This is a genomic window from Mesorhizobium sp. WSM4809 (assembly GCF_055811655.1).
In genome coordinates this window covers 73,168-127,904 of record NZ_JBVVQW010000014.1, presented here as the reverse complement: position 1 = coordinate 127,904, position 54,737 = coordinate 73,168, and the positions used below count along the sequence as shown (strand labels likewise).

Here is a 54,737-nt window from a genome sequence, read left to right as displayed (position 1 = left end):
TTCAGCTTCTGCTTGGCGCGCAGCTGCAGGCCGAAATCGGAAAGCTTGCCCTTGCGGCGCTGGCCATGCTGGCCGGGACCGTATTCACGCTTGTTGACCGGGGACTTCGGGCGGCCCCAGATATTTTCGCCGAGACGGCGGTCGATCTTGTACTTCGCGGATTCGCGCTTGCTCATCGCATTCCCTTTTCAAAACAATACACCCGGAACCTCATGGTCCGGGTGAAGGAAACGCGCCCTCCTCTGGCCTCCGTTTTCGAGACCTGACAGGGTTTTCCCACGCAACGCGGCGGAAAACCCACGGGACACGTCAGTTCAAACAAGATAGTAGAATTGGATTTCCACGCATCTTGCGCACATAAAGAAAACCACCGGGCATTGCGGCCCGGTGTTGGCGCGCTGATTAAACGGAGATTTAACCGGTGTCAAGCTTGTGGCTGGCGTAGGCCATGGCGACGATATAGCGTCTCTGGGTTGAGTACAGTGCCGGATGTGGCGGGAGGTTGCGCCAGTTGCATTAGGAAGGGACCGGAGCAGAGGAGCTACATTCGCATGAAGAAATTCTTCCTTACCCTGACAGGGGCCGCTGTGTTGGCGGGATCCATGGCGGTCATGACACCGGAGCCGGCGGAGGCCAGGCATTGGCACGGACACCGACATCACCAGGCTTGTCGCATCGTGATCAAGAAGAAGGTTATCTGGCGGCACGGCCACAAGAAGGTCATACGCTACAAGATCAAGCGCTGCAGCGGGCGCTGGTAGGCTCCTATCCGGTCTCAGGCGGCCGACATCAATTCAAAGCCCGCGGTTTAGGCCGCGGGCTCTTTGATTCCGGATGCTTAATCGTTAGTCTTTCGACTTCTTCTCCGGCAGGCCCTTGCGCTTCGTCTCTGCGAATTCCTCGAGCTGCTTCTCGCTCATCGATTCGTACATTCCCTTGGAAGCGCCCTGCAGTTCGCTCTTCTTGGTCTCGCCGCGCTTGGCCGACAGAGCCGCGCCGGCGGCTTTCTGCTGGGCTTTCGAGGTGGCTGGCATGATTCTTTCTCCCGTTGGAATCTGGAGAAAAAACGCAACGACTGCCGTGATGTTCCGCTTCGCAATCACGACATTGCCAGCCCGAAGCCCTGTATCAGGCGACGGGTCGGGAAATCGGCTCTTTTCGATGTGAAGACGGCAAGGTCGGGGCCTTCAGGCAGCATCTCGCCACGACCGCTCGGATCGATGTCGGCGAGAAGCGACAGCGCCCGGCGCGCAATCGCTTCAGCGGGGTCGAGCCAATCGACCGGCCAGGGCGCCGTCTTGCGCATGCGATTGGCCAGAAAGGGGTAGTGTGTGCAGGCGAGCACGACGATATCCGTACGCAACGCATCATGTTCGACGAAGCACGGCGTGATCTCGGTGCGTACGGCCTCCTCATCGACGAAGCCCTCACGCATGTAGATCTCAGCCAGTCCCGCCAGCCTGTCGCTGCCGACCAGGCGGACATGGCATTTCTGCGCCCATTTGCTGATCAGGTCGCGCGTGTATTGGCGCTTGACGGTGCCAGGCGTCGCCAGCACCGAAACCAGCCCTGAGCGCGTACGTTCCGCCGCCGGCTTGATCGCAGGCACCATGCCGACGAAAGGATGCGCGGGAAATCTATCGCGCAGCGCATCGATCACCAACGTCGAGGCGGTGTTGCAGGCGATGACGGAAATGGCCGGCGCAAAGCGCTCAAGCAGTTTGCCGAACAATTCGAGGATATGCGCCCTCAGCGCCGGCTCTTCCCAAGCGCCGTAGGGAAACGCAGCGTCGTCGGCGACATAGACGAAGCGGCGGTCGGGCATCAGCACGCGCGCCTCGCGCAGCACGGTAAGCCCGCCGATGCCCGAATCGAACATCAGGATCGGCCGCTCAGTCATTGTCGGTTCCTTTTCCGCCAAGCGGCGGTATGTCATCGTCCTTGCCGGTGTCGGCAAGGCGTGCCGCCTCCGCCTTGCGGGCACGCGCGGCGGCCGCGGGCAAGCGCCGCGGATCGTCGCCAGGGGACCCGTCGCCGCGCGGCATCGCCGGCGAAAACCTGTCGAGCGACGAGATGATGCCGCGCAGCACCTTCAGCTCCGGTTCGGCAAAACCGGGGCGTGTCAGCACCGCGCGCAGATTGTCGATCATTTTCGGCTTCTTCGGCGCCGGCCGGAAATAGCCGCGCGCTTCCAGCGCGCCTTCGAGATAGGCGAACAGGCCGTGCAATTCTTCCTTGCTTGCCGGTTTCATGTCCGGGCCGGAAAAATTGGTCTTGGTCTCGTCCTCCAGGCCGGACTTCATCCATTCGTAGGACATCAGAAGTGCTGCCTGGGCGATGTTGAGCGAGGAGAAATCGGGATCGACCGGGAAAGTGACGATCTCGTCGGCAAGGCCGACCTCGTCATTGTAGAGGCCGAAGCGTTCGCGTCCGAACAGGATGCCGGTGCGCTGGCCCATCACGTGGCGCGCCCGCAGCAGCCTGCCCGCCTCCACCGGCCCGCGCACAGATTTGAAGCCGTCGCGCTGCCTGGCCGTGGTGGCGAAGACAAAGTTCAGGTCGGCGAGCGCCGAGGCCAGATCGTCGAAGACGGTGACAGCGTCGATGACATGATCGGCGCGGCTGGCCGCAGCGCGCGCCTTCTCGCTCGGCCAACCATCACGCGGGTTGACCAGGCGCAGCTCCGACAGGCCGAAATTGGCCATGGCGCGCGCGACCATGCCAATGTTCTCGCCAAGCTGAGGCTCAACGAGGATGATCGCCGGGCCGGCGACTGCAATGCTATCGGGATCTTTGATGACGGGCATGATTGTCAATGAACTGCTGTTTGCGGCATTTCAGCGTCCCTGCCACATTCGGCCGGGAAAATGAAGCATTCGCAAATGACGACGGCTATGGCCTCCAATTCGTGACCGATCGCCGTTTGCGTGGCCAAAAGCGCTTTGATATACGGGCGACATCTCCCGGCCCAACGCCGCGCGGGCAAGGCCGTCCCATATCCAGCAACGAGGCATTCTTTCCATGGCGAAGATCAAGGTGGCGAACCCGGTCGTCGAACTCGACGGCGACGAGATGACCCGCATCATCTGGCAGTTCATCAAGGACAAGCTGATCCACCCTTATCTCGACCTTAAGCTTGAATATTACGACCTCGGCATCGAGCACCGCGACGCCACCAACGACCAGGTGACCATCGATTCGGCCAACGCCATCAAAAAACACGGCGTCGGCGTGAAATGCGCGACGATCACCCCCGACGAACAGCGCGTCGAGGAGTTCAAGCTGAAGAAGATGTGGAAGTCGCCGAACGGCACCATCCGCAACATCCTCGGCGGCACCATCTTCCGCGAGCCGATCATCATGAAGAACGTGCCGCGCCTGGTGCCCGGCTGGACCAAGCCGATCATCGTCGGCCGCCATGCCTTCGGCGACCAGTACCGCGCCACCGATTTCCGCTTCCCCGGCAAGGGCAAGCTGACCATCAAATTCGTCGGCGAGGACGGCCAGGTGATAGAGCACGATGTGTACGACGCGCCCGGCGCCGGTGTCGCCATGGCCATGTACAATCTCGACGAGTCGATCCGCGAGTTCGCCCGCGCCTCGCTGAACTACGGCTTGCTGCGCAACTATCCGGTCTATCTGTCGACCAAGAACACCATCCTCAAGGCCTATGACGGTCGCTTCAAGGACATCTTCCAGGAAGTCTACGAGGCCGAGTTCGCGGCCGAGTTCAAGTCGAAGAAGCTGTGGTACGAGCACCGCCTGATCGACGACATGGTGGCCTCCGCCCTGAAATGGTCGGGCGGCTATGTCTGGGCCTGCAAGAACTATGATGGCGACGTGCAGTCCGACACGGTCGCGCAAGGTTTCGGCTCGCTCGGCCTGATGACATCGGTGCTGATGACGCCGGACGGCAAGACGGTGGAAGCCGAAGCCGCGCATGGCACCGTCACCCGCCATTATCGCCAGCACCAGAAGGGAGAGGAAACCTCGACCAATTCGATCGCCTCGATCTTCGCCTGGACGCGTGGCCTCACCCACCGCGCCAAGCTCGACGACAATGCCGATCTGAAGCGTTTTTCCGAAACGCTGGAAAAGGTCTGCATCCAGACGGTCGAGTCAGGCTTCATGACCAAGGACCTGTCGCTGCTGATCGGCCCCGACCAGCCCTGGCTGTCGACCACCGGTTTCCTCGACAAGATCGACGAGAACCTGCAGAAGGCGATGGCCTGACAAGTAAGCAAGATGGGCAAGCCCATCGTCTACGGGGCGGAGTACAGCGTCTATGTACGCATCGTCCGCCTCGTACTCGCGGAAAAAGGCATCGACTACGAGCTTGTGCCGGTCGATGTCTTTGCCGCCGAGGGCGTTCCCGCCTGGTATTTCGAGCATCATCCGTTCGGCCGCATCCCGGCCTTCTGTTATGACGGGTTTCGCCTCTTCGAGACCAATGCGATTGCTCGCTATATCGACGAGGCCTTCGACGGACCGGCGCTGCAGCCTGCCGACGCGCGCGGCCGCGCCAGGATGGGCCAAATCATAGGCATGCTCGACGCCTATGGCTATCGCGCGATGGTCTGGGATGTTGCCGTCGAGCGGCTGGAAAAGGCTGAGCCGGATGAGGAATTGATCGCCGGCGGCCTTGCTCAGGCTGAGACGGTGCTGAGATCGCTGAAGCCACAAGGTCCGTGGCTGCTTGGCGAGCAACTGACACTGGCCGACCTGCACGCGGCGCCGATCATTGCCTATTTCGTCAAGGTCAGCGAGGGGCAAGATTTGCTTGCGCGCTTTGCGGATATCCAGGATTGGTATGCACGCATCGTCGCCCGGCCGACCTTTGCGCAGACTGAAAAAGTCGGCTGATAAGGGACGTCCCGCCAACTGTTGCTTTAAATTCAGCCCACTAGCCTACGCCGCTTCGAGTGCCGCCCTCACTGCTGCAATCGCATCATCGGCCTTGGAAGCGTCGGGGCCACCGGCCTGGGCCATGTCGGGCCGCCCGCCGCCGCCCTGCCCGCCCAATGCGGCGGAGGCCACGCGGACAAGGTCGACGGCGCTGAAGCGGCCGATGAGGTCGTCGGTGACGGCCACCACGACGCTTGCCTTGTTGTCTTCGCCGGCGCCGACGAAGACGACGACGCCGGAGCCGAGCGAGCTCTTGCCGGCATCGGCCAGCGGCTTCAAATCCTTCGGCGAGACACCGGAGACCGTCTTGCCGAGGAAGCCGATACCGGCGACCGTCTCATTGGCGGCTGGAGCATCGGCTGACGATCCCCCGCCCAGCGCCAGCTTCTTGCGCGCCTCGGTCAGTTCCTTCTCAAGCTTTTTGCGCTCTTCGAGCAGCGTCTCGACGCGCGCCGGCACATCGGCCGGCGAAATCTTGAGCACGGCCGCCGTCGCCTTCAAACGCCGGTCCTGCTCGTCGAGATGTTTGCGCGCGGCTTCGCCGGTCAGCGCCTCGATGCGGCGCACGCCGGCCGCGACCGCGCTGTCCGACACGACACGCACCAGGCCGATATCGCCGGTCGCCCGGACATGCGTGCCGCCGCAGAGCTCGACCGAATAGGGCCGGTTGGCCTTGGTGCCGTGAACGCCGGTGCCCATCGACACGACGCGCACTTCGTCGCCGTATTTCTCGCCGAACAGCGCCATGGCGCCTTCGGCAATGGCATCGTCGACCGACATCAGGCGCGTGGACACCGGGCCGTTCTGGACGACGATCTCGTTGGCCATGCGCTCGACCTCTTCGAGATCCTCCGGTGAAATGGGCTTGTTGTGCGAGATGTCGAAGCGCAGGCGCTCGGGCGCCACCAGCGAGCCCTTCTGCGCGACATGGCTGCCCAGCACCTCGCGCAGCGCCTCATGGACCAGATGCGTCGCGGAATGGTTGGCGCGCAACCTCGAGCGTCTGGCATGGTCGACCTTCAGCTCGACGGCGGCGCCGATCTTGACCGTGCCGCTGGCCACCTTGCCGACATGGACGAACAGCCCATCGGCCTTCTTCTGCGTATCCGAAACCTCGATCGAGAAGCCTTCGCCTGAGATGATGCCGGTGTCGCCCATCTGGCCGCCGGACTCGGCATAGAACGGCGTCTGGCTGACGACGATCGCCACGGCGTCGCCCTTGCCGGCGCTGTCGACAGCCTTGCCGTCCCGGACAAGCGCCTGGATGATGCCTTCGGCAGCTTCAGTCTCATAGCCGAGGAACTCGGTGGCGCCCGCCTTCTCGCGCACGGAGAACCAGATGGTCTCGGTCGCCGCGTCGCCGGAGCCTGCCCAATGCTTTCGCGCCTCGGCCTTCTGCTGCTCCATGGCGTTGGTGAAGCCGGCAAGATCGACCGAGATGCTGCGCTGGCGCAGCGCGTCCTGCGTCAGGTCGAGCGGGAAGCCATAGGTGTCGTAGAGCTTGAAGGCCGTTTCGCCGTCCAGCATGTCGCCGGCATGCAGCGTCTCCGTCGCCTCGGAGAGCAGGCCGAGGCCGCGCACCAGCGTCTTGCGAAACCTGGTCTCCTCGAGCTTCAGCGTCTCGGTGATCAACTGTTCGCCGCGCAGCAGCTCCGGATAGGCCTGGCCCATCTCGCGCACCAGCGCCGGCACCAGCTTCCACATCAGCGGTTCGTTGGCACCCAGCAGCTGCGCATGGCGCATGGCGCGGCGCATGATGCGGCGCAGGACATAGCCCCGGCCTTCGTTCGAAGGCAGCACGCCGTCCGCCACCAGGAAGGAGGACGAACGCAGATGATCGGCAATGACCCGGTAGGACGCGACCGTCTCCTTGTCGGGACCATGCCCGATCGCGGACGAGGCCGCGTCGATCAGGTGACGGAACAGATCGGTCTCGAAGACGCTTTCCACCCCTTGCAGGATGGAGGCCATCCGCTCCAGGCCCATGCCGGTGTCGATCGACGGACGCGGCAGGTCGATGCGCTCCTCCTTCGTCACCTGTTCATATTGCATGAACACCAGGTTCCAGAATTCCAGGAAACGGTCGCCATCTTCCTCCGGGCTGCCGGGAGGGCCGCCCCAGATGTGTTCGCCGCGGTCGATGAAGATTTCAGAGCACGGCCCGCACGGTCCGGTGTCGCCCATCGCCCAGAAATTGTCCGAGGTCGCGATGCGAATGATGCGGTCGTCGGAAAAACCGGCGATCTTCTTCCAGAAGCCGGCCGCCTCGTCATCTGTGTGATAGACGGTGACCAGCAGCTTGTCCTTGTTCAGCCCGAACTCCCTGGTGATCAGGTTCCAGGCAAGCTCGATGGCGCGCTCCTTGAAATAGTCGCCGAAGGAGAAATTGCCGAGCATCTCGAAGAAGGTCAGATGGCGCGCGGTGTAGCCGACATTGTCGAGATCGTTGTGCTTGCCGCCGGCGCGAACGCTCTTCTGGGCGGTCGAGGCGCGCGAATAGGGCCGCTTCTCCAGACCGGTGAAGACGTTCTTGAACTGCACCATGCCGGCGTTGGTGAACATCAGCGTCGGGTCGTTGCGCGGCACCAGTGGGCTCGACGCGACGATCTCGTGACCCTCCTTGCGGAAGTAGTCGAGAAATGTCGACCGGATTTCGTTCACGCCACTCATGATGCTGCCTTTTCGGAAGAGCCGCCGGCAAACCGGCGGAAATGGGCTCTGCGTTCTAGAAGATTAGGACTTGGCCTTTTAGCCGCCGCGCTTCACCCTGTCCAGAAACACGGAATTGGTCCAATCCACGGCCTTTGCCGGCCCTTCGACCCGGCCTGGTTCCGCCGCCGAAACGCAAAACCGCCGGCACTGGGCCGGCGGTTTCGAAACGCAATAACGCGGAACTCGATTACATAAGCCTGAGATAATAGAACGCGATTATGGCCGAACTCCGGCCGGCATCGCGCACGAAGCTGTTACATCGCGCCGGATTCTTCCTCGAAACCGTCATCATCGCCGCGCTCAGGGCCGCCATTCTCGAGGAATTTTTCGGCGATCAGCCCGGCATTCTGCCTGATCGACAACTCGATCTCGCGTGCCGTGTCGGGATTGTCACGCAGGAACAGCTTGGCATTTTCGCGGCCCTGGCCGAGACGCTGCGAGTTATAGGAAAACCAGGCGCCAGACTTCTCGACAATACCAGCCTTGACCCCGAGATCGACCAGTTCGCCGGTTTTGGAGACGCCCTCACCAAACATGATGTCGAATTCGACCACCTTGAAGGGCGGCGCCAGCTTGTTCTTGACCACCTTGACGCGGGTCTGGTTGCCGACAACCTCGTCGCGGTCCTTGATCGAGCCGATGCGGCGGATGTCGAGGCGCACCGAAGCGTAGAATTTCAGCGCATTGCCGCCGGTGGTGGTTTCAGGCGAGCCGAACATGACGCCGATCTTCATGCGGATCTGGTTGATGAAGATGACCATGGTGTTGGAGCGCGAAATCGACGCGGTCAGCTTGCGCAGCGCCTGGCTCATAAGGCGGGCCTGCAGGCCGGGCAGCGAATCGCCCATCTCGCCTTCAATTTCGGCGCGTGGCGTCAGCGCCGCGACCGAATCGACCACCAGCACGTCGATGGCGCCGGAGCGCACCAGCGTGTCGCAGATTTCCAGCGCCTGCTCCCCAGTGTCAGGCTGCGAGATCAGAAGGTTTTCGAGATCGACGCCAAGCTTGCGGGCATAGACCGGGTCAAGCGCGTGCTCGGCATCGACGAAAGCGCAGATGCCGCCCTTCTTCTGGGCTTCGGCAACGGTGTGCAGGGCAAGCGTCGTCTTGCCCGAGCTTTCCGGCCCGTAGATCTCGATGATGCGGCCGCGCGGCAGGCCACCGACGCCAAGCGCGATGTCGAGGCCAAGCGAGCCGGTCGGCACCGTTTCAATCTCGACGACCTGATCGTTGGCGCCGAGCCGCATGATCGAGCCCTTGCCGAAAGCCCGCTCGATCTGCGACAGCGCCGCATCCAGAGCCTTTGATTTGTCCACTGCCTTGTCCTCTACCAGCCGCAAAGAATTCTGAGCCATGATACATCACCCCTTGGTCGTCAATGAAGGCCGGACAATCCGTAATCCCTGCCTATTTGTACCTTTTTTGTTCTCATTTGGCAAGAGGGGTCAAATAACTGAAAAACAAGCAATATCCGGATTTGTTCTTTTTTTGTCCAGGGATTCGATCAGGAATGCACCGCACGTTGGGCCAGACGGCTCGGTTGTTTCGACCTGCCGAATCGCCGCCTCGCATGCGAAGCTCCGTCGCACCTAGCGCTTGTGCGGCTGGAATAACAAAGGTCATATCGCCGGCATGCTGAAATCCGCGAAAATACTGGCCATAGGCGGCGCCCATATCGACCGACGCGGCCAGGTGTCCGGCGCTTACGTGCCTGCCGCCTCCAATCCGGGCACAATGCGCGAGGATGTCGGCGGCGGCGTCTTCAATGCTTTGCGCAGCGCCGTGCGGCGCGGCGTCTCCGCGTCGCTGATGTCGGTTCGCGGCGGCGATGCCGCTGCCGATACCGTTTCGCGAGCCATCGCCGAGACAGGCATTGCCGACCTGTCGGCGGTCTTCCTCGACCGCACGACGCCGAGCTACACCGCGCTGATCGACAGCGAAGGCGAGCTGATCGTCGGCTTTGCCGACATGGCGCTCTATGATTTGGCGTTTCCCAAGCAGATCAGGCGCTCCAAGGTGCGGGAGGTGATCGCCGCCGCCGACGCGATCCTGTGCGACGCCAATCTGCCCTCTTCGGCGCTGGAACAGCTGGTCGCGCTCGCCGCGGGCAAGCCGGTTTTCGCCATTGCCATCTCGCCGGCCAAGGTGGTGCGGCTGATACCGGTGCTGAAGAAGCTCTCGCTGGTCTTCATGAACCGGCGCGAGGCCATGGTGCTGGCCGGCGTCGCCGCGAATGCCAGGGAGCGCGAGGTCGTCGACGGGTTGCGATGCAGCGGCCTCGTCAGTGGCGTCGTGACGGCGGGCGAGGCGCCCGTGCTGGGGTTCGATGAAACAGGCGCCTTTTCGATCATGCCGCCCAATCCCCGAAAGGTCACTGACGTCACCGGGGCCGGTGATGCGCTGGCGGGCGCAACGGTCGCTGCCTTGCTGCGCGGACTGCCGCTGCGGGTGGCCCTGCGCGAAGGCATCGCCGCGGCGACGCTTGCCATCGAAAGCGCCAACGCCGTTCCCGAGTTCACCGCCTCAAGCTTCGCGGAAGCGCTGGCTCTTGTGCCGGATGCCAGGGAAGTGGCATGAGACCGGCGAATTCATAGTGCCGCGATGTTGCCTGGTGTCCCCACGGACGCGCCGCATTCCGGATTGGAGACCCTGATGACCCCTGAGACCGCCCGCCCCCTCATCGACATCCACGCGCCGGTGGCGCAGGCTCTGGCTGCCGGCCGGCCGGTGGTGGCGCTGGAAAGCACCATCATCACCCATGGCATGCCCTACCCCGACAATGGCGCCATGGCGGCCGACGTCGAAAAGATCATCACCGATGGCGGCGCCGTGCCGGCGACGATCGCCGTGGTTGGCGGCCGCATCAAGATCGGGCTTTCGGACGGCGAGCGCGAATCGCTGGCGATGACGGGCGACGCCATGAAGCTGTCGCGCGCCGATCTCGGTTTTGCCGTGGCGCAAGGGCGTACCGGTGGCACCACGGTCGCCGCCACGATGATCGCGGCGCATATGGTCGGCATAAAAGTGTTCGCCACCGGCGGCATCGGCGGCGTGCACAAGGGCGCCGAAAAGAGTTTTGACATTTCCGCCGATCTCGACGAGCTGGCGCGCACGCCGGTCATCGTCGTCTCGGCCGGCGCCAAGGCCATTCTCGACATCGAAAAGACGCTGGAAGTGCTGGAGACGCGCGGCGTGCCGGTGGTCGGCCTTGGCTGCGAGACGATGCCGGCCTTCTGGTCCAGGCATTCGCCGTTCCGCGCGCCGCTGACCTTGCACGAGCCGGAAGAGATTGCGCATTTCTACCAGACGAGGGCAGCGCTGGGGCTCGCCGGTGGCATGCTGATTGCCAATCCTGTGCCGGAAAACCATGAAATCCCGGCTGAGGAGATGGCGGGCTATATCGAGGCCGCGCAGAAGGCCGCCGAGGCGCTCAACGTGACCGGCAAGGCGGTGACGCCGTTCCTGCTGGGAAAGATTCTCGAACTGACTGGCGGCAGGAGCCTGAAGACGAACATCGCGCTGGTCGAGAATAATGCGCGGCTGGCGGCGAGGATTGCCAAGGCGCTTTAGGGTCACGCAGCGAAGGTCCCCCTCACCCGGATTGCCGAGACCGAATTGCAAAGAGCAATTCGGGGCAATCCGACCTCTCCCCGAGGGGTCCCCGAGGGGGGAGAGGAGCTTGCAGCGCCGACGTCGACCTCTTCTCCCCTCGGGGAGAAGGTGGCCGCGAAGCGGACGGATGAGGGGGTGGCCTCGCGCTTGCGGGAATCTACTTCCCCGCCCGACGCCCCGCCTCATACGCCCGCCGTGCCCACACCGTCATCTCGTCGGGATCATCGAAAGCGCTGTCTGGAACGCTCCAGTAGGGCATGGCGACCAGCTTGCCGTGGCGCGAGCCGGTATAGGTCCATTGCGTGCAGCCGGCGGCCTCGAACTCGGGCACGCTTTGCTCGTCGGCCTTCAACAGCAATTCGCCACGCAGCACGATGGCGACGATGACACCGTCGAAATAGATGCCCTTGCCGCCGAACAGTTTTCGGATGCTGACAGGGCCGAGGCCCTCGAACAGTTCGGCGATGCGTTCATTGTCCATGCCGCGATCATGTCACCGGCGTTTGGCCTTGTCATCGCGCAACCAAAATCATGCTGACAGGTTGTGTGAGGTCGATCGGAGTTTCCCGCTATGCCCGTTCTGCTCAAAGGCTCCTGCCGCTGCAATGCCGTCCGTTTCGAGGTGGAGAGCCACACGCCGGCGCCATTCATGCTGTGCTACTGCTCGATCTGCCGCAAGCAGCAGGGCGGCGGGGGGTTTGCCATCAATCTCGGTGCCGACAACGAAACACTGAACATCAGGGGCAAGCGCAGCCTCGGCGTCTTTCGGGCGGAGATCGAGGGCGACGAGCATCCGCATTGCGAAATCTCAACCGGCGAGCGCAATTTCTGCAAGAAATGCGGCTCAGCCCTTTGGCTCTACGACCCGACATGGCCGGAGTTGGTGCATCCCTTCGCTTCGGCGATCGACAGCGATTTACCCATTCCGCCAAGCAAGGTGCACCTCATGCTGAAATACAAGGCGAACTGGGTGGAGCCGGTGGTTGGCAAGCATGACAAGGTCTTCGACATCTATCCCGAGGAATCGATCGCCAACTGGCACAAGCGGACGGGCATGTGGGTGGAGTGAATTTCTTCGCGCCGTTTCGGAGAGGTGAGGAATGATCCGCGCAGCGGACGGAAAGCCAATTGCTTGGCCTCGAACGACGAACGCCGGCAGATGAGGGGCGGCGCTAACTTTGGAGAGGCCGGCGCTGCCTATCATCCGTCACTTCGTGACACCTTCTCCCCGTAAATGGGGCGAAGGAAAAACTCAGGAAGCGCGTGCCTCTGCCAGCGCCTTCAGGTCGGCCGGCTTCAGTTCGACGGATTCGCCGCAACCGCAGGCCGAGCTCTGGTTCGGATTGTGGAAGGTGAAACCGGTGCGCAGCGTCGTCTGCTCGAAATCCATCTCGGTGCCGAACAGGAAAAGTGCTGCTTCCGGTGCGACATAGACATGGGCGCCATCGCGCTCGATATGGTCGTCCTTGGTGTTGGGCTCGGTCACCAAATCGACCGTGTATTCCATGCCGGCGCAGCCGCCCTTCTTGATGCCGAGGCGGATGCCATGCGCATTCTCGCGGGTGGCGACAATCTCCCGCACCCGGTCGGCGGCCTTTTCGGTCATCGTGATGACGGCAAAGCGTCCCATTCTTTTTCCTTCCATTCCATGCAGGTTCAAGGCCTGCCGAATGATTCCTCACCTAAAATGGTGAAGTTTTATCCTTGGTGCAAGTGTGCCAGCCTCTGTCGGGCTAGTACCAACCCACCGCCACCTGCGCCTCTTCCGACATGCGATCGGCCGACCATGGCGGGTCGAAAGTCATGTTGACCTCGACGCCGGACACGCCTTCGACGGCGCCGACGGCATTCTCCACCCAGCCGGGCATTTCGCCGGCGACAGGGCAGCCCGGAGCGGTCAGCGTCATGTCGATCTTGACCGAGCGGTCGTCCTCGATGTCGATCTTGTAAATCAGGCCGAGCTCGTAGATATCGGCCGGGATTTCCGGATCGTAGACCGTCTTCAGCGCCGAAACGATGTCGTCGGTCAGCCGCGCCAGTTCGTCGGCTGGAATGGCCGATCCCGAAACCAGCGCATTGGGCGCGGTTTCCGCAGTGGTCTCGGCAGAGATGCTTGCATCATCCATGGTCGTCACCCAAAAAAATCGTCATCCGAAGAATTTGCGCGCTTTTTCAAGCGCCTCGGCCAAAGCGTCGACTTCGGCCCTGGTATTATACATGCCGAACGATGCCCTGCATGTGGAGGTTACGCCGAACCGTTTCAACAGCGGCTGGGCGCAATGGGTGCCGGCGCGGACAGCAACGCCCTGCCTGTCTATCACCATCGACACGTCATGCGCATGAATGCCTTGCAGTTCGAACGAGATGATGGCGCCCTTGCCGGGCGCATCGCCGAAGATGCGCAGCGAATTGATGGAGCGCAGCCGCTCATGCGCGTAGTTCTTGAGGTCTTCCTCATGGGCTGCAATGCGCTCGCGACCGACCGATTCCATGTAGTCGAGGGCAGCACCCAGCCCGATCGCCTGGACGATCGGCGGCGTGCCGGCCTCGAAGCGGTGCGGCGGCTCGTTGTAGGTGACGATGTCTTCCGTCACCTCCTCGATCATCTCGCCGCCGCCCATGAAGGGCCGCATGCCAGCGAGAATGTCCTTCTTGCCGTAGAGCACGCCGATGCCCGACGGGCCATAAACCTTGTGCCCGGTGAAGACGAAAAAGTCGCAGTCGAGATCCTGCACATCGATCGGCATGTGGACAGCGCTCTGGCTGCCGTCGACCAGCACGGGAATTCCACGCGAATGCGCGATGCGCACGATCTCCTTGATCGGCGTCACAGTGCCAAGCGCGTTCGACATGTGGGTAATGGCAACGAGCTTTGTCTTGCTGGTCAGCCGCTTTTCAAATTCCTCGATGTGGAAGACGCCGAGATCGTCGACCGGCACCCAGACCAGCTTGGCGCCCTGCCGCTCGCGGATGAAATGCCAGGGAACGATGTTGGAGTGGTGCTCCATGATCGACAGCACGATCTCGTCGCCCTCGCCGATGTTGGGCATGCCATAGCCATAGGCGACCGTGTTGATGGCCGAGGTTGTGTTCGACGTGAAGATGATGTTGTCGGTGCTCGGCGCGTTGAGGAAACGGCGCACCGTTTCTCGCGCCTTTTCGTAGGCATCGGTCGCGGCGTTCGACAGAAAATGCAGGCCGCGATGGACGTTGGCGTATTCTTGGCTATAGGCGTGCTGGATGGCGTCGAGCACCGCCTGCGGCTTTTGTGCCGAGGCGCCATTGTCGAGATAGACCAGCGGCTTGCCATAGACTTCCCGCGACAGGATCGGGAAATCGCGGCGGATCGCTTCGACGTCGTAGAAATCTCCGATCTTGCCCGGTGCGTTCATCAAATCACCCGTGCGCCGCGAACCAGCCGTCGAGCCGCGCTTCCAGCGCCTCGACGATCGCTTCATCGTCCAGTTCCTCGATCACCTCGGCGACGAACGCCTTCACGAGCAAGCCCCGCGCGCTTTTCTCGTCGACGCCACGCGCCATCAGGTAGAACAGATGGTTGTGGTCGATTTCGGTGACCGTCGCGCCATGGCCGCAAATCACGTCGTCGGCGAAGATTTCAAGCTCCGGCTTGGTCGAGAATTCGCCGTCATCCGACAGCAGCAGCGTGTTGCAGGCCATCTTGGCGTTGGTCTTCTGCGCATATTGATGGACGTTGATGCGACCCTGGAAGACGCCGCGCGCCTTGCCCGTCACCACGTTGCGGATAACTTCCGTCGAGGTCGTGTGCGGCACGGCGTGGTCGAGCACCATGGTCACGTCGGTATGGGTGTCGCCGGCCAGGAGGTTGATGCCGCGCAGTTTGAAATCGGCGCCTTCGCCAGTCGTCCTGACCATGATCTCCTGGCGCACCAGTCTGCCGCCGGCGTTCATGACGAACAACGTCAGTTTCGCATTCTTGCCGATATGGGCCTTGAACTGCGCCAGATGCGTCGCCGTTTCCGGCTGCTCCTGGACGATCAGCCACGTCACCTCGGCGCCCTCGCCGAGCACCAGCTGGCTGACCGAGCTGCCCAAGGCAGCGCCGTCACCCGTCTGACGTTCGACGATGACGGACTTGGCGCCGGCGCCGACACGAACGGCCAGGCGCACATGGGTCTGGCCGCCGGCCTGCAGGTTCTGCAGCTCGACCGGCTTTTCAAGTTCCACACCATCGGCGATGTCGACAAAATACCCGTCGGCGACGAAAGCCGTGTTCAGCGCGCCGATGGCGTCGTCGCTGCCATAGGGGTCGAGCCCAGCTGCTGCGCTGCCGTCGATCAGCTTTTCCGAAAGGCGCTGGAAAGAGACGCCTTCAAGAACCGGCACTTTGGCGTCGGACTTGCCGTTCAGGATCGACACCACGGTGGAACCGTCGACGATCGGCGCAATGGCTTTGGCCATGGCGGCTGGGTCGAAGTCCGGCACGGTATTCAGCAACCGGCGCAGGTCGGTGTAATGCCAGGATTCGACACGCCGCGTCGGCAGGCCGTGCTTGATCGTCTCGATGGCGTCGTCGCGCTTCAGCATCACCGCGCCGTCGCCGGGCAGCAGCGACAGCCGGTCGCCGAACGCGTCGATCAACGCTGTCTCGGCCGGTGTCCGCTGCGGTTGTGTGTGCATGTTCATCGGTATTACCTCTGGCATCTCACGCGGCTTCGCCGATCACGCCGGCATAGCCATTGGCTTCCAGGTCAAGCGCCAGCGACTTGTCGCCGGACTTGATGACCTGGCCCTTGTAGAGAACGTGCACGCTATCGGGCACGATGTGCTCAAGCAGGCGCTGGTAGTGGGTGATGACCAGGAACGCCCGGTCCGGCGCGCGCAGCGCGTTGACGCCGTCGGACACGATCTTCAGCGCATCGATATCGAGGCCGGAATCGGTCTCGTCGAGCACGCACAGTTTCGGCTCCAGCAGCTTCATCTGCAGGATCTCTGCCCGCTTCTTCTCGCCACCGGAGAAGCCGACATTGAGCGGCCGCTTGAGCATCGCCATGTCCATGCTGAGCGAGGCGGCGGCTTCCTTCACGCGCTTCAAAAATTCCGGGATCTTCAGCGGCTCCTCGCCACGCGCCTTGCGTTGCTCGTTCATCGCCACCTTCAGGAATTCCATGGTCGCGACGCCCGGTATCTCCATCGGGTACTGGAAAGCGAGGAAGATGCCTGATGTAGCGCGCTCGGCCGGATCCATTTCGAGGATCGACTGGCCGTTGTAGAGGATGTCGCCTTCGGTCACCTCATAGTCCTCGCGGCCGGCGAGGATGTAGGACAGCGTCGATTTTCCCGAGCCGTTCGGCCCCATGATCGCGGCGACCTCGCCGGCTTTCACCGTCAGGTTCAGGCCGCGGATGATTTCGGTGCCATCGTCGACGATGCGGGCGTGCAAATTTCTGATTTCAAGCATTCTTTTCTACTTTCGTGTTCTTGGTGTTCTCGACGCTCTGCCCTTGACGGGATCCCCTTGGAGACAAGCGCGCTAGTTTGCCCGCAACGAACATCCAGCCAAAAAACCCAGCCGCGCCTAGGCCCGCAATCGAACCACCAATATTCTTCACCGAACTCAAGCCAAACATTGCGCCAATTAGAGCCACCACGGCACCTCCAATAGCCAGCGTCAGCAAGAGCACCAGAACGACGACTATCAAGCTCTCGATTCGCGCGAAGAACTTCCAGGAGCGCCGTTCCATCTAATCAACCCACCGAACCTTCCAGCGAGATACCAATCAGCTTCTGTGCCTCGACCGCGAACTCCATCGGCAGCTGCTGGATGACGTCCTTGACGAAGCCGTTGACGATCAGCGCGATCGCTTCCTCTTCAGGGATACCGCGCTGCATGACATAGAATTTCTGGTCCTCGGAAATCTTCGACGTCGTCGCTTCGTGCTCGAACTGCGCCGTCGAGTTCTTGGCTTCCATGTAGGGCACGGTGTGCGCGCCGCACTGGTCGCCGATCAGCAGACTGTCGCAGTTGGTGAAGTTGCGGGCGTTGGTCGCCTTGCGGTGCGCCGAGACCTGGCCGCGATAGGTGTTCTGCGAGAAGCCGGCCGCGATGCCCTTGGAGATGATGCGGCTCGACGTGTTCTTGCCGAGATGGATCATCTTGGTGCCGCTGTCGACCTGCTGGTAGCCGTTCGACACGGCGATCGAATAGAACTCACCTTGGGAATCGTCACCGCGCAGGATGCAGCTCGGATATTTCCAGGTGATGGCCGAACCGGTTTCGACCTGCGTCCATGAAATCTTGGAGCGGTCGCCACGGCAGTCGCCGCGCTTGGTGACGAAATTGTAGATGCCGCCCTTGCCCTCGGCGTCGCCGGGGTACCAGTTCTGCACCGTCGAATATTTGATCTCGGCATCGTCGAGCGCCACCAGTTCGACGACGGCGGCATGCAACTGGTTCTCGTCGCGCTGCGGCGCCGTGCAGCCCTCGAGATAGGAGACGTAAGCCCCCTCCTCGGCGATGATCAGCGTGCGCTCGAACTGGCCGGTGTTCTTCTCGTTCATGCGGAAATAGGTCGACAGCTCCATCGGGCAGCGCACGCCCTTGGGCACGAAGACGAACGAGCCGTCGGTGAACACAGCCGAATTCAGCGTGGCGTAGTAATTGTCGGAGGTCGGCACGACCGAACCAAGATATTTCTTCACCAGCTCCGGATGCTCGCGGATGGCTTCCGAGATCGAGCAGAAGATGACGCCGGCCTGCGCCAGTTCCTTCTTGAAGGTGGTGACGACGGAGACGGAATCGAACACGGCGTCGACAGCGACGCGGCCCGATTTGTAGACGTTATCGCTGACTTCCTCGAGCTCCGAGGCGTCGGTCTTCTGCACGCCGGCAAGGATTTCCTGCTCCCGCAGCGGAATGCCAAGCTTTTCGTAGACTTTCAACAGTTCGGGATCGACATCGCTGAGCGAGGTCGGGCCGGGCGTGCTCTTGGGCGCCGCGTAGAAATAGATGTCCTGGAAATCGATCTTCGGATAGTGGACGCGCGCCCAGGTCGGCTCGTCAAGCGTCAGCCAGCGGCGATACGCTTCCAGACGCCATTCCAGCATCCAGGACGGTTCGTCCTTCTTGGCCGAAATGAAACGGATGATGTCTTCGCTGAGGCCCTTGGGGGCCTTGTCCATCGCGATTTCGGTCTGGAATCCGTATTTGTATTGGTCGACGTCGATCTTTCGGACCCGATCGATCGTGTCCTGCACAGCAGGCATATGCGTTCTCCATCCACGCCGGGGTCAAGGCCCGACAGTTTTCAAACTATGGCACCGCCAAAAACGAACCCCGAAGAGGTGCTCGCGGCAGCGTAAGTTTAATATAGTGCGCTTCGACCGGGAATTCACCCGGCCAGCATGAAACGCACGGCTCTACCAGGCCGAAAGGCCCAAATTCGTCCAACCGCTACGCGGCCCGTTCTCTATCCGCCCTACGTGCGGTAATTCCCGCCAGTGCGACGCGAAACAGCTCGATGTCTTCCGCGCCGGTCGCCGGTCCGATCGACACCCGCAAGGCGCCGAGACTGTCGCCGTACCCCATGGCTTTCAGCACATGGCTCGGTCCGACCTTGCCAGACGAACAGGCAGAGCCGGCCGACAGCGCTACACCGGCCAGATCGAAGGCGATCTGCGCGGTTTCGGCTTTGACGCCCGCAATAGCGAAGAATGCCGTATTGGCAAGCCTTGGCGCACCGGTTCCGAAGATTTCCGCGTCCGGCACCAGCGATTTGACGATGGCCTCGATCTCGTCGCGGCGCTGGCGCACCGCATCCATGGCCGGCAATCCGGCCAGGGCCTCGCGGGCGGCCGCGCCAAAACCGGCAATGGCAGCGAGGTTTTCGGTGCCGCCGCGATGGCCCTTCTCCTGGCCGCCGCCATTGATCAACGGCTTCGGCATCATCAGGTCAGAGGCGGCGACGATGGCGCCGACGCCCTTGGGACCACCGATCTTGTGCGACGACAGAATCAGATAATCGGCGTAACCCGCTGATAGATCGATGGAAACACGCCCAGCGGCCTGCACGGCGTCGACTGTAAGGATACCGCCCGCCGCCTTGACGATCCCGGCGATGCGATCGATCGGCTGGATGACGCCGGTTTCGTTGTTGGCGGCGTGGATGGCGACCAGCGGCAGGCCTTCGCTCTTGTCGTGACCGCCGAGCGCCGACGCCAAGGCGCCGAGGTCGGCGATGCCGTTGGCGTCGACGCCGATCCGCGTCACCTGCGCTGCGGGGAACCGTCCGCCGTTCAACAGGCAGGGATGATCGGCCTCCGACACGTAAAGCCGGCTCATACGCACCGTGCCGCGCCCCATCTGCCAGTCGGGTGACAGCAGCGTCGAGGCTGCTTCCGTGGCACCGGAGGTGAACACGACATGCTCCGCCTTGGCGTTGACTAGCGCCGCCACGTCACGCCTGGCGGTCTCGATCAGGCGGCGGGCCGCGCGCCCCTCGGCGTGAACCGATGACGGATTGGCCGCGACGTCAAGGGCCGCAACCATAGCCTCGCGGGCCACGGCAAGCAGCGGCGCACTGGCATTGTAGTCGAGATAGGCGCGTATTCCGGCCATTTTCGTCCGTCAAATCCCGTCAGAAGCCATTCCGCTGTCGTATGGCGTTATTTCCTTGAAATTCCAAGGCGAGCCGTCCTATTTACGCGGCTTGCGGCGCGGGTGGCCGGGCTCGATGTCTTGCCACTCAGTTTTGAACAATTCTAAACTAGCTTCTAAGAAGACGCTCGCCCTGCGTCAAGGCCAGAGGAAACGTTCCAGGCACCGCGCGTTCGTATTACCAAGTGGAGTATTTTATGCCTGAGGTCATTTTCACCGGTCCTGCCGGCCGCCTGGAGGGTCGCTATCAGCCTTCCAAGGAAAAGAGCGCGCCGATTGCCATCGTCCTGCACCCGCACCCGCAATTCGGCGGCACGATGAACAACAAGATCGTCTACGACCTCTTCTACATGTTCCAGAAGCGGGATTTCACCACGCTTCGCTTCAATTTCCGCGGCATCGGCCGCAGTCAGGGCGAATTCGACCATGGCACCGGCGAGTTGTCGGACGCCGCCGCCGCTTTGGACTGGGTGCAGTCGCTGCATCCCGATTCCAAGAGCTGCTGGGTCGCCGGCTACTCCTTCGGCTCCTGGATCGGCATGCAGCTTCTGATGCGCCGGCCGGAGATCGAAGGCTTCATTTCGATCGCGCCGCAGCCCAACACCTATGATTTCTCGTTCCTGGCGCCCTGCCCGTCATCGGGCCTGATCATCCATGGCGATGCCGACAAGGTGGCGCCGCCGAAGGATGTGCAGGGTCTGGTCGACAAGCTGCACACGCAGAAGGGCATCACCATCACGCAAAAGACCTTGCCCGGCGCCAACCATTTCTTCGCCAACGATGCCGACCTGCTGCTCGAGGAATGCGCCGACTATCTCGACCGCCGGCTGGCCGGCGAATTGTCGGATCCGCGTCCGAAGCGGCTGAGATAAACAAGGCAAGAACGGACGGCGATGTACGAACCTCCTCATTTCAGGGAAACGCGGCCGGAAATCCTGCACGGGCTGATCCGGACGCATCCGCTGGGCCTGTTGGTTTCCAACGGGCCCGATGGGCCGGTCGCCAACGCTGTCCCGTTCCTGCTCGACGCGGAAATCGGGCCTAACGGCAGGCTGCGCGCCCATCTGGCGCGGGCCAACCCGCAATGGCGCCTGTTGGCCGACAACCCGGCATCCCCCGTGCTGATCGTCTTCCAGGGCAGCGATGCCTATGTGACGCCGTCCTGGTACGAGACCAAGCGCGAGACCGGCAAGGTGGTGCCGACGTGGAATTACGCCATCGTGCAGGTTCGCGGCACCGTCAAGGTGATGGATGATCAGGACTGGCTGGCGCAGCAGATCGCCGATCTGACCGTCTCCCAGGAAGGCGCCCGCGCCGCACCCTGGGCGGTGACCGATGCGCCGGAGCCCTTCATCCAGTCGCAGATCAAGGGCATTATCGGGCTGGAAATCGAGATCAGCGAAATCCACGGCAAGTGGAAGGTCAGCCAGAACCGGCCGGTCGCCGATCGCGTCGGCGTTGCACAGGGGCTGGAAAGCGAAGACCACCAGTCGCCCGGCATGGCCGGCCTGGTCAGATCCTATGGCGGACTGGACGGCAACTGAACTTCGAATGCTCAGGCAGCCTTCCTTGTCGGTCCGATCAGCCGAAACGTTCTCTTGCGGACCGGCAGTCCCGACGGCATCGGCCGGAAAATGAAGCCGAGCCGGGCAAAGACCAGCCCGCAGGCGAGCGCGAAGCCGCAGCCAAGGCCGAAGCCGGCGACGGTGTCGCTGGGATAGTGCGCGCCAACGAAGATACGGGTCGAGGCGATACAAGCGGTGATCGCCAGGGCGATGTACCAGCGCCGCGGAAACAACAGCAAAGCGACCCCGAACACCGCGCCCATCGTCGTACCATGGCCGGACGGAAAGCCGGCGAAGCGCGCATCGAAAGCGAAGGGGTGCAGGGTCAGCACGCCAAAGTCCTCGTAATAGAGGGGGCGAGCCCGGCCAATGGCATATTTCAGCACATTGACGGCGATCCCCGACAGGCCGGTGGCGCACAGCACCAGAAAAGCCAGGCAGGTCCAGTTGTAGAGCAGCATCAGCGAGCGCCGGGAGAGGCTTCGCCAATCCGTCAGGTTCGCGGCGACAAGCAGAAGCACTGAGGGAATGAGATACCAGCCACCCAGGCCGAACTGGGTGAAAAAGTCGGCAGTCCGGGCAAATCCCGCCGACCACTTGCCGTGAAGCATTCCGGCCGGGGTGTCGAGACGAACAAACGCTGCCGCCGTCAGCAAAACCCAGACCAGCACCCAGACCGACCACAAAACGTTCGGGTATCTGGCCGGGCGGGTGGCAAGGCGGCTTTTGGCGATCTGCATCGTATCGCGAAAATTGTCGAGCGACCGGCGCCCTATCCCAAGGAGCAGGCTCGAAACGGGCGGGCGTGATTTCACCAGCATAGGAAATTCGATCCCATTGTCGCCGTCATGGGCATCGGCGAGCCGTCACTGGGTTACACGATAGAGGCCGAGCGACAGCTTGTCTCCCGACGAATAGTTGAGGCCGTCGACCTCGGCAACGCGGTTCGCCGACTTGCCTTGCGCCGCTAGCAACCCATTCAGTTTCTGCTCGTCGCCGACCTGCGCCAGAGCCAGCGCGCAGGCAGGATCGCCGAGCAGATGCTTGGCGACGCCATCGACATCGGTCAGGACGGTCTTGGTGCCGACCAGGAACACCAGGCTCGGCTCGTGATATTCCGCCGAAGCGAGCACCGTGGTGGCGCAAGGCCTGTTGGCCTGGAACGCCGCCTCGATCGCCGGGCTCAGCCAGATCGATTTCAGCGAAGGCGCGATGACGCCGAACAACAACCCATAGGTGATGCCCGCGCAGACGGCGATGGCGCCGATGCGCAAGAGCGGCACTTGCAGTTGTCGGGAAAAAGCGAAATATCCTGCTGCCAGCGCCGCCGCGGCGGCCGGGATGCTCCACCAGGAGAAGGCGCCGGTGAGATAGATCGGCGCTCCGACGCAGACCGCCGCCAGGCCAAGGCTGACCACGGCAAGACCGAATGCGGTCGACCACCACAACCAATCCTGCCAGCGCCTGAGCGGCGCATTCGCCTCCTGCGGCGGCAAGGTCAACAGCCAGCCGATCAGCAGCGCCATGCCGGGATAGGCCGGCAGGACATAGTGCGGCAGCTTGGTCGGGATCAGCTCGAACACCAGCCAGAACGGAATGTACCAGGCGAGGCAGAAACGCAGCCGGGGATCGTCGCGCAGACGGTTGAGGGCCTGCAGCCCGGCGCCGACCGCGATCAGACCGAACGGCCACATGAACAAGGAATAGGTCAGCATGTAGAAGCCCGGCGGCAGGCCGTGCGATTCCTCGCCCGAGGCGACCTTGGCCATCATGTCCTTGCCGACGGCATCGCTGAGGAAGGCGCCGCCGCTCTTCCAGGTGATGAGGGCGACCCAGGGCAGCACGATGAGCAGCACCAGGGCGACACCGCGCACAAGCTTCAGCTTCAGGAGCCAGCGCCAGTCGCGCTCGAAGGCAAACAGGGCGGCGACCGTCAGCACCGACAGGAGCGGAGCCACCGGCCCCTTGATAAGGATTCCAAGGCCTTGAGCGGCCCAGAAAATCCACGGCAGATGGGCGGCGACCGGTTCGTTGCGGCGCGATGCCAGATAGATCTGGGCGAGCGCGCCTTGCGCCGCCACGCAGCAGGCCAGCAGCATGGCGTCGGTCTTGGCGTCACGGCCCTCGAAGGCGGTGGCGAAGATAGCCGCCATTATCAGGCCGGCGGCGAGACCGGCATTGGCCCCGAACAGCTTGGTGCCTGTCCAGGCAATGCCGACTACGGCCAGGGCAATGCCGAGCATGGAGACTAGGCGGTAGACCCAGATCGGCGCCGCCGCCCCCTCGCCGCTCAGCGCCACGGCCGCCGATTGCAGCCAATAGATGCCGATCGGCTTCTTGTAGCGCGAGGCATCCTGAAAACGGATGTCGACATAGTCGGAGGTTTCGACCATCTGCTTGGTGGCCTGGACAAAACGGGATTCGTCCCGGTCGACGGGTGGAAGGCTCGCCAGTCCGCTGAACGTCATCAGCACGCTGAACAGAAAGAGAAAAAGATAGTTCCTGTTCATCGCGGAGCTTCCGGATCTGATCTGCGGGATGGCCCCGTCGCGGCGCCTCAGGCCCTGCCCTGCGCGGCGCCTCAATACGCCAGCCCAAACGACGAAGCAAGGATTCGCAATGCCATCCGCGCGGGCACCAAAACAGGAAACCACTTTTGCTGATCGCTGGACCTTTGTCTGGCGCACGATCAGTCGCAAAACCGGAAACCACTTTTGCTGATCGCTGGACCTTTGTCGACGCGCGATCAGGCGCAAAACCGGAAACCACTTTTGCTGATCGCGCTTGGATGCTAAACGCCCGCGTTCATGCACACCCGAGCCACGCTGGCCGGGCGCTTTCGGGAAAGAAAAAATGCCTGCCTTCAAATCGGATTTCCTGCGCACGATGAGCGAGCGCGGTTTCATCCACCAGACTTCGGATGATGCCGGTCTCGACAATATCTTCGCCAAGGAAACGGTGACGGCCTATATCGGCTTCGACGCCACCGCCAAAAGCCTGCACGCCGGCTCGCTGATCCAGATCATGATGCTGCACTGGCTGCAGCAGACCGGTCATCGGCCGATCGCGCTGATGGGCGGCGGCACCTCGATGATCGGCGACCCCTCTTTCAAGGACGAGGCGCGCAAGCTTTTGACCCCGCAGGACATCGAAGACAATCTAGCCGGCATCCGCCGCAACTTCACGCCCTACCTCAAATTCGGAAGCGGTCCGAACGACGCCATCATGGTCAACAACGCCGACTGGCTGATGGAGATCAACTACGTCAATTTCCTGCGCGATGTCGGCCGTCACTTTTCCGTCAACCGCATGCTGGCGTTCGATTCCGTCAAGCTGCGGCTCGATCGCGAGCAGTCGCTGTCGTTCCTCGAATTCAACTACATGATCCTGCAGGCCTATGATTTCGTCGAGCTCTACAAGCGTCTCGGCTGCCGCCTGCAGATGGGCGGCTCCGACCAGTGGGGCAACATCATCAACGGCATCGATCTCGGCCGCCGCATGGAGGACGCGCAACTCTATGCGCTGACCACGCCGCTGCTCACCACGTCGTCTGGCGCCAAGATGGGCAAGTCCGCCTCGGGCGCGGTCTGGCTCGATGCGGAGATGCTGAGCCCCTACGAATTCTGGCAGTATTGGCGCAACACCGAGGATGCCGACGTCGCGCGCTTCCTCAAGCTCTACACGACGCTGCCGCTGGACGAGGTGGCGCGGCTCGGGCGGCTCGGCGGATCCGAGATCAATGAGGCCAAGAAGATCCTCGCCACCGAGATCACCGCCCTGCTGCACGGCCGTGCAGCAGCCGAGCAAGCCGGCGATACGGCGCGCAAGACGTTCGAGGAAGGTGCGCTCGCGGAATCGCTGCCGACCGTCGAAGTCGACAAAACGGCGCTTGAAACCGGCGTCGGCATTCTGTCGCTGCTGGTCACCGCCGGACTGGCGGCATCGAACGGCGAAGCGCGGCGCCATGTGCAGGGCGGTGCCGTGCGCCTGAACGACGAGCCGGTGAGCGACGAGCGCCGCCTGGTGACCCCTCGGGATTTGAGTCCGGAAAACGTCGTAAAGCTTTCTCTGGGAAAGAAAAAACATATTCTGGTACGGCCGGTTTGAGCAGAACTCGATCCATGCCGGCCGCCTGCTAGGCGTACGGTTTGATTTTCCCACAAGAATCTATCCAGACGTAAAAAGGATCATTTTGGAAAGATTCTTTGCCCGTCGGGGTCAGGAAACGCAGCTTGAAATTCACGGTGACAATTTTTGCTGCATAGCCTGACACTACGGTCCACCAATCCGGCGGGAAGAGAGGCTCACGCGGTCCGTCAAAGCGACCAATGCGACAGCAGTTTGGGTTATTCTGCATAAAATCAGAAGCGTCTTTGTAGTTGACGATTGTGACATTGGAAAAATCGGTAGACTTGTCTGCATACCTCAGAAGAGACCTTCCTCTCTCCTGAGTAAGTTCGACAAGCTTTGGAATATCCGCAACGGCAGCCGCCAAGAGCTCCTCTTCCGACAGGAACCTGCGCTGCGCAAAGCAGAAATTGGACGCGTTGAGTGACCGCCGGCGATGACCAAGAGTGCGGCACCAGCACCCAATGCAATCAATTTCCTGGCGACCATGATCCGCGCCACTCACCGATACTCAAAAATCGACCTGAATATTCCGGGCGCGATCACCGACAGCGGATTGATGTCCAGCAGCGGCTTGTTGGCATTGCCTTTGAGCCGGTAGGTGACGCCGATCAGACCACGGTCGCGGCCATTGCCGAGCAGCGCGCCAACGATGGGCAATTCGCCGAAGATGCGGTTGAGGCCATAGACCGGCATGAATGTGCCGGTCATGTCCATGTTGTTGTTCTGGTCGTAGAGCGTGCCCTGGAACGTGGTGCCGATGCGCGGTCCACGCAGCACGCCATTGGCCAGTTTCAGATAGCCGCTGCCCTTGTCGATCTCGGCGTAGCCGCGTTCGAACTTCACCCGCGACGTGTCGAGCTTGCCCTTGACCGCCTGATTGAGGCTGCGGTTATCGCCGGCCGGCGTGGTCGAGACGATGGAGGCCAATTTCGGTTCGTTGACCACGAAAAAGTTGCTGGTGTCGACCTTGCCCCTCAGCGATCCGTCGCTCGGCCCCGCAAGCGCCAGGGTGATCGTTCCGCCTTCCATATGCTCGTAGATATTGAGGAATCTCAAGATGGCGCCGGCGTCCGCGGACTGCATGTTGAGCGAGCGCTGGCCGGCACCGGTGGTGTTGCTGATTGAAATGGCGGCGCCCGAACTTGCCGTGGCGCTGACCTTCAGCCCGTTCACTCGCGAACCGGCAGCACTGTAGTCGAGCTTCAAATTGGACAATTGCTCGTCATGGAAACCGGTCAGCTGATCGACATCGGCGCTGACGGAAATGGCATCGGAACCGGTGGTCTTGGTAGCCGTGTCGACGTCCGAGGTGAACTGCTTGATCAGCGAGCGGGCATCGAGCGCGTTGCCCGATATGTCGACCGCATAGCCCTTGCCGGACCGCTTCACCGACACGGCAACGTCGTCGCCCCTGTTCAAGGTGACCTTGCTGAACCGCGCCGACGACAAGGCGCCATTGACCAGCACGATGCTGCCGTCGACGGAGAACGACTTTCCGTCGAGATCGAAGTCGGACAGCGTCGTGGTGTCGCCGGACTTGGTCATGACGAAGGTGACATTGGCAGGAACCCCTGCCCCCTTGCTCCAGCCGGCCCAGGGAATTTCCAGCCTGGCGTTGGTCAGATCGGCCGAGACGTTCTGGTCGCCGCCGCCGTTCTTGTCGATTGCGACCTTCACCGTTCCGGCAAGCAGCGGCTTCAGGCCGGGCATGGCGGCGGCGCGGATCTTGTCGTCAAGCACCAGAGCCACTTTGCGGCTGCGCGCCGGCCCGTCATCCCTGAGCGGCTCGACCAGATCGAGTTCGGCCGGAATGCCGTTCAGCAATGCCTTGGCGGAGATCACCGCCTTCTCGGGATCGACCGTGATCGAACCGTCGGCATCCGTTACGATCTGGCCCTCGAAGGGCTTGGCCAATGACATGCCGCTGTAGTCGAGCGACACCAGCCAATCGAGCTTCGAGGAGTCGACACCGGACTGCAGCGGAATATCCGCCTTGACGTGGCCGGTGACGCTGCCCGACAGGTCTTCCGGCAGGATGCCGACATGGCGCATGGCGTTGATCGGCTCGTAGGATGCGAGTTCGGCGACGGCCGACGCTTCGCCGTCGACGTCGATATCGAGCGCGCCGACGACCGGCGGGCGGTTGGCCGCCTTGACCGTCAGCGTGCCGTTGCTGGCCGCCACGGTGCGGCCGCTGGGCATGTAGACGGTGCCCGAGGATAGCGAGATATCGACATCGTTGCCGTGGAAACCGACGACGCCGACCGCGTCGCGTATCGGCGGAATGCGGCCGGCGGTGTCGAAGCGCGATCCCTCGATCTGGAAGCGGCCGAACACCTCATCGGCCGAAAGCGGCACGCCGTTGCCCAGGCGGCCCGGCACCACCTGGAACTGAAGGTTGGCGTCGACGACACGGCCGCCGAACAGATTGGCCAGCACCCAGAGCCGGGCATTGCGCGCCGAAAACCACGGCCACAGCTGCTTGACGTGAGAGACCTGCATGTCGTGGATGTTGAACGCCAGATTGATCCCCGGCACTTTGCCGTCGACGAACGCCACGGCGGCGGTGCCAAGCATCTCGCCGGAGCCGGCGGACCGGAGCGCGATCTGCTCGGCGACCAATTTGTGGCTCACCGTGTTGTAGACGCCGGCAATCCGGGCCAGGAAGGTGAGCGCCGGCTCGGGCGACTCCGAAGGCGCAAGCGACGATCCGTCGCTGGTCAGGTCGTAGCGATAGGAGGGTTCTTCACCCACCGCTCCGCTTGCCGGCTTCGGCCCGATCGAACCGGCGAAATCAAATGTCGAGCGGCCGGTCTTCAGCAGCAATCTGTCGACCTGGATCTTGTTGCTGCCCGCAACCAGCGTCGCATTGATATCGACGTCCGCCGGCAGCAGTCCTCGCGTGCCGAGATCGAGGACAGAACCCGTCGACGACAAAGCGGCCGTCAGCCGCGATGCGTTCGCGCCGAACCCTTCCGATCCCGTCAGCTTCAGCGCGACGGTTCCCAGCTTGCCGGCAGCGGCCGCCATATCGCCGGTATCGGCCAGATCGACGCTCGCATCCAGTGCCGTGACGCGGTGCGCCGCGATATCGCGGGAGGCGGAAGCGGCAACGGTAGCCGTCCTGCCGTCGATGTCCGCCGTGGACGAGAACTGCATGCCGCCCGGGCCCGACTGCACGACGGTGGCGTCGGTGATCTTGACGAGCTTGATCGCTCCGGTTTCGGGCAGCACGAATTCGACATTGCGAAGGTCGATCCGGCGCAGCGAATCCTCCCGCACGGCATCGAGTGCGTGGTTGATGTTTCCGAACACCGCGGCGGACAGCTTCTCCGGATCGATGAGGCCGTCCGCATTGCGCAGGCCGGCGGTCCAGTCGCCGCCTGACGGCATCGCCGCCACGACGATGCGGGCATCCGAGATCCTGGCGCTGGTCAGCCGCACATCTCCCCACAGCAGCGGGAACAGACGCACGCCGAAGCGCACGCGGCCGGCATCGGCCATCGGCTTGCCGTCCGAAGTCTTCAAGCTGACGTCGCTGACCTGAAGCGCGATGAAACTCGAACCGTCGAGCGTGATGCGGGCAGGCCCGACCGCGACATTGACATCGACGCCCGCCAGTTTCTCGAGCGCCGTTTCCGCCTCGGTGCGAAGCCGGTCGGCTCCGATGCCGGAGGCGCCAACCAGATAAACGAGCACGGCGGCCAGCAGCACGAAAGCGACCAGACCGGCGAACAGTCGCGACAGGATGCGAAAACCGCGTCCGATCGAAGCCTGACCGAGCGGCGGCACACGGCAGGCGGACGGAAAGGTCCCCAGGTCGGTGATCTCATCACGCCTGAACCGGATCTTCTCGTGCTGCGGTCGCTCCTGATCCACGCAATTTTCCGTTGTACGAACTCGATCGTGGACGAATCCCCGTCCGACACTATATCGGTGTGGCTTCGCGCGTAACCTCAAACAAGGGCATCGGTATGGCTGACCTCGACGTAGGCGATCTCGCGCCGCAATTCGACCTGCCGCGGGACGGCGGCGGATCAGTCAGCCTTGCCGCATCGTCCGGCAAGCCCATCGTGCTGTATTTCTATCCGCAGGACGACACAACAAGCTGCACGCAGGAGGCGATCAGCTTCTCGCAGCTGAAGCCGGACTTCGAGAAGGCCGGCGCCGTGGTGATCGGCCTGTCGCGCGACCCCGTCAAGAAGCACGACAAGTTCAAGTCGAAATACAATCTCACCATCGACCTCGCCGCCGACGAGGAGCGCAAGGTGATCGAAGCCTACCATCTGTGGGTCGAGAAATCGATGTATGGCCGCAAGTATATGGGCGTCGAGCGCGCGACGTTCCTGATCGGCCGCGACGGGCGGATCGCCAGGATTTGGCGCAAGGTCCGCGTCAAGGGCCATGCGGAAGAGGTGCTCGAGGCCGTTCGGGCGCTTTGAGGTTTTGCCGGCGAGGTTGGCCCGGTTTCCCTTACAACCATACGCACGCCTGGCGGGGGTTCGCTGCGGGCAAGCCGGCGCTGCAAGCCTTTGTTAACCTTAATAATGTGTAGTCAAGCTGTCGTGGTGTCGTAAACGAAAGCTTGGTCCCGTGAACGCAACCGGTCAGTCCGCAGTCTTCGGCAGGCGTAAGGAGCCCCATACGGTCATCATCGCCCGGGGCAACGAGATCAGGCATTTCACGATCCGACCGTGGCTGGCGGCCTTTATCGGCTCGGCGCTCGCCGCCATTGCCGTCGGCTACCTCATGGCCACCTCCTATCTGGTGCTGCGCGACGATCTGATAGGCGCCACCACGGCGCGCCAGGCGCGCATGCAGCAAGCTTATGAAGATCGCATTTCGGCGCTTCGCGCCCAGGTCGACCGCATCACCAGCCGGCAGTTGCTCGACCAGCAGCTGATGGAAACCAAGGTCAGCGAACTGCTTGAACGGCAGAGCCAGTTGAGCCAGCGTCACGGCCGCCTTGGCCCGCTGCTCGAACGCGCCGAGAGCGAAGTCGGCGCAGCGCCGGCCGAAGATCCGGCAGCGGTTGCGAAGCCGGACAAACGCGCCGAAGTGACCGGCAGCATCAAGGAGCCCGCGCGGAACTATGCGGTCGCCAGCCTGAGCGCCGATCCCGGCGCCGGCGACACAAGGCCGTTCTCGCTGTGGTCGACCCGCTCCGATCCGCTGCCCAACGATTCAGCCGCCGATCGTGCCGACAAGCTCTTCGTCTCGATCAACCAGTCACTGAGATCCATCGAGAGCGACCAGTTGACCCGCATCAGCACGCTTGCCGACAATGCCTACAAGAGCGCCGATGCCATTACCCAGGCGCTCGAGGCGGCCGGACTGCCCGTCGACAGCGATTTCGGCAAGGGCGACAGCGATGTCGGCGGACCGCTGATCCCGCTCGACAGCTCCATGATGTTCGACAGCAAGGTCAAGGAGTTGGACGAAGCGCTTGACGCCCTCGACCATCTCAAGAAGGAAGCGCGCCAGCTGCCGCTGACCAACCCCGCACCGGGCCACTCCGTCACCAGCCCGTTCGGCGTGCGCACCGACCCGATCCTCGGCACCGCGGCACTGCATTCCGGCATGGATTTCAGGGTCCCGATCGGCATGGCCGCCAAGGTCACCGCACCCGGCACCGTCACCAAGGCCGGCTGGAACGGCGGCTATGGCCGCATGGTGGAAGTCGACCACGGCAATGGCTTTGCGACACGCTACGGGCATCTCAGCGAGATCGACGTCACCGTCGGCGAGAAACTGGACGCCGGCGCCGTCATCGGCAAGACCGGCAGCAGCGGCCGCTCGACCGGCCCGCATCTGCACTACGAAGTGCGCCACAATGGCGAAGCGATCGATCCCTTGCGCTTCCTCACGGTCGGCAAGAAGGTCGCCCAATATCTGTAAGAGATGCTGGGCTCCTGCCCCATGCGCCGATGACCATCATGATGGCTGACTAAGGCGCTTCCATCGACAGAAACGCCGTCACTGCCGTAACCAGGGTGGCCGCGCCGACCTTCAACGCAGCCTCGTCGACACGAAACCGGGCGTGATGGAGCGGAAAGACCGATCCGATCTCCTCGTTGCGGATTCCCAGCCGAAAATAGACCGAAGGACGTTTCTCGCTGTAGTAGCCAAAGTCGTCCGCGATCGTCCATCCGGGCGTGCTGAGGACGTTGTCGGCACCGATGCAGGCCTTGGCGCTGGCGGCAATCAGCTCAGTCATCTCGACATCGTTGACGACACCAGGTTCGCCCTTGTGGATGTCGACCTCGACACGCGCGCCGTGGCTCGTCCCTATTCCCTCGGCTATCGTACGGACGCGGCGCCAGGCCCGCTCGCGGGTTGCATTGCTGCCGCTGCGGATGGTGCCTTTCAACGTGACCTTGCCGGCGGTGACATTATAGGCGTTGCCGCCATTGATGGCCGTCACGGAAATCACCAGCGGGTCGTACGGGTCGATCTCGCGCGAAACGATCTTCTGCAATTCGCTCACCAGGGAGCAGGCCACGGCCAACGCATCGACACCTTCATGCGGTTTTGCCGCGTGCGCGGCCGAGCCGATGACGACCACATCGAACGTGTCACAGGCCAGAGTGTATGGACCGGAGCCGACGGCGATCTTGCCGGACGGCGTGTAGGGATCGACATGGACGCAGATCGCGGCGTCGATGTCGTCCAGAAGCCCCTCTTCCACCACCCGCCTGCCGCCCGACGGTTCGTCTTCCTCGGCCGGCTGGAAGATCAGGCGAACGGTGCCGCCAAAACTGTCCCGCGACCGGTGAAGATGCGCGGCCACTGCGAAAGCCATCGATGCATGGGCGTCGTGACCGCAGGCATGCATCACGCCTGGATTCGTCGATGCATAATCGACGCCGGACTCCTCCTCGATCGGCAAGGCATCGATGTCGGCGCGAATGGCGATCTTTCGATTTGACGGCTTGCCGGTGCCGACAATATCGACGGCAAGGCCAAAGCCGGCAACGTCGCGAATGTCGGCAATTCCCTGATCCACGAGCATCTGCCTGAGATAGCGCTGCGTGCCGGCCTCCTGGTTCGAAAGCTCGGGATTGCGGTGCAGATGGCGGCGGACCTCGATCATCCGATCGAGAATTCCGGCGTCGATATCGGTCGTCACGGTTTTCGCAACACCATCCGCCGTGGCCGAACCCTCAGGATTTGACATGGATCTCTCGCGGGAACTTCGTCAGGGTCTCATGGCCGGTTTCGGTAACCAGGATGGTCTCGCTGATCTCGATGCCCCAGCCGTCCATCCACATGCCGAGGATGGAATGAACGACGTTGCCCGGTTCAAGCACGGTCTTGTCGCCCGGCCTGAGGCTGATCGTGTGCTCGCCCCAGTCCGGCGGATAGGCGACCCCGATGGAGTAGCCGATGCGCGATTCCTTCTTCAGTCCGTAGCGCTGGATGACCTTGCGCCAGGCGGCTTCGACGGCTTCGGCAGTCGTTCCTGGCCGGACCGCGTCGAGCACCGCATCCATGCCCTCGATCACCGCTTTTGCCGTGTCCGAAACATTTGTCGGCGTTTTGCCAAGCTGCATGGTCCTGGCGAGGCCGGCGGCATAGCGGCGGCAGACGCCGGCAAGTTCCAGCGCGATCGTCTCGTTGTCTCCGAACCGCCTGTCGCTCCACATAATGTGCGGCGCCGAGGCATTCTCGCCACCGAGGATTGTCGGGGGAAGAGCGGTGATGTCGCCGGCAAAATCCGGGCTGCCTGCGATCTGCGCCGCCTGGATGGCGGCGATGGCATCGCACTCGCGAACACCCGGTGCGATCACCTCGAAGGCCCGCGTGACGGCCGCTTCGGCCAAGATGGACGCCTTGCGCAAATACGCGATCTCGGGCGCCGATTTGACCGCGCGGATCCAGTTCACCAGCAGGTCGGCATCGTGCCATTTCGCATTGGGCAGTCCCGCGACAAGCCGGGCATGCCCTTTCGGAGAGAAATAGTAGGCTTCGAGTTCGATGCCGATATGTCTGCTACCCCAGCCCTTCGAGACGATCCAGTTCGCGATCCAGTCCATGGGATGGCGATCGACGCGCTGAACATGATCTTCCGGAAAGCCAACCACGTTTTCCGGTTTCATCCAGGCGGTCAGAAGACCGCCGGCCGCATCCATGGCGCGCCCGATCCAGACCGGCTCGACCTCCTCGATTGGAACCAGCACCACCTGCGGCGTGTAGAACGACCAGCCATCATAGCCGGTGATGTAATGCTGGTTGGCAACGTCGTTGACGACAAGGAGCTCGAGACCGCGCTTCGCCATCTCGGTGCGGATCTTGCGAAGCCGCTGTTGGTACTCGTCGCGGGCAAACGGCAATTCGATCATCTTTGCTCCATCTTTGTCAGATCAACGGTCGCGGGGTTCGCTCACCATTGAAGGGGTTTCGCCACGGCGGCAATCGGCCAGGGCGACGCGTGGGCAGGTCCTGAACCGAATAGGCCCTCCACGGCCTTCCCTGGAAACTTCGTCGTGAATTTATTTTTGAATTCCATTTGACTGAATAAATAAGCAATGCAAAGCTGCGCTCTCCTAAGGGGCGCAAGGCATGGCACTGCGGGGGACCAATCAGGAGTTCGGGCGGCCGTACAATCGGCGCATCGTGCTTGAGTCCATCCGCCTTCATGGACCGATCGCCCGCGGCGAGATCGCCCGGCGCGTCGGCCTCACCGTCCAGACGGTATCGACCATCGTTCGCGAACTGGAAGATCAGGACTACATCCTGTCGCTGCGCGAAGAGCCGAAGGGGCGCGGCCTGCCGCCGGCGACGCTGCGGATCAACCCCGAGGGCGGCTATGCCGTCGGCATCCACATCACTCCGCTTGGTATCAGCGCCGCCTTGATCAATCTGAGCGGCGACGTGATCGAGAGCATTTACCGCGAAGCGCCGAATGCGACGCCGGACCACGCCTTCGAACTGATCGGGGCGATGGTGGTGGAATTGACCAGACTGCGGGCTGGCGGGCGGGTGCTCGGGGTCGGCATGGCCCTGCCCGGCCCATTCGACGTGGAGTCCATGAGTTTCGTCGGGCCAACCACCATGACCGGCTGGAAGGATGTGGCGCTGCGCGAACGGCTGGCGGCCTCCACCGGATTACCGGCCTTCTTTGAAACCGATATGGCAGCGGCCGCCATGGGCGAGCGCCTCTACGGCCTCGGCGCCCAGTTTTCCGAATATTACTATCTCTATTTCGGCGTTGGCCTTGGCGGCGTCATGGTTCATGAGGGCAGCGCCTTGCGCGGCGCCTGGGGAAATGCCGGCGAGATCGGGCATATTCCCGTTATTCCGGGCGGCGAGGCTTGCCCGTGCGGCAACAGCGGCTGTCTCGAAAGATATTTGTCGCTCGAGGCACTCCGGCGCTGGAACGGCAGCGAGGCGGATTGGGTCGCCGAAGTCGCACCGATCTTTCACAACGCCGTCGCCGTCATCGAGAACCTGTTCGACCCGGAGACGGTCATCCTCGGCGGGCTGGCGTCCACCGACCTGCTCGAAATGCTGGCTGGTTCGGCCGGAGGCCTGCACAACTCCGTCTCGGCCCGCAAGGACCGCACGACGCCCAGGGTTGTGGTCGCGCGCGGCGGACAGCATTCCGTGCTGCGCGGCGCCGCCGCCCTTGCGGTTTCCGGGGTGCTGTCACCTCGCTTCGGGCAGATGTTCGCGGCCGAACGCGAACGCGAGCGCGACCTTCTCAAAGGCAGGGAGATTGCGGCATGAGTGAACCCCTGCTGGTGCTCGACAACGTCACCAAGAACTATGGCGCGATCGAAGCGCTCAAGGGGATCTGCTTCTCGATCGGCAAGGGCGAGGTCGTGGCGCTGCTGGGCGACAACGGCGCCGGCAAATCGACACTGGTGAAGATCATATCGGGCGGACTGGAGCCGACGTCGGGTCGCATGCTGTTCGAGGGCAAGGAATTCCTTGCCAAATCACCGGCCGAGGCCAAGGCCGCGGGCATCGAGACCGTCTATCAGGATCTCTCGCTGTGCACCAATGTCGACGTGGTCGCCAATTTCTTCATGGGCCGTGAGATCACACGCAAGTTTCTCGGCATTCCCGTGCTCGACGAGCACGCCATGGAAGCCGTCGTTGGAAAGGCGCTGGCCAATGCCGGCACCCGCATTCCCTCGCTGCGGGCCAATGTCGAGCATCTCTCGGGCGGCCAGCGGCAAGCCATCGAGCTCAACCGTTTCGTGCACTGGGGTGGCAAGCTGGTGCTGCTCGACGAACCGTTCGCCGCCCTCGGCGTCGAACAGACACGGCGCGGCCTCGACATGATCCGCCAGGTGGCGAACCAGGGCATCGGCGTCGTCATCATCACCCATATCATGCAGCAGGCTTTTCAGGTCGCCGACCGGATCGTGGTGATCCGCCAGGGCGTTGTGGCCGGCGATGTCGCACGCAATAAAACAAGTCCCGATGCGGTGATCAACATGATCACCGGTGAGACGCTTGCCGGTGCCGGACCGACAGGCTGAGGGACAAAAGAGGGGTCCGGCTTAAGAGGAGCGAACGACATGAAGCGAATACTTCTTGCTGTCTTCGGTATCCTTGCACTGGCCTTTGCCACGCTCACGCCGGCATTCGCCCAGTCCAAGGGTATCGTCTACTATATGGTGCCGACCCTGCTGGACGAGTTCCAGACCGGCTCGGTGAGCGCGCTGGAACTGTTCCTGAAGCAGACCGGCTACGAGATGAAGACGCTGAACGCCGACAACAAGACCGACGCCCAGCAATCGCAGATGAACGACGTCATCGCGCTGAAGCCGGCGGCCATCATCCTGGCGGCAGTCGACTTCAATGCCCTGAAACCGTCGATCGAGGCGGCCCGGGCCGCCGGCATCCCGGTGGTCGAGTTCGACCGCCAGATCACCTCGACGCCATCCGACTTCACCTCTGTCGCCGGAACGGTCGAGATCGGCTACGTCGCCGCCGACCAGGCCGAGAAGCTGCTGAAGGCAAAGCACGGTTCGGTGAAGGGCAAGGTGCTGCAAGTCCTCGGCGATCCCGGCGATCCCTACACGCTCGACATCCAGAAGGGCTTCGAGGAGAAGATGAAGGCGTTTCCCGACGTCAAGATCATCTCGCTTCCGGCCATGCAGTGGGAAGCCAGCAATGCCGGCACAATCGTTGCCGACCAGATGCTGGCGAACCCGGACATCGACCTGATCTTCAGCCATGCCGCGCACCTTTCGGTCGCTGCCGTCGCCTCGCTCGAGGCGGCCGGCAAAAAGCCGGGCGACGTCATGCTGATGAGCTCGAACGGCGCTCCGGTCGGCCTCGACCTGATCCGCAAGGGCTGGCTCAACGCCGAAATCGAGCAGCCGCTCTACGCGCAGGCCGCGGCTGTCGCGATGTTCATGGACAGGATCGTCAAGAAGCAAGAGATCAAGCCCGGTGAATACGACGTGCTCGGCTTGAAATCGACCGTGACCAAGGAAGCCTGGGGTCCGAACATCAAGATCCCCGGTGCCGCCATCACCAAGGAGAACGTCGACAACCCGGCCTTCTGGGGCAACCAGAAGCCGCCGACGGACACCGTCAAGCCGGTCGAATAGTCATTGAAAGCGCTCCGGGCCGTAACGGCCCGGAGCCTACCCTTTCACAACGCCGCGTCCAAAAGACGCCGTGGCGAATTTGAATCCGCGCCCGAACCCGACGAAATCGAATTGATTTCGCGGGGCATGCGCCAACCGGATCAGCCCATGAACCCGCGCACACGCAAAGCCCTGGAGTTCGTACTCGACAACCTCGTCTGGTTCATGTTGCTGTTCGTGCTGGTGGTCTTCTCCATCTTCGTCCCGAACTACTTTCAGCTCGGCATCTTCGCCAACATCATCGAGGCTTCCAGCGTGCTCGGCGTCATGTCGATCGGCCTGGCGCTGGTGATCATCGCCGGCCACATGGATCTGTCGGTCGAATCCGTCGCAGCGCTTAGCGCCATGGCGGTCGGCATCCTGTTTTGCTCGTCGGGCATCGGCATGGGCGTGCAGTTGCATCCCGAATGGCTGATGGTTCCGGTTTCGCTGCTGCTGGCGCTGGCAGTCGGCGGCCTCATCGGCGCCTTCAACGGCTATCTGGTGGTCAAGGTGAAGATGAGCGCTTTCATCATCACGCTGGCGTCCTACATCTGGGTGCGCGGCCTCGTGCTGGTCGTGTCGGGCGGCCGCTCGGCGCAGGATCTTGCACCGGCCATCCGCTGGTTCGGCATCCAGCGCCTTGTCGGCCTGCCGCTCACCGCCTGGATCGCGGTTGGCTGTTTCGTGGTCTTTTCGCTGATCATGGCCAAGACGCCATTCGGCCGGCATCTCGTGATGATCGGCGGCAACGAGACGGCGACCTTCCGCGCCGGCATCCGGGTGAACCGTAATCTCATCATCGCCTTCGTGCTTGCCGGCGCGATTGCCGGCCTTGCCGGCTGGCTGCTGGCGATCCGCACCTCGGGCGCCACCGCCAATCTTGGCGTCGGCTTGCTGTTCAACGCCTTCGCCGCGGTCGTCATCGGCGGGGTCAGCCTGAAAGGCGGTGTCGGCACCCTCCCCGGCGTGTATGCCGGCGTACTTTTGCTCTCGGCCATCAACACGGCGATCAATTTGATGGGCCTGCCGGCCAATTTCACCCAGGTGATCCACGGCCTGCTGGTGTTGGCCGCAGTGCTGCTCGACGCCTTCAAGCAAACCATTCGCCAAAGACTCGCATGACAGGACGGCTCGCATGACCAATCGGTTACAAGACAAGGTAGCGCTGATCATCGGCAGCGCCCGCGGCATCGGCAAGGGCATTGCGCTACGCTTTGCCGAGGAAGGCGCAAGGCTGGTGCTGGCCGACACCGAGGCCGAGGCCGGGCAAGCCACCGCTGACGAACTGGGCGCCCCCTTCATCCGCACCGACATCTCGCAAATGAGCGACGCCGAGGCCGCCGTGGCGCTGGCGCTGAAGCAGCATGGCCGCCTCGATATCATCGTGCAGAATGCCGGCATCTATCCCTGGCAGCTGATCGAGAACACCAGCGCCGACGACTGGGACCGCGTCATGGCGGTCAACCTGCGCGGCACCTTCAATGCCAGCCGCGCGGCCTTGGTGCCGATGAAGGCGCAAGGCTTCGGCCGTATGCTCTACACCTCGTCCATCACCGGCCCGCATGTCACCAGCCCCGGCCACGGCCACTATTCGGCCAGCAAGGCCGGCATCAACGGCTTCATCCGCGCCGCCGCGCTCGAATTCTCCGGCTACGGCATCACCGTCAACGGTGTCGAGCCCGGCAACATCCTGACCGAAGCCATCGAGCTGCATCGCGGCGCGGCCTACATCAAGAACATGGAGGACTCCATCCCGCTCGGCCGCCTCGGCAGCCCGCGCGACGTCGCCAACGCCTTCCTGTTCCTCGCCTCCGACGACGCCAGCTACATCACCGGCACGACCATTGTTGTCGATGGTGGGCAGCTGTTGCCGGAAGGCAATGATTTTCGGCTGCTGCCGCCGTGATTGCAGCATCTACCGAACGACTCGGTTCCGTGTCTTGGCAACAGTTTGAATGGACTAATGGAATGGTGGGCGATGACGGGCTCGAACCGCCGACATCTTCGGTGTAAACGAAGCGCTCTACCAACTGAGCTAATCGCCCGCTCCGGGCCGGACCTTTAAGCGGTCAGGGTCCGCTTCGCAAGGCCAAATGAGCGCAGGATGCCCTGGTTGGATGCCGGTTTTGCCAACAAAACGCCGGCTGTCAAAAAACCTTCTCCTGTTTGCTGTTATGCTGTCCTGTCACGCTTGACACCCGGTGGCGAACCCCTTATCCAGCGCCCCAACGACGAACACGGCTGACACGTGTTCGCCATGCGCGGGTGTAGCTCAGTTGGTTAGAGTGCCGGCCTGTCACGCCGGAGGTCGCGGGTTCGAGCCCCGTCACTCGCGCCACTCTCAATCTCTTGCTTTGCAAGGGTTTTAATGAGGGTGGCGCTGCGGGAACTTTGGACGGGTTTCAACTTTTTTCTCCGCCGAGTTTCAACTTTTTGTATTCATTCTGTTCGTGACCGAGCAGCTTGCGCCCCCTGAGGCGGCTGGCATCGGCAGAGCGCACGGCGGCCAGGTTGACCGGCATATAGGTCTTCTGCAGCGCCTTGTTCTCATCGATCGAATTGCCCATCTTGGCGGATATCGCTTCGACCGACGCACCTCCGGCATTGGCCTCGACCGCGCCGGAACGCCGCATGTCCATCAACCGGCGCTTTTCTCCTTCCCCAAACACAAGGCTGCGGAGATCGGCGAAGTCGTCGACCAGCGCATCTTTGGTGTAAGGCACGCCCGGGCGCGGCCTGCCGCCCTTCGGGCCCGGCGCGAAGCCGCGCGAGCGGAAGATCGGCGCGTCGTCGAGCAGGATGACGCCCAGCGATTCGACGTATGCCAACACCAGGCGCTGCGTGCGCGGCGACAGCGTGCCGAAAGCTGCCTCGCCGCTCTTGCTGCGTTCGATCAGAAAACCCCATTCCTGCGCCGTCTGCATCGCCTGCGCCGGGGTCAGCGTGCGCACATCGACCGGGGAGAAGCTTGTGTCCCAGGCGACCGCGATGATGCAGGCCAGGCCGCGGTAGCCCGCGCGCCATGTCCCCTTGACCATGCGCACCACCTCGCCTTCCGTCCACGTCTGACGGCGCGGCGGTGGCGTCTTGCGGCGGATTGCCAGCGACGGATCCGACTTCGGCTGACACAACCTCATGCTGGCCATCACGTTGTAAAGTGCCCGCCAAGTCTTCATGGCGCGGTAGGCGATGTCGATGCCCTTGGCCCGCAGCAGGCGTGCGTACCATTCATCCAGCAGTTCGAGCGAAATGTCGGCCGGCGGCAGATCGGCAAAATAGGGTTCGATGTACGTCCAGCCGCGCTCCCAATCTTCGCGAGTGCGTGGCGCCAGACGCTTCCAGGCCTCGGTGCGGCGGTACCGGGCGAACGCGTCGCCAATCGAGTTCTTCGGCCAGCTGTCAAGCCGAGGCGCTTCCCTGCCCTTCCTGAAAGCCTGCCAACGATCTTCCCAAAGCCTCGCCAGAGCCCAGGCGTTCGGACCGTCGACGCCACACGGGATGCACTGGAAACCGGCAGCCACCATCTTCGGGGTTGGCAACCAGTAGCCATATCTGGCCTTGCGGATGACGTAGTGCTTGAGCTTGATCTCAACCAAGGGTCGCGAGCCTCGCCTTCACGAGGTCAGCGCTTGCGCCTATATGGGGAACGCCCAGCTGCGGCGGCACGCCGAGCCCTGAGCGGCGATCTTGCCAGGCATCGATCGCCACTAGGTCGAAATTGCCGGTGATCGAGCAGGCCGGTGGGAAACCGTCCGCCAGCAGCGCCACCAGCAGCTCGGCGAATTCCTTGGCCGTCAAATGCAGTCGCCGCGCCGCCTTCTCGGCGGGGACAAGACGTGGCTCGACGCGAAAGCGGATACTGCTGGCCGACGGTGGCAAACCGCTCCCTGACTGCGTTGCGTCGGCGCGGCGCATTTAGGCCTCTTCCTTCGCCTTCGCATCGGCGTAGCCCGCGCCAAGGTTGCTGCCCGGCATCATCATCTCCAAGCGAATCTGAGCCAGAAGATTTCCAGTGATGACCAGCTGATGGCCGCAATAGTGCGAACCGGTTGCGGCATAACCGTCTGCACTGCCAGCCGCGTGTTCGATGATCGCCTTGTCGTCGGCGAAGAGAAGGACCCGGCGCGCGCCGGCGGCGGCATCGCCTTCCTGGGGCGCCATGACGGCAATCGCAATTGCGCCGTCGGAATGGATTTCGAGCCGCTCGATGAGTGGATCGTTCGCGCTAAGCGCAGCTGCGAGCAATACCGCCAGTTGAAGCTTATCGCCATAAGCGTGGGCGAAGGGAGGCGGCACTAATGTCAAATCCATCACTCTAACCATCACCGGGCCAGCATCGCTGGCGCGGCGAGCGACCAGGCAAAGAAGCGCGAGCGCGACATGCAGTGGTTCCATGTCCGGAGCGTGCGGTCCTCTCGGTCCGAAGGGCACCAGGTTGAGGGAGCGCAATGGCCGGAAGCGCTGGTCCATTTCGCCAAACGTACCATTAGATAGGCGGGCAAATGTCTTCTGAAGGTCGGCAGCGTTCATGGATATAATGCCCTTCTGTTGATTCCACAGATAGACCCCATCAACTAGGTTGGTCAACAGTGATAGTCACAAAAGGGACAGTCGTGCACAAAAATCACCCGGCGGGAGACCCTGCCGATATACCGGCAGGGGTTGGTCGGCAGCCAGGCAAAGCCACCCAATTCAGCCGGTTACAGCGTCTGTCGCCCCGTGAAACACGCTTCCCCAATGGTCGATGCGGGCGGCGATCGCGGCGTCGCTTTCACCTCGATCGGTCATGGCGTCTACCTCATCGAGTATCTCATCGAATGCTTTGCGCAACCGTCTTGCCACGTCTGCCGGCAACCGGCTCAAACGTTCGTCGATGCTGGGAAAAACCTTCCCGTCTGGAATGTTTTCGATCGACTTCGCGGCGGATCTATCGTCGGTAGCGGCAACACCTGCAAATGCGGCACCGGCAGCCAGGCCAGTGGTCATCAAAGTGCGGCGGGAGACGTGCTGGTTCATGAAATTGTCCTCTACAACTACTGATTCTGATTTTGACATCGCGGGCTCGCATGCCGCGCGTGAATTCCAGGGCATCAGCAGGCGAGCGACGAGACCCGGACGGTGTGAATCACGGGTATAAGCGGCGGCATCAGGCTCGCCACCAGGTCTTATGGTTTCCGACATGTAAATTTCCTCGCGGTTCGAACCGGCTTTCCACAGCCGGCGGATCATAATTCCCGTGAGGAATTTTGATCCATCTCGGCGGGCGGCGCCGAAGCCGGGGGTTGGAAACCTGCCGCGAGACAGGTCGAACGGTTTTAAGCTTTCGCTCTGGACATAGCGTTCGCCCCCGGCCATAAAAGCCGAGTTGGAACGCCCGCCAAGGCGTCACCAAGCGCTCAGAGCCTGCCAAGGCTCCTGCGCCTCAGCAGACACCTTCGACGCCAATCGAGGTTCCTGCTTATCGCGGTCAGGGTTTCCACACCCACTGACACGCTGCTCTTATTCGCCAAAATCGTCAAGCGCCTCCCTCGTCTAGGGGAGCGGCTTGCGCAAGACTGCACATAGGCGCAATAAATGAAGTTTAACGGGGAAGCTAAATTTGAGCACTCGCTGGATCTACACTCAACCAGGTCAAACCGCTTACTATCAAGAGGACAACAGCATCTACACGGTTGGCGGCGCTTACGCCTTCTGGGTCGATTCGGGATGGTGGTATCGAGTTCCAGACGGCCAAGCTGCCTACTACATCGCGGACAATTGGGTATACACTCCCAACGGCAAGCCCTCATTCTACTATGGCGACTGACGATGGCGATCGATCCACAAGACCTTGTGCGATGGGGTGCCGTCGGCAGCCAAGCTGCTTTCATGATTCTGATCGATGTTCTTTTCAAGAAGGGTGTGCTTGCCGCCACCGACATGGACGCAATTCAGGAATACCTGACGGACATGGGTGGCAACTATGAGTTGAAGCCTTATGAGCGCGCTTCAATAGATGAAATGTCAGATACATTTGCAAAGTTGCGCCCCGACCGGGCCTGAATTTCTCCAAGGGGAAACCATGAGCCTTGGCTAGGTCAGTGTTACTTTCGGATCGATGTAGAAAGTGGACGACGCCTTTGCCGCCCTAACCCTGAGAAACACCCACCCCTTCTGTTGAGGCGTGAAGGTCACCACTAGCTTGAAGCTGGTGCTAGAGCCGCCCCATGTCCCGGAGCCTGCATCCTGACCGGCCCCCGCGGCCAAGACATTCGCCTTGCTGTCGTTGACGAACGAGGCAAGCGGCGACGAGGCGTCGCCAAGGTATTCGGCCTCCACCCAGATCTCGTCGTCATTGGGAACGGCACCCCCGCCCCAGATGCCTTCGATCGTAGCGGTCACGGTAGAGCCGGTGACATCGTTCCATATCGCGATCGGAGGAGTTTCGAAGGGCAGCGTCCAGAAAGCGTTGGCGGTCGTGACGATCTTCCAGGCCAAGGGTGTCGTTCCGTCAGATGCACCGCCGGTGTGGACGATCGTCGTTTCCTCGGTCAGCGTGCCCGAGTAGCGGTAGCGGCCCTGGTTGTAACTGACGCCGCCGGAACCGGATCTGACATAGTCGATTTCTGCGGCACCTTGGTTGGAGGGTGTCGCGGCAAGCGTCACCGCGGCGTTGAGCTTGCAATCGGTGAAAGAATAGATTGCCGTGGGACCCGTACCCGCACCGACAATGGTTTTGCCCGAGCCGGCAGCACTCAGGTCGACGCCACGAACCTCTACCACCTGGGCGTCGGCGTTGCCTCCATTGATGAAAAGCGTCGTTGGGATCGTGCCGAGCAGCGCCGAAGCTGTATTAGACCAAGTGACCTTACCCACGACCTTAGCGGCCTGACCGGCATTGGCGAACGACAGCGTGGTGTTCTCCAAAGCCGTGTAACACGAGTCTAGAGAACCAACATTAATTCGGCAGGCGGCCCCGGTCGAGGCGATGCGTAGCGAGCAATTTTTCATCGCCACGATCTGGTTGCTGCCGTTTCCCACGTTGAGCTGGGCTGTGCTGCTTGAACCAGTGCCTGTGGTGAAGATGATGCCATCGATGTAGACGCCGCCGCTCCCCAGGCTCATGGAGCTCGCACCAGATGAGTTTACCGCAGCAGTGGCTCGCAGGTCGGCGGCGACAGGCGGGACCGACCCGGAATGATTGACGCAGATGGCCTTGCTGGGAGTTGCCGCTGTTCCGGGGAACGTAAGGGTAAGACCCGCAGTCGTTTCGGAGTGATCCTCGGAAACATAGAAGATGTCGCCGGCCGCCTTGCCCGAGAGCGCAGTGGCAAGCGTCGTATAAGCATTGGCCCAATCGGCGCCTGTTGCGGCACCGCCCGCGCCCGAGCGAACATAATATGCGGTCATGGACTATGCCTCATTGATGTAGGTTCCAGGTACCATCGACTGGCGCGGGCCATTGCTGTTCACGTAGGCGCCTAGCGTCATGGCCTGGCGGGTTGCGCCTGACAGGGAGACGGTAATCGTAAAGGAGGGCAGATCAGCCGTGGCGGTCACACCGTCGGTCACGCGCACCGAAAGGCTGGCGTAAGTTCCGGGCGTAGTTGGCGTCCCTGAAACCACGCCGGTTGATGAGTTGATCGAGATGCCAGCCGGCCAACTGCCAACCAGCGAATAGGTATAGGGCAGCGTGCCGGCGCTCGCCGTCACGGTGAAGCCCGTATAGGCGATATCTTCGGTGGCAGTTGTGATCGGCGTTCCAGACAGGGAGAGCGACCGTAACCCGCCGACACGAATACCGCTGGCAAAGCCCGGCAACATGGTTAGACCTTCATGTCGTTGGCAGAGAAGACATAGAAGTTTGAGGCCGTCACACACAGGATGTTGAGCACGTCCACCGATGCCGCTGCCGTGGTCAGAACCGGTTCCGTGCCGCCTGGAAACTTGTACTGATTGCCATATGCAAGTGTCCGTGTGCCGGCCCCGTCTTGCGTGATGATGATCGTCCGCCATGTTCCCGGCTGGCCATTCGTCGGGTTGTCGAGCGTGCGATTGCCGCCGATCGTCAGCGAGCGGTTGATGCCGGCATCCCAATCGAGCGCGATGTTGGCGCCATCAGTCAGCGCCACAAATGCCGATGCGCTTTCTATCAGGTCAGAGGTCAGCACCTTGTTGGACGCCGCGGCGCGCACATTGGCATCGCTGGCTTTCGCCATGCCATCCTTGAGCACCTTGCCGGTTGTGCCGTCATACTGCGCAAAAGCGCCGTCCGTAGCCGAGGCCGGGCCGACAACGTCACCTGCTACGCCGCCTCCTGACGCCGCGATCACTGCTCCGTCAAGGCTGTTTGTTGTCCCGTCCGTCTTGAAGATGCCAATCTTTCCGGCAGGTACGCTGATCGTTGTCGATCCTTTCGCAACCGTGATCGAGTCCGTCGCGTCGGTATTGTGGACGAGGAACAGCGCCCGTTTGACGGCCGGCAACGTCAGGATCCTGGTGGCTGACAAACCACTGGGAACAAATGTCATTGCGGATCGAAACTGACTCGCTGTGAGCGTGACGTTGCCCGCCGAAAAGTCGACCGCCAAAATGTCTCCAAAGGCATTGCCGAGAGCAGCGTCGCCATCGTTCGAGGTCTGCCATTGCCCGTCTGCCTGGCTATCGGCAATAGCTGGAATGTTAAGATCGTGCGCCATGGCCGGCGGCCTCCAAATACCGTTCGGCCAGCCCCTTGGCGAGCTTCAAAATATCGTCTTGCTCGAATCCCCGCGCCCTGCAGCGCGCCTGAAATTGCATAAACTCCAGGGTGATGGGAAAGAACGGGCTCGGCGTTTTGCAGCCGTCCTCGTCGACATCGCTTGATGCGCCCTGCGGCATGTTTCTTCACCTCCGTTTATGGGAACAGGCGGCGGCACAGACCCAAATGCCGCCGCCTTCCTTCTGTGATCAGGCCTCGCACTTCAGAAGCTTGATGGCCTCGCTGTTCGCCACATCGCCGCCAACGCGTTCATAGGCGCAGAATTTGACGAGCGGCCGGGCCGTGTAGGGATCCCGCATCACCCGGATATTCTGCATCTGGACGATGGTGTAGCCGATCATGAAATTGCCGAACGCAACCGGGAAAGTGTTGGCGCCGAGGTCCGGCATATCTTCGTTCACGACAACCGGATAGCCAAGCAGCAGGGGGCGCTGCCCTTCGGCCAATGCGTCGGTCCAAAGGTATTGCCCGGTCGTATCCTTGAACTTGCGAACACTGCCGGTCGTGGTCGAGTTCATCATCCAAACCGCGCCCTTCCGATAAGGTGCCCGCAACGTGTAGACGAGATCGATGAGCTTATCGGCGGGATTGCTTGCCGCGAAGCCGGATGCGCCAGCAGTTTTGACATACTGAAGGGTCCCGTAATCGCGCGTGGCGTCGGCGGTCGTCACAGGTGTCGGCCCAGTCAGGAAGCCCTGTGGCTTCCCGACGCTGTCGCCAGTGACGAACGCCACGCCCTCGGACCGAGCGAACTTGGTGGCGATCTTGCCGTCGATCCAGGCGCCGAGGTCGCGATTTGACGTGTCGAGCAGCTTTTGGGTGAGCGGCGCCTGGGCGTCCAGCTCGTGCAGTGGAATGCGCAACTTGCCGACGTCCGGCGTTGCAGTGTCGGAGCGTGATGCGGTCTCGCCGACCCAATTGGCCCCGGCCTCGTCGAAATCGACCGGCTCTTCCCACGCATCGCCGCTCGTGATGGTGATGATGCGGGCAACCTGCCGCATCGGGCTCTGATCCCACAGCTTGGTGACCCAGCCGTCAGACTGCTCGGCGTTGACGAGATAGCCGCCCGCCGGATCCGAACCGACAGACATTGTCTTGTACTCACCAGCAGCAGCCGGATCACCAGTGCGCGCGACGTCGGCGAATAGGTTTTTCACTTCGACCGCGTGGGCGGCTTGGTCGACGGCGTCACCGCCTCCAAGTTTCGTGCGGCCAAGCTTGAGCTCGAGGCCTTCACGTTCCTTGCTCTCTGCGGCGAGCTTCTTTTCAAGCTCGGTGAATTTGTCGGCCGTTGTCTTGGCTGCGGCCTTGACCTCCAAGTGATACTTGTCGAAGGCCGATTTCAGTTCGACCAGGTCGCCAGGCTCTTCCTTGGTTTCGAGCCGGACACCGCGTAGCGGATTGATGTGTTTCATGGGAGTTACCCTTTCCTGATTTCAGTGGTTGCGGAATGCACGGCCGCCAGCAGATTGGCCGCATCAGTATCTTCACTGCGGAGGGCGGACCATCCGCCCGCCGCGATCTTGCGTGCCGCCGACTTTGGAAAGCCCGAGGCGCGTAGAAAGCCTTCAAAATCCCGGCTGGATGCCATGCCCTTCACGCCATCGACGCGGGCCGCCTCGTTGCTCGGGAAGGTCACGAGCGACACTTCCCACAGCTTCAGCGCTTTGAGGCGACGGGTGCCTTCACGGTCGACCGAGGCGCCGCCAGACATCACCTGGTAGCCGATTGACATGCCGTTGAACGCGCCTTGCAGGAGCAATGCACGCGCTTCGCGACCGTCGTTCGTGTCGAGGTTGAGCCGTCCGGTGAGCTTGAGGCCTCGGGCATCCTCGCTAGCCGCTTGCCAGACGCCAATCGGCCGTTCCGGATCATGCGACCAGAGCATTGCCGGCATCTGGCCCTTCGCCCGGTAGTCGAGCAGCGAGGCTGAGAAGGCGCCGGCCTCGACGATGTCGCCCTGACGATCGCGAACGCCGAATACGCTGCCGTAGCCCGAGATGACTCCGGCGTTGACCTGGTCGGCCGCGAGCTTCAGCTCGATTCCGGCCGACATTATGGGTTCGATGAAGTTCTTTGTGGAAACGCTCACTGGCGCACCTCTGGCGTGAAAGGGTTCGAAAGCTTCGAACTCATCACCCGGCGTCCCGCCGGTGCTCTGAGGTGCGGCTCTAGCGTCTCGCCAGCTGCGCGCGACCAGAAATATCCGCTGCTTCGCCATCCAGGTCAAGCCGGCTTATCGAGGCTGTGGACAAGTCGCAGCTTCGGCGGGTCGAGATCGCGGAAGCCTGCGGCCATGTCGTCTAGGATTTGCGCCACATCCGGCGCCTTGGCGCCGAGCGACAGAAGCACAACGGCAGCACCACGGATCGCGCCCTCGACGATGCATTCCGGCGGCATGCCCTTCGGCCCGAAGCGAGGCCACAAGGCTGCCACCGCCTCCATAATGATCTTCACATTTGCGTCGTGCTCGACGTAATCCTCGGTCTGCAGCATGGCTGGAGGCTCCTAGTTTTTGACAGGTTCAAATTTGGCGAAGGCGCCCTGGGCGATTCGGTCGGCGGCGGCCCGCAGTTCGCCGGCGGTATGTGCGGCGCCGTACTCAGCGACTGACACTGCGACGCCGAAGGTCAGCAGCCTGTCGATGTAAACCGCCGCTGGAATGCCGACGGCGTTCATGGCGTCGACGGCCTGATGGATTAGCTGGTCGGCCTTGGCCTGGTGTTTCTTCACGATCTCGCCCATTCGGAAAAATTTATTCGGAAACTTGCGCCCACAAAAACTTCATTATGGAAGCCGGTCTGGCGGCTTGCGCCTCTGGACTTTTGACCTCCCCCCACCCCTGCGGGCCTCGGTCAGGATCCTGTCTTCGTCGGCCTCCGAGATGTTCCCAGTTCGCGCTCTGGCGCGTTCCAGGTTGGCGCCTCCGGCGCATTCAGTCGAACAGTAGATAGGCCGCCTGCCGCGATGCTTCGTCGACTGGACCATCTCAGAGCCGCACCACTTGCATGCTCTGCGCACCTGATCGTTCATGGCTTTGCCCCTGCCGCTTCGGCTGCCAGCTTGGCTTCGTATTCCCGGAGGAACTTCGGTTTGTAGGTCGTCAGCGGCTTATCGACCTTGCTCCCGACAGGAACGACACCGCCGGTCTTCGGTCGGTCGGGCAACCCCTTCCACTTCCGCTCTCGCAGATAGGTTGCGAAGGTGCAGAACACGGTTCGGCCACCTGCCTTGCCGGCAATGAGAAACCGACCTATGTCGATTTTCGCATCGGCGCGATCGTCAGGCGACAGTGCTTCCCATGCCTCCAAAGCATCAGTTCGACTGTCGTGTGCACCTGTCGGCCAGGCCTTCAGCGCCATTTCGAACTCAGCGTTCTCGCGCGCTCTTTCTCTAATTCGTTTATCAGGGGTCGTTAACATTGGTGCCCGCTCATGGGTGGGCACCCCCTGCCCATCCTGGGCGGGCACCCCTGCCCACCCGTGGGCACCCTCTGCAACGTCCAAAACGACGCGATACTCGTGCGCAGTGTCGGCGCCGCTGTCGCGTACGACTGGTCGATGTTCAAGGTAGCCAGCTGCAACGAGGCGGCCGATCGAGCGCTGCACTGTTGAGCGCCCGCATCTCAGCTCTTTCGCCATCTTGACCTGGGACCGGCAGCACCAGCCGCGACGATCCGTGTGTCGCCCGAACAGCGCGAGCACCTGCAGATCGCGCCCTTCCAATTTTGGATCCGTGACAGCGTCGGCAGGGATAATCGAGAACCTTGGAAGGCCGTGGCTCATCGCACCGCCTCGCGGAGCGCGGCGATCGCCTGCAACGCCGTCAGGCCGAACCTATGCCGCAAGGCGGGAATGATCGGGCGCTCGCACGCCTCCCGGTTCGCCGCGTACCATCTTGCAGCTTCATCGATGACTGCGGACGATGCATGGCAAAGACCGGTGGTTCCGCCGATAGGCAGGTCAGGGCAGTCAGTTTCAACTTTCGGGTATTTTACCGCCCGTTCGCTGCCTTCAGAAATCGAAACTATTGCTGAATTTGTTCTAGAATTTACTGGCCTGTCACGCCGGAGGTCGCGGGTTCGAGCCCCGTCACTCGCGCCATTTCTCTCAAGGGTATCAAGCTCTTGGCTTCAGAGAAATGTCGACATTGATTGTCAAAAACATTGTCTTGCAAGAGACCTGAGGTCCAAGAGACCTGAGGTCACTCAGGTCCTTTCAGCCCTTGCCTACGCTTGGCCCTGCAAGATCACCCCCTCGCCAGCAGTGCCTCGACCTCCTGCAATGTCGGCATCGACGGTGCAGTCCCCGGTCGCGTCACGGAGATACCGGCGACGGCGCAGGCGAAGCGCACCGCCTGCAGCGGCTCCACGCCCCTCGAAAGTGCTGCGGCAAGCCCGCCATTGAAGGCATCGCCTGCCCCCGTGGTTTCGACCACCGGGCCGGCGCTGACGGCTGGAAGATGGTCGGAGCGCTCCTTCGAGTGCAAAAGCGCGCCCTTGTCGCCGAGCGTGACGATGACCGTGCCGACCCCCTTTTTCAGCAGACTGTCCGCGGCGGCTCGCGCCTCGTCGACCGAGGACACCTTCATCCCGGTCAGTTCCTCCGTCTCGGTCTCGTTGGGCGTGAGATAGTCGCACAGCGTGTAGATGCGGTCGGGAAGCTTTGCCGCGGGGGCCGGGTTGAGGATCGTCGTCACCCCTGCCCCACGCGCGATCTCCAGCGCCCGCATGGCTGCTTCGATCGGCTGTTCGAGTTGGGTGACAAAGACGCCGGCATTGCTGATCAATGCAGCATTGGCTTCGATATCGGCTGGAGAGATCAGCATGGCAGCACCGGGGCTGACGATGATGGCGTTGTTGCCGGTGGTCTCCTCGACGAAGATGTAGGCCGCACCGGTGTAGCTTTCCGGCGTATCGATGACGGCATTTTTCACGCCCGCCTGCGCCCAGGTCTGCCTCGCCATGTCGGCGAAGGGATCGACGCCGAGGCGGGTGAGGAAGGTGACGTCGGCGCCGAGCTTGCCGGCGGCAACCGCCTGGTTAGAACCCTTGCCGCCCGGCCCCAGCGTGAAGGATGTGCCGAGGATGGTTTCGCCCATGCGCGGCTGCCGCTGCGCCCTGTAGGCGGTGTCGGCGACGAACACACCCAATATGACGACAGGCTTCATGACGACCGGCTTGCCCGAAGCCATGCCGCTACTGCGCATCCGGCGGCACGACGCCCTTGCGAAAGGCGAAGCAGCCGTAGAAGCGGCGCTCACCTGTCTGGATGACGCAATAGGCCTGTTTGGCGCGCTCGTAGAAGGCATAGCGCTCGACCGCGATCATCGGCCACGACTTGCCCTCGGCCTTGTCGACCTCCCTTTGCACTTCGCTTTGTACGGGCGGAATTTCGTCGGGCTTGCCGACGATTTCCATGCGCGCGGCCGAGTCGTCGACGAATGTATCCAGTGGGTAGAGCGACAGCACCGCCTTGACCACTTGCGCCGCCGAGGCATCGATGCGCAGCACGCGGCCGAGCGCGGTCTGGCGCGCCACCGAATCGGACGGAAAATTGGTGTCGGCGATGATCAGATCATCGCCATGCCCCATTGCCCGCAATGCCTGCAGCACGTCGGCATTGAGCAGCGGGTTGATGCCTTTGAGCATGGTATTCCTCGTGAGTTGGGATCAGAGACGCTTGCCGGTCTCTGCGTCGAAAAGATGGATCTGGTCGAGTCGTGGCTTCAGCTTCAACGTATCGCCCGGCTTGAAGTCGTGACGCTCGCGAAACAGCGCCACCATCTCGCCTTCGCCGAAGCGCAGGAACACCAGCGTTTCCGAGCCGGTCGGCTCGACCACCGAAATCTTCGCCGGCACGCCGTCGGGATGGATTTCGAGATGCTCCGGTCGCACGCCATAAACGACGGCTTGCCCGTCCTGTGCGGCGTTGCCCGATGCGATCGGGAACAGCGTGCCCGCGATGTCGACACCGGGCTTGTCGCCTTTGCGCATGGTGCCCTTGAGCAGGTTCATCGACGGCGAGCCGATGAAGCCGGCGACAAACAGGTTGGCCGGTCTGTCGAACAGCTCCAGCGGCGCGCCGACCTGCTCGATGCGGCCGTCGCGCATGACGACTATCTTGTCGGCCATGGTCATGGCCTCGATCTGGTCGTGGGTGACATAGATGGTGGTGGTCTTCAGCCTCTGGTGCAGTTCCTTGATCTCGGTGCGCATCTGCACGCGCAGCTTGGCGTCGAGATTGGACAGCGGCTCGTCGAACAGGAAGACCTGCGGATTGCGCACGATGGCACGGCCCATGGCCACGCGCTGTCGCTGGCCGCCGGAAAGCTGGCGGGGATAGCGCTTCAGATAGGGATTGAGGTCGAGGATATCGGCGGCGCGCTTGACCCGCTCGGCGACCAAGGCCGGATCGGTTTTCCTGAGCTTGAGCGCGAAGGCCATGTTCTGCTCGACCGTTTTGTGCGGATAGAGCGCATAGTTCTGGAACACCATGGCGATGTCGCGCTTGGCCGGCGGCAGATGATTGACGACGCGGTCGCCGATGGCGATCGTACCGGCGGAGACGGTCTCCAGCCCAGCCACCATCCTGAGCAATGTGGACTTACCGCAACCCGAAGGGCCAACCAGCACCACGAACTGTCCGTCTGCGATATCGACGCTGACTTCGTGCAGAACCTTGACCGTTCCAAAGGCCTTGGCCACCTTGCTGATCGCGACTTGCGCCATGTCTCCCCCATCGGCTCCATTAGCCGTAGGCGCAGAAGCTAACCAACGCGACCTGTCAGGGCAAGTCGGTCCCTTATAGATAAAAACCCGTTCTCGTTGACACGGCGTTTGGTTGTGAGAATAGTGGCTGGCGCTGGTCAAAATGTCGGTACCCGATCCGCAGGGAAATTCAATCGACGCAGGGTGGGGTCCTGCCTAATTCGTTTCCGAAACGGGAGCATCGTTGGCGCTCCGGCGTCCGACAGTTGGCCGATTTATTCACACTGATGTTCTGGGAGGAAATAGGCGATGAGAACGGGTCTTTACGACAAACTGGTTCGAGCCGGCGCCACAAGGCGCGACATATTGAAGGGCGCGGCCAGCATGGCCGCGATCGCAGCCGCATCCGGCGCCGGACTTGGCGCCTTGACGCGCCCGGCCTCAGCGGCAAGCGAATTGCGCACAAAAATCCTGCAGATCCCAGGCGTCGGCAAAGGCCAGCCGACGGACGCCGATTTCCAGAAGGTCGGGGAACTCTGCCTCGAGGCGACCAAGGCCAATGTCAAGGAAGGCGAATTCGCCGGCGTCGAGCTGACCTTCATGGGTCTCAACAACCAGAACCTGCACAATGTGCTGTTCCGCGGCTTCCTGAAGCCGTGGGAGACCTACACCGGCGCCAAGATCAACTGGATCGACCTGGCGCAGGCCGATTACAACGCCCGCCTGCAGCAGTCGATCGCGACCGGCACCGTCGATTTCGACATCATCGAAATGGGCGCGCCGTTCGAAGGCGATGTCTGCGGCAAGGGCCTGACGTCGGAAATGCCCGACTGGGTCAAGACCCAGATCGATTTCGACGATCTGGTCAGCTACCTGAAGCCGCCGGTCGGCACCTGGGACGGCAAGCAATACCGCGTGACCGTCGACGGCGACGCGCACAACTTCAACTACCGCACCGACGTGTTCGCCGATGCCGACCTCGCCAAGGCCTGGAAGGACGGCGGTGGTGAAGGTGAATGGGGCGTGCCGAAGACCTGGCAGCAGGTTCAGGCAGTGACCAAGTTCCTCAAGGGCAAGAAGCTCAAGGACCAGGACGTCTATGGCTATCTGGACGCGCCAAAGCCCTGGGGCGGCTTCGGCTTCTATTTCCTTGGCAGCCGCGCCACCGCTTATGCCAAGCACCCCGACGACAAGGCCTGGCTGTTCGACGCCGACACGATGAAGCCGCGCGTCAACAATCCGGCCTGGGTGCGCGCCATCCAGGACGTCATCGACGCGCTGCCGTCCGAACCCGCCGACCAGATCAATGCCGATCCGAACACGACCGCCTTCCAGCAGTTCCTGGCCGGCACCGGCTCGATGGTCACCTGGTGGGGCGACGTCGGCTCAAACGTCAAGACCAACGACTCTTCCGTCGTCGGCGACGTAACCGGCTTCTCGATCCTGCCGGGCTCCGACGATGTCTACAATGCGAAGACCGGCGCCTGGGACAAGCTTGCCAGCGGCCCGAACTATGCGCCCAACTGCGCCTATCTCGGCTGGGGCGTCTATGTGATGGCCCGCGTCGATGCCGACGAAAAGAAGAAGAAGGCGGCATGGTCCGCCGCCGCCCATCTCGGCGGCAAGGACCTGTCGATCTGGACGGCGATGTATCCGTCGGGCTTCCAGCCCTACCGCAACTCGCATTTCGACATTCCCGAATGGGTGGCGGCCGGCTACGACGAGGCCTTCATCACCTCCTACCTCAAGTCGGAATCAGACAGCTACAACCATCCGAACGCGGCGATCGAGCCACGCATCCCCGGCATCTTCCAATACTACAGCGCCGCCGAGGACATCCTGGCCAACACTTTCGCCGGCAAGATGAAGGCGCAGGAAGGCGCCGACGCCATCGCGGCGGCCTGGGAGAAGCTGACCGATCAGATCGGCCGCGACAACCAGATCAAGCTCTACAAAGCCTCGCTCGGCATGTAGGCTGGCCTATGAACCGTGGGGGGGGGGGGGCCGCCGGCCCCCGGAGGGAGGGGGCCCCCCCCCCCCGCCCCCCCCGCCCGGGGGCGGGGGGGGGGGGGGGCGGCGCGGGGCGCGGGTTGGAAAGGGGCCCGCCCCGCCCCCCGAAAAAAATCGCCCGGGGGAC

Annotated in this window: 55 protein-coding genes and 2 tRNA genes (1 of these 57 running past the window's edge); 19 read left to right on the top strand and 38 right to left on the bottom strand. The window is 62.4% G+C overall.

Features of this window, described 5'->3' with window-relative positions:
- Positions 1-176 carry the 5' portion of a 30S ribosomal protein S4 gene (gene rpsD / locus AC0L24_RS26430; protein ID WP_023759539.1) on the bottom strand. It extends 442 nt beyond the left edge of the window, so the window shows 176 of its 618 coding nt (coding positions 1-176); it begins with the start codon at positions 174-176; its stop codon lies beyond the left edge, outside the window.
- 375 nt (positions 177-551) lie between these two features.
- Between rpsD and AC0L24_RS26425 the strand changes: the two genes are divergently transcribed.
- Positions 552-761 (top strand): hypothetical protein, encoded by a 210-nt coding sequence (locus tag AC0L24_RS26425; RefSeq protein ID WP_128289297.1) that lies wholly within the window; start codon positions 552-554, stop codon positions 759-761.
- Positions 762-845: 84 nt separating this feature from the next.
- Here the strand turns inward: AC0L24_RS26425 and AC0L24_RS26420 are convergent, their stop codons facing one another.
- From AC0L24_RS26420 to AC0L24_RS26410, 3 genes are all read right to left on the bottom strand, one after another.
- Positions 846-1,034, bottom strand: a complete 189-nt coding sequence (locus AC0L24_RS26420) for a DUF3008 family protein (protein WP_023810328.1) — start codon at positions 1,032-1,034, stop codon at positions 846-848.
- Between the two features lie 65 nt (positions 1,035-1,099).
- Positions 1,100-1,900, bottom strand: coding sequence for a glutamate racemase (gene murI, locus AC0L24_RS26415; RefSeq protein WP_473564336.1), 801 nt, complete (start codon positions 1,898-1,900; stop codon positions 1,100-1,102).
- Positions 1,893-2,807 (bottom strand): RNA methyltransferase, encoded by a 915-nt coding sequence (locus AC0L24_RS26410; RefSeq protein WP_128364130.1) that lies wholly within the window; start codon positions 2,805-2,807, stop codon positions 1,893-1,895. Before AC0L24_RS26410 ends, murI begins: the two co-directional genes overlap by 8 nt.
- Positions 2,808-3,021: 214 nt before the next feature.
- Here AC0L24_RS26410 and AC0L24_RS26405 point away from each other — a divergent pair, with 214 nt between their 5' ends.
- Both AC0L24_RS26405 and AC0L24_RS26400 read left to right on the top strand, forming a co-directional pair.
- On the top strand, positions 3,022-4,233 hold the full coding sequence (locus AC0L24_RS26405) for an NADP-dependent isocitrate dehydrogenase (RefSeq protein ID WP_127810654.1): 1,212 nt from the start codon (positions 3,022-3,024) through the stop codon (positions 4,231-4,233).
- Positions 4,234-4,245: 12 nt separating this feature from the next.
- Complete coding sequence (locus AC0L24_RS26400; protein WP_127810655.1) at positions 4,246-4,863, top strand: glutathione S-transferase family protein; 618 nt, start codon at positions 4,246-4,248, stop codon at positions 4,861-4,863.
- Positions 4,864-4,908: 45 nt separating this feature from the next.
- Here AC0L24_RS26400 and alaS read toward each other — a convergent pair whose 3' ends face one another.
- Together alaS and recA are read right to left on the bottom strand one after the other, a co-directional pair.
- Complete coding sequence (gene alaS, locus AC0L24_RS26395; protein WP_473564333.1) at positions 4,909-7,575, bottom strand: alanine--tRNA ligase; 2,667 nt, start codon at positions 7,573-7,575, stop codon at positions 4,909-4,911.
- Between the two features lie 296 nt (positions 7,576-7,871).
- Entirely contained in the window at positions 7,872-8,972 is a 1,101-nt protein-coding gene (gene recA, locus AC0L24_RS26390) for a recombinase RecA (RefSeq protein ID WP_027036993.1), read from the bottom strand.
- Between the two features lie 277 nt (positions 8,973-9,249).
- Here recA and AC0L24_RS26385 point away from each other — a divergent pair, with 277 nt between their 5' ends.
- Positions 9,250-10,194 carry a carbohydrate kinase family protein gene (locus tag AC0L24_RS26385; protein WP_292693165.1) on the top strand — a complete coding sequence of 315 codons (945 nt, stop codon included), beginning with the start codon at positions 9,250-9,252 and terminating at the stop codon, positions 10,192-10,194.
- Positions 10,195-10,269: 75 nt separating this feature from the next.
- Positions 10,270-11,187, top strand: coding sequence for a pseudouridine-5'-phosphate glycosidase (locus tag AC0L24_RS26380; RefSeq protein ID WP_127270928.1), 918 nt, complete (start codon positions 10,270-10,272; stop codon positions 11,185-11,187).
- A 199-nt stretch (positions 11,188-11,386) separates the two neighbouring features.
- Here AC0L24_RS26380 and AC0L24_RS26375 read toward each other — a convergent pair whose 3' ends face one another.
- On the bottom strand, positions 11,387-11,710 hold the full coding sequence (locus tag AC0L24_RS26375) for a TfoX/Sxy family protein (protein WP_127810659.1): 324 nt from the start codon (positions 11,708-11,710) through the stop codon (positions 11,387-11,389).
- Between the two features lie 90 nt (positions 11,711-11,800).
- Here AC0L24_RS26375 and AC0L24_RS26370 point away from each other — a divergent pair, with 90 nt between their 5' ends.
- Complete coding sequence (locus AC0L24_RS26370) at positions 11,801-12,298, top strand: GFA family protein (protein ID WP_127810660.1); 498 nt, start codon at positions 11,801-11,803, stop codon at positions 12,296-12,298.
- Between the two features lie 183 nt (positions 12,299-12,481).
- Here AC0L24_RS26370 and sufA read toward each other — a convergent pair whose 3' ends face one another.
- The 8 genes from sufA to AC0L24_RS26330 form a co-directional block, all read right to left on the bottom strand.
- Positions 12,482-12,859 carry a Fe-S cluster assembly scaffold SufA gene (gene sufA, locus AC0L24_RS26365; protein WP_127329621.1) on the bottom strand — a complete coding sequence of 126 codons (378 nt, stop codon included), beginning with the start codon at positions 12,857-12,859 and terminating at the stop codon, positions 12,482-12,484.
- A gap of 103 nt (positions 12,860-12,962) precedes the next feature.
- On the bottom strand, positions 12,963-13,355 hold the full coding sequence (locus tag AC0L24_RS26360; protein ID WP_127396620.1) for an SUF system Fe-S cluster assembly protein: 393 nt from the start codon (positions 13,353-13,355) through the stop codon (positions 12,963-12,965).
- Positions 13,356-13,376: 21 nt separating this feature from the next.
- The gene (locus AC0L24_RS26355; RefSeq protein WP_127811406.1) at positions 13,377-14,621 is read right to left on the bottom strand and encodes a cysteine desulfurase; all 1,245 of its coding nucleotides are present in this window, start codon (positions 14,619-14,621) and stop codon (positions 13,377-13,379) included.
- A 4-nt stretch (positions 14,622-14,625) separates the two neighbouring features.
- Positions 14,626-15,894 carry a Fe-S cluster assembly protein SufD gene (sufD, locus tag AC0L24_RS26350; protein WP_127810661.1) on the bottom strand — a complete coding sequence of 423 codons (1,269 nt, stop codon included), beginning with the start codon at positions 15,892-15,894 and terminating at the stop codon, positions 14,626-14,628.
- A gap of 19 nt (positions 15,895-15,913) precedes the next feature.
- The gene (gene sufC, locus AC0L24_RS26345) at positions 15,914-16,669 is read right to left on the bottom strand and encodes a Fe-S cluster assembly ATPase SufC (RefSeq protein WP_056562278.1); all 756 of its coding nucleotides are present in this window, start codon (positions 16,667-16,669) and stop codon (positions 15,914-15,916) included.
- The gene (locus tag AC0L24_RS26340) at positions 16,662-16,952 is read right to left on the bottom strand and encodes a hypothetical protein (protein ID WP_127395584.1); all 291 of its coding nucleotides are present in this window, start codon (positions 16,950-16,952) and stop codon (positions 16,662-16,664) included. The genes sufC and AC0L24_RS26340 overlap by 8 nt, the downstream gene beginning before the upstream one ends.
- Positions 16,953-16,956: 4 nt before the next feature.
- Positions 16,957-18,474: a Fe-S cluster assembly protein SufB gene (sufB, locus tag AC0L24_RS26335; protein ID WP_127319478.1), complete on the bottom strand. Its 1,518-nt coding sequence runs from the start codon at positions 18,472-18,474 to the stop codon at positions 16,957-16,959.
- 187 nt (positions 18,475-18,661) lie between these two features.
- Positions 18,662-19,825, bottom strand: a complete 1,164-nt coding sequence (locus AC0L24_RS26330) for a cysteine desulfurase family protein (protein ID WP_127395583.1) — start codon at positions 19,823-19,825, stop codon at positions 18,662-18,664.
- A gap of 236 nt (positions 19,826-20,061) precedes the next feature.
- On the opposite strand from AC0L24_RS26330, the gene AC0L24_RS26325 reads away from it, so the two are divergent.
- Positions 20,062-20,736 carry an alpha/beta hydrolase gene (locus AC0L24_RS26325; RefSeq protein WP_023669128.1) on the top strand — a complete coding sequence of 225 codons (675 nt, stop codon included), beginning with the start codon at positions 20,062-20,064 and terminating at the stop codon, positions 20,734-20,736.
- Between the two features lie 21 nt (positions 20,737-20,757).
- Positions 20,758-21,408: an FMN-binding negative transcriptional regulator gene (locus AC0L24_RS26320; RefSeq protein WP_127319484.1), complete on the top strand. Its 651-nt coding sequence runs from the start codon at positions 20,758-20,760 to the stop codon at positions 21,406-21,408.
- Positions 21,409-21,419: 11 nt separating this feature from the next.
- Here the strand turns inward: AC0L24_RS26320 and AC0L24_RS26315 are convergent, their stop codons facing one another.
- Both AC0L24_RS26315 and AC0L24_RS26310 read right to left on the bottom strand, forming a co-directional pair.
- Positions 21,420-22,250, bottom strand: a complete 831-nt coding sequence (locus tag AC0L24_RS26315) for a phosphatase PAP2 family protein (RefSeq protein WP_128289738.1) — start codon at positions 22,248-22,250, stop codon at positions 21,420-21,422.
- 45 nt (positions 22,251-22,295) lie between these two features.
- Complete coding sequence (locus tag AC0L24_RS26310) at positions 22,296-23,939, bottom strand: ArnT family glycosyltransferase (RefSeq protein ID WP_128289739.1); 1,644 nt, start codon at positions 23,937-23,939, stop codon at positions 22,296-22,298.
- 343 nt (positions 23,940-24,282) lie between these two features.
- On the opposite strand from AC0L24_RS26310, the gene tyrS reads away from it, so the two are divergent.
- Positions 24,283-25,536, top strand: coding sequence for a tyrosine--tRNA ligase (tyrS, locus tag AC0L24_RS26305; protein WP_128289741.1), 1,254 nt, complete (start codon positions 24,283-24,285; stop codon positions 25,534-25,536).
- 28 nt (positions 25,537-25,564) lie between these two features.
- Here tyrS and AC0L24_RS26300 read toward each other — a convergent pair whose 3' ends face one another.
- Positions 25,565-25,924 (bottom strand): hypothetical protein, encoded by a 360-nt coding sequence (locus AC0L24_RS26300; RefSeq protein WP_128289742.1) that lies wholly within the window; start codon positions 25,922-25,924, stop codon positions 25,565-25,567.
- A 134-nt stretch (positions 25,925-26,058) separates the two neighbouring features.
- Positions 26,059-29,439, bottom strand: a complete 3,381-nt coding sequence (locus AC0L24_RS26295; protein WP_473564327.1) for a hypothetical protein — start codon at positions 29,437-29,439, stop codon at positions 26,059-26,061.
- A 95-nt stretch (positions 29,440-29,534) separates the two neighbouring features.
- Between AC0L24_RS26295 and AC0L24_RS26290 the strand changes: the two genes are divergently transcribed.
- Together AC0L24_RS26290 and AC0L24_RS26285 are read left to right on the top strand one after the other, a co-directional pair.
- Positions 29,535-30,002, top strand: coding sequence for a peroxiredoxin (locus AC0L24_RS26290; RefSeq protein ID WP_473564325.1), 468 nt, complete (start codon positions 29,535-29,537; stop codon positions 30,000-30,002).
- Positions 30,003-30,153: 151 nt separating this feature from the next.
- Positions 30,154-31,458 carry a M23 family metallopeptidase gene (locus AC0L24_RS26285; RefSeq protein WP_473564324.1) on the top strand — a complete coding sequence of 435 codons (1,305 nt, stop codon included), beginning with the start codon at positions 30,154-30,156 and terminating at the stop codon, positions 31,456-31,458.
- A gap of 49 nt (positions 31,459-31,507) precedes the next feature.
- Here the strand turns inward: AC0L24_RS26285 and AC0L24_RS26280 are convergent, their stop codons facing one another.
- Entirely contained in the window at positions 31,508-32,737 is a 1,230-nt protein-coding gene (locus AC0L24_RS26280; protein WP_473564322.1) for a M20 metallopeptidase family protein, read from the bottom strand.
- Positions 32,724-33,902 (bottom strand): M24 family metallopeptidase, encoded by a 1,179-nt coding sequence (locus tag AC0L24_RS26275; RefSeq protein ID WP_473564321.1) that lies wholly within the window; start codon positions 33,900-33,902, stop codon positions 32,724-32,726. The genes AC0L24_RS26280 and AC0L24_RS26275 overlap by 14 nt, the downstream gene beginning before the upstream one ends.
- Positions 33,903-34,122: 220 nt before the next feature.
- Here AC0L24_RS26275 and AC0L24_RS26270 point away from each other — a divergent pair, with 220 nt between their 5' ends.
- The 5 genes from AC0L24_RS26270 to AC0L24_RS26250 all read left to right on the top strand — a co-directional run bounded on the left by AC0L24_RS26270 (position 34,123) and on the right by AC0L24_RS26250 (position 39,057).
- A complete protein-coding gene (locus AC0L24_RS26270) occupies positions 34,123-35,289 on the top strand; it encodes an ROK family transcriptional regulator (protein ID WP_128289767.1) in 1,167 nt (388 codons plus the stop codon).
- Positions 35,286-36,050 (top strand): ATP-binding cassette domain-containing protein, encoded by a 765-nt coding sequence (locus AC0L24_RS26265; RefSeq protein WP_473564319.1) that lies wholly within the window; start codon positions 35,286-35,288, stop codon positions 36,048-36,050. The genes AC0L24_RS26270 and AC0L24_RS26265 overlap by 4 nt, the downstream gene beginning before the upstream one ends.
- A gap of 39 nt (positions 36,051-36,089) precedes the next feature.
- A complete protein-coding gene (locus tag AC0L24_RS26260; protein WP_128289765.1) occupies positions 36,090-37,130 on the top strand; it encodes a sugar ABC transporter substrate-binding protein in 1,041 nt (346 codons plus the stop codon).
- 147 nt (positions 37,131-37,277) lie between these two features.
- A complete protein-coding gene (locus AC0L24_RS26255; RefSeq protein ID WP_013532177.1) occupies positions 37,278-38,273 on the top strand; it encodes an ABC transporter permease in 996 nt (331 codons plus the stop codon).
- A 13-nt stretch (positions 38,274-38,286) separates the two neighbouring features.
- Positions 38,287-39,057 (top strand): SDR family NAD(P)-dependent oxidoreductase, encoded by a 771-nt coding sequence (locus tag AC0L24_RS26250; RefSeq protein ID WP_127810673.1) that lies wholly within the window; start codon positions 38,287-38,289, stop codon positions 39,055-39,057.
- A gap of 63 nt (positions 39,058-39,120) precedes the next feature.
- Here AC0L24_RS26250 and AC0L24_RS26245 read toward each other — a convergent pair.
- Positions 39,121-39,196: transfer RNA gene (locus tag AC0L24_RS26245), tRNA-Val, on the bottom strand.
- 216 nt (positions 39,197-39,412) lie between these two features.
- On the opposite strand from AC0L24_RS26245, the gene AC0L24_RS26240 reads away from it, so the two are divergent.
- A tRNA-Asp gene (locus AC0L24_RS26240) sits at positions 39,413-39,489 on the top strand.
- Positions 39,490-39,553: 64 nt separating this feature from the next.
- Here the strand turns inward: AC0L24_RS26240 and AC0L24_RS26235 are convergent.
- The 4 genes from AC0L24_RS26235 to AC0L24_RS26220 form a co-directional block, all read right to left on the bottom strand.
- On the bottom strand, positions 39,554-40,747 hold the full coding sequence (locus AC0L24_RS26235) for a hypothetical protein (protein WP_473564317.1): 1,194 nt from the start codon (positions 40,745-40,747) through the stop codon (positions 39,554-39,556).
- Positions 40,740-41,066: a hypothetical protein gene (locus AC0L24_RS26230; RefSeq protein ID WP_473564316.1), complete on the bottom strand. Its 327-nt coding sequence runs from the start codon at positions 41,064-41,066 to the stop codon at positions 40,740-40,742. The genes AC0L24_RS26235 and AC0L24_RS26230 overlap by 8 nt, the downstream gene beginning before the upstream one ends.
- The gene (locus AC0L24_RS26225; protein WP_473564315.1) at positions 41,067-41,681 is read right to left on the bottom strand and encodes a hypothetical protein; all 615 of its coding nucleotides are present in this window, start codon (positions 41,679-41,681) and stop codon (positions 41,067-41,069) included.
- A gap of 162 nt (positions 41,682-41,843) precedes the next feature.
- The gene (locus AC0L24_RS26220; protein ID WP_473564313.1) at positions 41,844-42,506 is read right to left on the bottom strand and encodes a hypothetical protein; all 663 of its coding nucleotides are present in this window, start codon (positions 42,504-42,506) and stop codon (positions 41,844-41,846) included.
- A gap of 453 nt (positions 42,507-42,959) precedes the next feature.
- On the opposite strand from AC0L24_RS26220, the gene AC0L24_RS26215 reads away from it, so the two are divergent.
- The gene (locus tag AC0L24_RS26215) at positions 42,960-43,193 is read left to right on the top strand and encodes a hypothetical protein (RefSeq protein WP_473564311.1); all 234 of its coding nucleotides are present in this window, start codon (positions 42,960-42,962) and stop codon (positions 43,191-43,193) included.
- Between the two features lie 30 nt (positions 43,194-43,223).
- On the opposite strand, the gene AC0L24_RS26210 is transcribed toward AC0L24_RS26215, so the two are convergent.
- The 12 genes from AC0L24_RS26210 to AC0L24_RS26155 all read right to left on the bottom strand — a co-directional run bounded on the left by AC0L24_RS26210 (position 43,224) and on the right by AC0L24_RS26155 (position 52,621).
- Complete coding sequence (locus AC0L24_RS26210; protein ID WP_473564310.1) at positions 43,224-44,540, bottom strand: hypothetical protein; 1,317 nt, start codon at positions 44,538-44,540, stop codon at positions 43,224-43,226.
- 3 nt (positions 44,541-44,543) lie between these two features.
- The gene (locus AC0L24_RS26205) at positions 44,544-44,954 is read right to left on the bottom strand and encodes a putative Ig domain-containing protein (protein WP_473564309.1); all 411 of its coding nucleotides are present in this window, start codon (positions 44,952-44,954) and stop codon (positions 44,544-44,546) included.
- Positions 44,955-44,956: 2 nt separating this feature from the next.
- Positions 44,957-45,829, bottom strand: a complete 873-nt coding sequence (locus AC0L24_RS26200; protein ID WP_473564307.1) for a hypothetical protein — start codon at positions 45,827-45,829, stop codon at positions 44,957-44,959.
- Positions 45,813-46,010 carry a hypothetical protein gene (locus tag AC0L24_RS26195; RefSeq protein WP_473564306.1) on the bottom strand — a complete coding sequence of 66 codons (198 nt, stop codon included), beginning with the start codon at positions 46,008-46,010 and terminating at the stop codon, positions 45,813-45,815. The genes AC0L24_RS26200 and AC0L24_RS26195 overlap by 17 nt, the downstream gene beginning before the upstream one ends.
- A 69-nt stretch (positions 46,011-46,079) precedes the next feature.
- A complete protein-coding gene (locus AC0L24_RS26190) occupies positions 46,080-47,306 on the bottom strand; it encodes a phage major capsid protein (RefSeq protein WP_473564304.1) in 1,227 nt (408 codons plus the stop codon).
- 5 nt (positions 47,307-47,311) lie between these two features.
- Positions 47,312-48,112, bottom strand: coding sequence for an HK97 family phage prohead protease (locus AC0L24_RS26185; protein WP_473564302.1), 801 nt, complete (start codon positions 48,110-48,112; stop codon positions 47,312-47,314).
- Positions 48,113-48,117: 5 nt separating this feature from the next.
- Positions 48,118-48,387 carry a hypothetical protein gene (locus tag AC0L24_RS26180; protein ID WP_473564301.1) on the bottom strand — a complete coding sequence of 90 codons (270 nt, stop codon included), beginning with the start codon at positions 48,385-48,387 and terminating at the stop codon, positions 48,118-48,120.
- Between the two features lie 12 nt (positions 48,388-48,399).
- On the bottom strand, positions 48,400-48,636 hold the full coding sequence (locus AC0L24_RS26175) for a hypothetical protein (protein ID WP_473564300.1): 237 nt from the start codon (positions 48,634-48,636) through the stop codon (positions 48,400-48,402).
- A gap of 284 nt (positions 48,637-48,920) precedes the next feature.
- Positions 48,921-49,676, bottom strand: coding sequence for a helix-turn-helix domain-containing protein (locus AC0L24_RS26170; protein ID WP_473564299.1), 756 nt, complete (start codon positions 49,674-49,676; stop codon positions 48,921-48,923).
- Between the two features lie 463 nt (positions 49,677-50,139).
- Positions 50,140-51,084, bottom strand: coding sequence for a ribokinase (gene rbsK, locus AC0L24_RS26165; RefSeq protein ID WP_127810674.1), 945 nt, complete (start codon positions 51,082-51,084; stop codon positions 50,140-50,142).
- A gap of 4 nt (positions 51,085-51,088) precedes the next feature.
- Complete coding sequence (locus AC0L24_RS26160; RefSeq protein WP_127266590.1) at positions 51,089-51,541, bottom strand: RbsD/FucU family protein; 453 nt, start codon at positions 51,539-51,541, stop codon at positions 51,089-51,091.
- Between the two features lie 21 nt (positions 51,542-51,562).
- Positions 51,563-52,621 (bottom strand): ABC transporter ATP-binding protein, encoded by a 1,059-nt coding sequence (locus AC0L24_RS26155; RefSeq protein WP_127266589.1) that lies wholly within the window; start codon positions 52,619-52,621, stop codon positions 51,563-51,565.
- A 288-nt stretch (positions 52,622-52,909) separates the two neighbouring features.
- Between AC0L24_RS26155 and AC0L24_RS26150 the strand changes: the two genes are divergently transcribed.
- Positions 52,910-54,574, top strand: coding sequence for an ABC transporter substrate-binding protein (locus AC0L24_RS26150; RefSeq protein ID WP_013532183.1), 1,665 nt, complete (start codon positions 52,910-52,912; stop codon positions 54,572-54,574).
- Positions 54,575-54,737 lie beyond the last annotated feature (163 nt).

What these genes read in the sequence shown, in the direction of transcription:
- AC0L24_RS26425 (WP_128289297.1), top strand. Translation starts at nt 552, where the DNA reads ATGAAGAAATTCTTCCTTACCCTGACAGGGGCCGCTGTGTTGGCGGGA.
- AC0L24_RS26420 (WP_023810328.1), bottom strand. Translation starts at nt 1,034, where the DNA reads ATGCCAGCCACCTCGAAAGCCCAGCAGAAAGCCGCCGGCGCGGCTCTG.
- murI (WP_473564336.1), bottom strand. Translation starts at nt 1,900, where the DNA reads ATGACTGAGCGGCCGATCCTGATGTTCGATTCGGGCATCGGCGGGCTT.
- AC0L24_RS26410 (WP_128364130.1), bottom strand. Translation starts at nt 2,807, where the DNA reads ATGCCCGTCATCAAAGATCCCGATAGCATTGCAGTCGCCGGCCCGGCG.
- AC0L24_RS26405 (WP_127810654.1), top strand. Translation starts at nt 3,022, where the DNA reads ATGGCGAAGATCAAGGTGGCGAACCCGGTCGTCGAACTCGACGGCGAC.
- AC0L24_RS26400 (WP_127810655.1), top strand. Translation starts at nt 4,246, where the DNA reads ATGGGCAAGCCCATCGTCTACGGGGCGGAGTACAGCGTCTATGTACGC.
- alaS (WP_473564333.1), bottom strand. Translation starts at nt 7,575, where the DNA reads ATGAGTGGCGTGAACGAAATCCGGTCGACATTTCTCGACTACTTCCGC.
- recA (WP_027036993.1), bottom strand. Translation starts at nt 8,972, where the DNA reads ATGGCTCAGAATTCTTTGCGGCTGGTAGAGGACAAGGCAGTGGACAAA.
- AC0L24_RS26385 (WP_292693165.1), top strand. Translation starts at nt 9,250, where the DNA reads ATGCTGAAATCCGCGAAAATACTGGCCATAGGCGGCGCCCATATCGAC.
- AC0L24_RS26380 (WP_127270928.1), top strand. Translation starts at nt 10,270, where the DNA reads ATGACCCCTGAGACCGCCCGCCCCCTCATCGACATCCACGCGCCGGTG.
- AC0L24_RS26375 (WP_127810659.1), bottom strand. Translation starts at nt 11,710, where the DNA reads ATGGACAATGAACGCATCGCCGAACTGTTCGAGGGCCTCGGCCCTGTC.
- AC0L24_RS26370 (WP_127810660.1), top strand. Translation starts at nt 11,801, where the DNA reads ATGCCCGTTCTGCTCAAAGGCTCCTGCCGCTGCAATGCCGTCCGTTTC.
- sufA (WP_127329621.1), bottom strand. Translation starts at nt 12,859, where the DNA reads ATGGGACGCTTTGCCGTCATCACGATGACCGAAAAGGCCGCCGACCGG.
- AC0L24_RS26360 (WP_127396620.1), bottom strand. Translation starts at nt 13,355, where the DNA reads ATGGATGATGCAAGCATCTCTGCCGAGACCACTGCGGAAACCGCGCCC.
- AC0L24_RS26355 (WP_127811406.1), bottom strand. Translation starts at nt 14,621, where the DNA reads ATGAACGCACCGGGCAAGATCGGAGATTTCTACGACGTCGAAGCGATC.
- sufD (WP_127810661.1), bottom strand. Translation starts at nt 15,894, where the DNA reads ATGAACATGCACACACAACCGCAGCGGACACCGGCCGAGACAGCGTTG.
- sufC (WP_056562278.1), bottom strand. Translation starts at nt 16,669, where the DNA reads ATGCTTGAAATCAGAAATTTGCACGCCCGCATCGTCGACGATGGCACC.
- AC0L24_RS26340 (WP_127395584.1), bottom strand. Translation starts at nt 16,952, where the DNA reads ATGGAACGGCGCTCCTGGAAGTTCTTCGCGCGAATCGAGAGCTTGATA.
- sufB (WP_127319478.1), bottom strand. Translation starts at nt 18,474, where the DNA reads ATGCCTGCTGTGCAGGACACGATCGATCGGGTCCGAAAGATCGACGTC.
- AC0L24_RS26330 (WP_127395583.1), bottom strand. Translation starts at nt 19,825, where the DNA reads ATGGCCGGAATACGCGCCTATCTCGACTACAATGCCAGTGCGCCGCTG.
- AC0L24_RS26325 (WP_023669128.1), top strand. Translation starts at nt 20,062, where the DNA reads ATGCCTGAGGTCATTTTCACCGGTCCTGCCGGCCGCCTGGAGGGTCGC.
- AC0L24_RS26320 (WP_127319484.1), top strand. Translation starts at nt 20,758, where the DNA reads ATGTACGAACCTCCTCATTTCAGGGAAACGCGGCCGGAAATCCTGCAC.
- AC0L24_RS26315 (WP_128289738.1), bottom strand. Translation starts at nt 22,250, where the DNA reads ATGCTGGTGAAATCACGCCCGCCCGTTTCGAGCCTGCTCCTTGGGATA.
- AC0L24_RS26310 (WP_128289739.1), bottom strand. Translation starts at nt 23,939, where the DNA reads ATGAACAGGAACTATCTTTTTCTCTTTCTGTTCAGCGTGCTGATGACG.
- tyrS (WP_128289741.1), top strand. Translation starts at nt 24,283, where the DNA reads ATGCCTGCCTTCAAATCGGATTTCCTGCGCACGATGAGCGAGCGCGGT.
- AC0L24_RS26290 (WP_473564325.1), top strand. Translation starts at nt 29,535, where the DNA reads ATGGCTGACCTCGACGTAGGCGATCTCGCGCCGCAATTCGACCTGCCG.
- AC0L24_RS26280 (WP_473564322.1), bottom strand. Translation starts at nt 32,737, where the DNA reads ATGTCAAATCCTGAGGGTTCGGCCACGGCGGATGGTGTTGCGAAAACC.
- AC0L24_RS26275 (WP_473564321.1), bottom strand. Translation starts at nt 33,902, where the DNA reads ATGATCGAATTGCCGTTTGCCCGCGACGAGTACCAACAGCGGCTTCGC.
- AC0L24_RS26270 (WP_128289767.1), top strand. Translation starts at nt 34,123, where the DNA reads ATGGCACTGCGGGGGACCAATCAGGAGTTCGGGCGGCCGTACAATCGG.
- AC0L24_RS26265 (WP_473564319.1), top strand. Translation starts at nt 35,286, where the DNA reads ATGAGTGAACCCCTGCTGGTGCTCGACAACGTCACCAAGAACTATGGC.
- AC0L24_RS26260 (WP_128289765.1), top strand. Translation starts at nt 36,090, where the DNA reads ATGAAGCGAATACTTCTTGCTGTCTTCGGTATCCTTGCACTGGCCTTT.
- AC0L24_RS26255 (WP_013532177.1), top strand. Translation starts at nt 37,278, where the DNA reads ATGAACCCGCGCACACGCAAAGCCCTGGAGTTCGTACTCGACAACCTC.
- AC0L24_RS26250 (WP_127810673.1), top strand. Translation starts at nt 38,287, where the DNA reads ATGACCAATCGGTTACAAGACAAGGTAGCGCTGATCATCGGCAGCGCC.
- AC0L24_RS26230 (WP_473564316.1), bottom strand. Translation starts at nt 41,066, where the DNA reads ATGCGCCGCGCCGACGCAACGCAGTCAGGGAGCGGTTTGCCACCGTCG.
- AC0L24_RS26225 (WP_473564315.1), bottom strand. Translation starts at nt 41,681, where the DNA reads ATGAACGCTGCCGACCTTCAGAAGACATTTGCCCGCCTATCTAATGGT.
- AC0L24_RS26220 (WP_473564313.1), bottom strand. Translation starts at nt 42,506, where the DNA reads ATGGCCGGGGGCGAACGCTATGTCCAGAGCGAAAGCTTAAAACCGTTC.
- AC0L24_RS26215 (WP_473564311.1), top strand. Translation starts at nt 42,960, where the DNA reads ATGGCGATCGATCCACAAGACCTTGTGCGATGGGGTGCCGTCGGCAGC.
- AC0L24_RS26210 (WP_473564310.1), bottom strand. Translation starts at nt 44,540, where the DNA reads ATGACCGCATATTATGTTCGCTCGGGCGCGGGCGGTGCCGCAACAGGC.
- AC0L24_RS26205 (WP_473564309.1), bottom strand. Translation starts at nt 44,954, where the DNA reads ATGTTGCCGGGCTTTGCCAGCGGTATTCGTGTCGGCGGGTTACGGTCG.
- AC0L24_RS26200 (WP_473564307.1), bottom strand. Translation starts at nt 45,829, where the DNA reads ATGGCGCACGATCTTAACATTCCAGCTATTGCCGATAGCCAGGCAGAC.
- AC0L24_RS26195 (WP_473564306.1), bottom strand. Translation starts at nt 46,010, where the DNA reads ATGCCGCAGGGCGCATCAAGCGATGTCGACGAGGACGGCTGCAAAACG.
- AC0L24_RS26190 (WP_473564304.1), bottom strand. Translation starts at nt 47,306, where the DNA reads ATGAAACACATCAATCCGCTACGCGGTGTCCGGCTCGAAACCAAGGAA.
- AC0L24_RS26185 (WP_473564302.1), bottom strand. Translation starts at nt 48,112, where the DNA reads ATGGCGAAGCAGCGGATATTTCTGGTCGCGCGCAGCTGGCGAGACGCT.
- AC0L24_RS26180 (WP_473564301.1), bottom strand. Translation starts at nt 48,387, where the DNA reads ATGCTGCAGACCGAGGATTACGTCGAGCACGACGCAAATGTGAAGATC.
- AC0L24_RS26175 (WP_473564300.1), bottom strand. Translation starts at nt 48,636, where the DNA reads ATGGGCGAGATCGTGAAGAAACACCAGGCCAAGGCCGACCAGCTAATC.
- AC0L24_RS26170 (WP_473564299.1), bottom strand. Translation starts at nt 49,676, where the DNA reads ATGAGCCACGGCCTTCCAAGGTTCTCGATTATCCCTGCCGACGCTGTC.
- rbsK (WP_127810674.1), bottom strand. Translation starts at nt 51,084, where the DNA reads ATGGCTTCGGGCAAGCCGGTCGTCATGAAGCCTGTCGTCATATTGGGT.
- AC0L24_RS26160 (WP_127266590.1), bottom strand. Translation starts at nt 51,541, where the DNA reads ATGCTCAAAGGCATCAACCCGCTGCTCAATGCCGACGTGCTGCAGGCA.
- AC0L24_RS26155 (WP_127266589.1), bottom strand. Translation starts at nt 52,621, where the DNA reads ATGGCGCAAGTCGCGATCAGCAAGGTGGCCAAGGCCTTTGGAACGGTC.
- AC0L24_RS26150 (WP_013532183.1), top strand. Translation starts at nt 52,910, where the DNA reads ATGAGAACGGGTCTTTACGACAAACTGGTTCGAGCCGGCGCCACAAGG.